At 72.9% G+C, this 57,671-nt stretch carries 37 protein-coding genes and 1 pseudogene (2 of these 38 running past the window's edge); 26 read left to right on the plus strand and 12 right to left on the minus strand.

What is annotated here, in order from left to right; translation table 11 throughout:
* The 3 genes in view from ACFY30_RS26430 to ACFY30_RS26440 are tightly spaced (each overlapping or abutting the next) and all read left to right on the plus strand, a layout consistent with a single transcriptional unit that may run on beyond the window.
* Window positions 1-937, plus strand: the 3' portion of a protein-coding gene (locus ACFY30_RS26430; protein ID WP_390847602.1) for a hypothetical protein. The gene continues 23 nt to the left of window position 1, outside the view; the window shows 937 of its 960 coding nt (coding positions 24-960); its start codon lies beyond the left edge, outside the window; the stop codon is at window positions 935-937.
* The gene (locus tag ACFY30_RS26435; RefSeq protein WP_390847603.1) at window positions 934-1,629 is read left to right on the plus strand and encodes a hypothetical protein; all 696 of its coding nucleotides are present in this window, start codon (window positions 934-936) and stop codon (window positions 1,627-1,629) included. Before ACFY30_RS26430 ends, ACFY30_RS26435 begins: the two co-directional genes overlap by 4 nt.
* Window positions 1,604-2,485 carry an inositol monophosphatase family protein gene (locus ACFY30_RS26440; RefSeq protein WP_390847604.1) on the plus strand — a complete coding sequence of 294 codons (882 nt, stop codon included), beginning with the start codon at window positions 1,604-1,606 and terminating at the stop codon, window positions 2,483-2,485. The genes ACFY30_RS26435 and ACFY30_RS26440 overlap by 26 nt, the downstream gene beginning before the upstream one ends.
* Before the next feature lie 319 nt (window positions 2,486-2,804).
* Here the strand turns inward: ACFY30_RS26440 and ACFY30_RS26445 are convergent, their stop codons facing one another.
* Window positions 2,805-4,073, minus strand: coding sequence for an SLC13 family permease (locus ACFY30_RS26445; RefSeq protein WP_390847605.1), 1,269 nt, complete (start codon window positions 4,071-4,073; stop codon window positions 2,805-2,807).
* Between the two features lie 92 nt (window positions 4,074-4,165).
* Here ACFY30_RS26445 and ACFY30_RS26450 point away from each other — a divergent pair, with 92 nt between their 5' ends.
* A complete protein-coding gene (locus tag ACFY30_RS26450) occupies window positions 4,166-9,955 on the plus strand; it encodes a TIR domain-containing protein (protein WP_390847606.1) in 5,790 nt (1,929 codons plus the stop codon).
* A 36-nt stretch (window positions 9,956-9,991) separates the two neighbouring features.
* On the opposite strand, the gene ACFY30_RS26455 is transcribed toward ACFY30_RS26450, so the two are convergent.
* A complete protein-coding gene (locus ACFY30_RS26455) occupies window positions 9,992-10,864 on the minus strand; it encodes a hypothetical protein (RefSeq protein ID WP_390847607.1) in 873 nt (290 codons plus the stop codon).
* Between the two features lie 74 nt (window positions 10,865-10,938).
* Window positions 10,939-12,084 carry a serine hydrolase domain-containing protein gene (locus ACFY30_RS26460; RefSeq protein ID WP_390847608.1) on the minus strand — a complete coding sequence of 382 codons (1,146 nt, stop codon included), beginning with the start codon at window positions 12,082-12,084 and terminating at the stop codon, window positions 10,939-10,941.
* 260 nt (window positions 12,085-12,344) lie between these two features.
* On the opposite strand from ACFY30_RS26460, the gene ACFY30_RS26465 reads away from it, so the two are divergent.
* Window positions 12,345-14,033 carry an RNA polymerase sigma factor gene (locus ACFY30_RS26465; protein ID WP_390847609.1) on the plus strand — a complete coding sequence of 563 codons (1,689 nt, stop codon included), beginning with the start codon at window positions 12,345-12,347 and terminating at the stop codon, window positions 14,031-14,033.
* 9 nt (window positions 14,034-14,042) lie between these two features.
* On the opposite strand, the gene ACFY30_RS26470 is transcribed toward ACFY30_RS26465, so the two are convergent.
* Entirely contained in the window at window positions 14,043-14,729 is a 687-nt protein-coding gene (locus ACFY30_RS26470; RefSeq protein WP_390847610.1) for a glycerophosphodiester phosphodiesterase, read from the minus strand.
* 23 nt (window positions 14,730-14,752) lie between these two features.
* Window positions 14,753-15,967: an adenosine deaminase gene (locus ACFY30_RS26475; RefSeq protein WP_390847644.1), complete on the minus strand. Its 1,215-nt coding sequence runs from the start codon at window positions 15,965-15,967 to the stop codon at window positions 14,753-14,755.
* A gap of 175 nt (window positions 15,968-16,142) precedes the next feature.
* Here ACFY30_RS26475 and ACFY30_RS26480 point away from each other — a divergent pair, with 175 nt between their 5' ends.
* Window positions 16,143-17,138, plus strand: coding sequence for a DUF4190 domain-containing protein (locus tag ACFY30_RS26480; RefSeq protein WP_390847611.1), 996 nt, complete (start codon window positions 16,143-16,145; stop codon window positions 17,136-17,138).
* 338 nt (window positions 17,139-17,476) lie between these two features.
* Here the strand turns inward: ACFY30_RS26480 and ACFY30_RS26485 are convergent, their stop codons facing one another.
* On the minus strand, window positions 17,477-18,034 hold the full coding sequence (locus tag ACFY30_RS26485; protein ID WP_390847612.1) for an NADAR family protein: 558 nt from the start codon (window positions 18,032-18,034) through the stop codon (window positions 17,477-17,479).
* A gap of 211 nt (window positions 18,035-18,245) precedes the next feature.
* On the opposite strand from ACFY30_RS26485, the gene ACFY30_RS26490 reads away from it, so the two are divergent.
* The 7 genes from ACFY30_RS26490 (at window position 18,246) to ACFY30_RS26520 (ending at window position 26,012) form a co-directional block, all read left to right on the plus strand.
* Complete coding sequence (locus ACFY30_RS26490; RefSeq protein ID WP_390847613.1) at window positions 18,246-19,790, plus strand: gamma-aminobutyraldehyde dehydrogenase; 1,545 nt, start codon at window positions 18,246-18,248, stop codon at window positions 19,788-19,790.
* A 55-nt stretch (window positions 19,791-19,845) separates the two neighbouring features.
* Window positions 19,846-21,093 carry a spermidine/putrescine ABC transporter substrate-binding protein gene (locus ACFY30_RS26495; protein ID WP_390847614.1) on the plus strand — a complete coding sequence of 416 codons (1,248 nt, stop codon included), beginning with the start codon at window positions 19,846-19,848 and terminating at the stop codon, window positions 21,091-21,093.
* A gap of 5 nt (window positions 21,094-21,098) precedes the next feature.
* On the plus strand, window positions 21,099-22,250 hold the full coding sequence (locus tag ACFY30_RS26500; RefSeq protein WP_390847615.1) for an ABC transporter ATP-binding protein: 1,152 nt from the start codon (window positions 21,099-21,101) through the stop codon (window positions 22,248-22,250).
* The gene (locus ACFY30_RS26505) at window positions 22,250-23,179 is read left to right on the plus strand and encodes an ABC transporter permease (protein ID WP_390847616.1); all 930 of its coding nucleotides are present in this window, start codon (window positions 22,250-22,252) and stop codon (window positions 23,177-23,179) included. Before ACFY30_RS26500 ends, ACFY30_RS26505 begins: the two co-directional genes overlap by 1 nt.
* Window positions 23,180-23,983: an ABC transporter permease gene (locus ACFY30_RS26510; protein ID WP_390847617.1), complete on the plus strand. Its 804-nt coding sequence runs from the start codon at window positions 23,180-23,182 to the stop codon at window positions 23,981-23,983.
* Window positions 23,984-24,015: 32 nt separating this feature from the next.
* On the plus strand, window positions 24,016-25,452 hold the full coding sequence (locus ACFY30_RS26515) for an NAD(P)/FAD-dependent oxidoreductase (protein WP_390847618.1): 1,437 nt from the start codon (window positions 24,016-24,018) through the stop codon (window positions 25,450-25,452).
* 107 nt (window positions 25,453-25,559) lie between these two features.
* Window positions 25,560-26,012 carry a hypothetical protein gene (locus tag ACFY30_RS26520; RefSeq protein WP_390847619.1) on the plus strand — a complete coding sequence of 151 codons (453 nt, stop codon included), beginning with the start codon at window positions 25,560-25,562 and terminating at the stop codon, window positions 26,010-26,012.
* 78 nt (window positions 26,013-26,090) lie between these two features.
* Here ACFY30_RS26520 and ACFY30_RS26525 read toward each other — a convergent pair whose 3' ends face one another.
* Window positions 26,091-27,704: a PucR family transcriptional regulator gene (locus ACFY30_RS26525; protein WP_390847621.1), complete on the minus strand. Its 1,614-nt coding sequence runs from the start codon at window positions 27,702-27,704 to the stop codon at window positions 26,091-26,093.
* Window positions 27,705-27,799: 95 nt separating this feature from the next.
* The gene (locus tag ACFY30_RS26530) at window positions 27,800-30,157 is read right to left on the minus strand and encodes an ATP/GTP-binding protein (RefSeq protein ID WP_390847622.1); all 2,358 of its coding nucleotides are present in this window, start codon (window positions 30,155-30,157) and stop codon (window positions 27,800-27,802) included.
* 254 nt (window positions 30,158-30,411) lie between these two features.
* Here ACFY30_RS26530 and gabT point away from each other — a divergent pair, with 254 nt between their 5' ends.
* The 5 genes and pseudogenes from gabT (at window position 30,412) to ACFY30_RS26555 (ending at window position 36,971) form a co-directional block, all read left to right on the plus strand.
* Complete coding sequence (gene gabT / locus ACFY30_RS26535; RefSeq protein WP_390847623.1) at window positions 30,412-31,746, plus strand: 4-aminobutyrate--2-oxoglutarate transaminase; 1,335 nt, start codon at window positions 30,412-30,414, stop codon at window positions 31,744-31,746.
* Between the two features lie 167 nt (window positions 31,747-31,913).
* Window positions 31,914-32,129 (plus strand): annotated as a pseudogene (locus ACFY30_RS26540) (phosphoesterase); the annotation flags it as partial.
* A gap of 213 nt (window positions 32,130-32,342) precedes the next feature.
* Entirely contained in the window at window positions 32,343-34,028 is a 1,686-nt protein-coding gene (locus tag ACFY30_RS26545) for a glycosyltransferase family 2 protein (RefSeq protein ID WP_390847624.1), read from the plus strand.
* A gap of 654 nt (window positions 34,029-34,682) precedes the next feature.
* Window positions 34,683-35,411 carry a phosphatase PAP2 family protein gene (locus ACFY30_RS26550; RefSeq protein ID WP_390847625.1) on the plus strand — a complete coding sequence of 243 codons (729 nt, stop codon included), beginning with the start codon at window positions 34,683-34,685 and terminating at the stop codon, window positions 35,409-35,411.
* Between the two features lie 114 nt (window positions 35,412-35,525).
* Entirely contained in the window at window positions 35,526-36,971 is a 1,446-nt protein-coding gene (locus ACFY30_RS26555) for an aldehyde dehydrogenase family protein (RefSeq protein ID WP_390847626.1), read from the plus strand.
* Between the two features lie 97 nt (window positions 36,972-37,068).
* Here the strand turns inward: ACFY30_RS26555 and ACFY30_RS26560 are convergent, their stop codons facing one another.
* Window positions 37,069-39,906, minus strand: a complete 2,838-nt coding sequence (locus ACFY30_RS26560; protein ID WP_390847627.1) for a glycoside hydrolase family 3 C-terminal domain-containing protein — start codon at window positions 39,904-39,906, stop codon at window positions 37,069-37,071.
* A 328-nt stretch (window positions 39,907-40,234) separates the two neighbouring features.
* On the opposite strand from ACFY30_RS26560, the gene ACFY30_RS26565 reads away from it, so the two are divergent.
* The 7 genes from ACFY30_RS26565 (at window position 40,235) to ACFY30_RS26595 (ending at window position 51,310) form a co-directional block, all read left to right on the plus strand.
* Window positions 40,235-41,920, plus strand: a complete 1,686-nt coding sequence (locus ACFY30_RS26565; protein ID WP_390847628.1) for an extracellular solute-binding protein — start codon at window positions 40,235-40,237, stop codon at window positions 41,918-41,920.
* Entirely contained in the window at window positions 41,920-42,972 is a 1,053-nt protein-coding gene (locus tag ACFY30_RS26570) for an ABC transporter permease (protein ID WP_390847629.1), read from the plus strand. Before ACFY30_RS26565 ends, ACFY30_RS26570 begins: the two co-directional genes overlap by 1 nt.
* Window positions 42,969-43,895 (plus strand): carbohydrate ABC transporter permease, encoded by a 927-nt coding sequence (locus ACFY30_RS26575; protein WP_390847630.1) that lies wholly within the window; start codon window positions 42,969-42,971, stop codon window positions 43,893-43,895. Before ACFY30_RS26570 ends, ACFY30_RS26575 begins: the two co-directional genes overlap by 4 nt.
* Before the next feature lie 263 nt (window positions 43,896-44,158).
* Window positions 44,159-46,384 carry a WD40/YVTN/BNR-like repeat-containing protein gene (locus ACFY30_RS26580; protein ID WP_390847631.1) on the plus strand — a complete coding sequence of 742 codons (2,226 nt, stop codon included), beginning with the start codon at window positions 44,159-44,161 and terminating at the stop codon, window positions 46,382-46,384.
* The gene (locus ACFY30_RS26585) at window positions 46,381-48,369 is read left to right on the plus strand and encodes a beta-galactosidase (protein WP_390847632.1); all 1,989 of its coding nucleotides are present in this window, start codon (window positions 46,381-46,383) and stop codon (window positions 48,367-48,369) included. The genes ACFY30_RS26580 and ACFY30_RS26585 overlap by 4 nt, the downstream gene beginning before the upstream one ends.
* On the plus strand, window positions 48,366-50,567 hold the full coding sequence (locus ACFY30_RS26590; protein WP_390847633.1) for a glycoside hydrolase N-terminal domain-containing protein: 2,202 nt from the start codon (window positions 48,366-48,368) through the stop codon (window positions 50,565-50,567). Before ACFY30_RS26585 ends, ACFY30_RS26590 begins: the two co-directional genes overlap by 4 nt.
* A gap of 26 nt (window positions 50,568-50,593) precedes the next feature.
* Window positions 50,594-51,310 carry a hypothetical protein gene (locus ACFY30_RS26595; protein ID WP_390847634.1) on the plus strand — a complete coding sequence of 239 codons (717 nt, stop codon included), beginning with the start codon at window positions 50,594-50,596 and terminating at the stop codon, window positions 51,308-51,310.
* A gap of 28 nt (window positions 51,311-51,338) precedes the next feature.
* Here ACFY30_RS26595 and ACFY30_RS26600 read toward each other — a convergent pair whose 3' ends face one another.
* From ACFY30_RS26600 to ACFY30_RS26610, 3 genes are all read right to left on the minus strand, one after another.
* Window positions 51,339-52,520, minus strand: a complete 1,182-nt coding sequence (locus ACFY30_RS26600) for a sulfotransferase family protein (RefSeq protein WP_390847635.1) — start codon at window positions 52,518-52,520, stop codon at window positions 51,339-51,341.
* 118 nt (window positions 52,521-52,638) lie between these two features.
* Window positions 52,639-54,678, minus strand: coding sequence for a TIM-barrel domain-containing protein (locus tag ACFY30_RS26605; protein ID WP_390847636.1), 2,040 nt, complete (start codon window positions 54,676-54,678; stop codon window positions 52,639-52,641).
* A 114-nt stretch (window positions 54,679-54,792) separates the two neighbouring features.
* Entirely contained in the window at window positions 54,793-55,806 is a 1,014-nt protein-coding gene (locus ACFY30_RS26610) for a LacI family DNA-binding transcriptional regulator (RefSeq protein ID WP_390847637.1), read from the minus strand.
* A gap of 470 nt (window positions 55,807-56,276) precedes the next feature.
* Between ACFY30_RS26610 and ACFY30_RS26615 the strand changes: the two genes are divergently transcribed.
* Window positions 56,277-57,671 carry the 5' portion of an acyl-CoA dehydrogenase family protein gene (locus ACFY30_RS26615; protein ID WP_390847638.1) on the plus strand. It continues 543 nt past the right edge of the window, so only the first 1,395 of its 1,938 coding nucleotides appear in the window; the start codon lies at window positions 56,277-56,279; its stop codon lies beyond the right edge, outside the window.

A 57,671-nucleotide genomic window follows, 5' to 3' on the forward strand; every position in this document is an offset into this window, starting at 1 on the left:
GTCAGGACGCAGGCTGGAGGACTCGATCGCCTGGGCGGTCAGGAACGCGGACGGCGTCGTCGCCCTCGGCGTCGCCCTGACCGTCGGCCTGCTGGACATCACGGACAAGGGCTTCGACAAGGACAACGACATCGTGTCCGGCGCCATCCTGCTGGTGCTGGCCGCCCTGGTCTTCGGCTCGCTGACCGAGCGCCGGCGGCGGATCGCCGACATCCGGGCCGCCACCGCCGCGACCGGGCGGGCCATCGAGGACCTGGCCATGGTGCGCACCCTGGCGGGTCCCGAGGTGGGCCTGGCGCACGAACAGGCCCGACGTTCCACCTCCCGCTGGGTGTTCAAGGGCGGCACCGGCACCTACCTGCGGGCCGTCACCCTCCCGCAGTGCGTGCTGGAGGCCCAGCGGCAGCGCCGCGCCCTCAGCATGAAGATCGACATCGTCAACCCGGCCGACGACCGGGTCTGCGAGGCCTACGCCCGCTTCAGACGCACCTTCGGCCACGGCGACACCGGCGGCTGGACCACCGAACGCACCCGCAAGGAGTCGTACGCCACCGTCCTGGCGGCCGGCTGGCACCGGCAGCGGCTGGACACCCTGGAGATCGACGTGCACCTGAGCTCCGTGGCCCCCGCCCTGCGCTTCGACCTGTCCGACACCTGCCTGATCATCACCCAGGACGACCCGCGCCGCGTCAGCCTCTGCGTGGAGCGGGACCGGCCGCTGTACGACTACTACGTCACCGAGCTGCACCAGAGCCGCGAGCAGGCCGTCAAGCTCGATCTGCGGGAGGCCACCGAGCTGAGCGACGAACCGACCGTCGACGAGGTCAGACGGCTCCTGGACCGGCTCGGGCTGCCGCTGCCGACGAGCTACACCGACCGTGACGTCGGCGACATCATCGACAAGGCGCTGCGCGCGGAGGATCCCTACCGCAGGTGAGCGCCCTTCTTCGGCCCGGCGAGGGGGACACCATGGACTACCCGGCCCTGGAACGGGCCGCCCGGCGGGGTGAGACCGCCGAGCTGGTGCGGCACGCCGCATCGGAACTGCGGCAGGTCGTGTCCGGCCGCCGCCAACTGCGCGCGGTGCGCCATCCACTCGGGTTCGTCTGTCTGCCCGTGCTGCGGGACGGACCGGACGGTGTCTGCGTCCACGTCTTCGGACCGACGGACCCGATCCTGACGCACCATCAAGTGCACTCGCACAGCTGGGACCTGATCAGCACCGTGCTGTACGGGCAGCTGGACAACCGGCTGATGGGGGTGGCCGAGGAGACCGCGCAGCCCACCCACCGGGTGTTCGAGGTACACAGCCGGCCCACCGGCGTGGACGAACTGCGGCCCACACGGCGGCTGGTGCGCTGTGTGCCGGGTGCCGGGCAGACGAGCTCACGGGGCCAGACCTACGCCCTGCCGGCGGGTGAGTTCCACACCACCGCGGTGCCGGACGGCCGTCCGACCGCCACCCTGGTGCTGGGGCGGACGCTGCCCGGCCGGGCGGACCTCTCCCTGGGCCCGTTGCGGGCCCCGGGCCACCGGGTGGTCCGCAGGATGTGCGACGCGGCCCAGACCGCCCGGATCGCCCAGGCCGCGCTCAGGAGGATCGATGAGCCCGAACGCCCTCCCCGCTGACCCGTCCGCCGCCTCCCCGGCCGGCTTCGTCTCCGAGTGCCGTACGGCCGTGGCGGCCGCCGAGGCGGCGGGGGCGCTGCTGCGCTCCCGCTTCCCTGACGGCTTCGCGGCCCGCCCCAAGGGCGGACACGGCGATGTCGTCACCGATCTGGACCTGCTCGCCGAACGCCTGATCGTCGACCGGATCCGCGCCGACTTCCCGCACGACCGGATCCTGGCGGAGGAGACGGGAGACGTGGCCGCCGGGGACGGAGGCGCCCGCACCTGGCTGGTGGACCCCCTCGACGGCAGCAACAACGTGGTGATCGGGCTGCCCGTCTACGTCGTCGGCATCGCCCTGTGCGTCGACGCCGTGCCGGTGGTCGGTGTGGTGCACGAGCCGGTCACCGGACGCACCTGGTCGGCCCGGCACGGCGCCGGCACCCACGGCCCGGCCGGCCGGCTCGCCCCCGGCCCCCGGCCGTCCTCCCCCTCCGGACCGCTCCTGGCCTGGACCCAGGGCCACGCGGTGCGCCGCGACGACCCCGCCGCCCGCGCCCTGCGGCACACCCTGGAACTGCGCTCCCGCCGGCTGCTCCAGCTCTGGGCCCCGCTGGCCGCCTGGGCCATGCTCGCCCGGGGCGACATCGACGGGTTCGTCGGCTACCGCGCGGAGGCGATCGACCTGCCGGCCGGCGCCCTGCTGGCCCGTGAGGCCGGGGTGGCCCTGCGGCACCTGGACGGCAGCGAGTTCACCGCCGCCTTCACCGGCCCCGACACGAACCGCACCTTCGTCGCGGGCCGCCCCGAGATCCTCCCCACCCTGCTGAACCTGACGGCGGCGTCCACACCCCCACTCCTCGGCAGCACGCCGTAGCTCCCGGCCCGCGCCCCACCGACGTCCCCACCGCCACCGTCCCCGAGCCGCCCACCGCCACGCCGACCGCCCCGGCATCCGCACCCACCAGCCGTGCCGCCGGTCCCGGTGCGGGGCCCAGCGCGTCGCCGTCGGCGCCCTCGCCGAGGCCCCGCCGGGGTGACGGCCGGCGCGGTGTCGGGGAGCGTCAGGCCGGTTCGCCCGTCACCGTGCGGGGCCCAGCGCGTCGCCGCCGGCGCCCTCGCCGAGGCCCCGCCGGGGTGACGGCCGGCGCGGTGTCGGGGAGCGTCAGGCCGGTTCGCCCGTCACCGTGCCGGGGCTAGCGTGTCGCCGCCAGTGCCGTCACCGCGGCCGTCACCGAGGTGAGGGCCAGGGCCGCGCCCGTGGCCATCAGGCGGGCCATCGGTACGCGGACGCCGTACGCGACGCACCGTTCGTACCAGAGGAGGGTCGCCAGGGAGGCCCACGGGGTCACCACCGGGCCCGCGTTGGTGCCGATGAGGAGGGCGAGGAGCTGGTCGTGGTTGCCGGCCGGGACCGCGCCCTCGCCGGCCAGGTAGACGGGCAGGTTGTTGAGGACGTTCGACAGTCCGGCGCCGACCGCCGCCGCGCGGAACAGGCCGAGGGTGCCGCCGTCGTGGCCCACCGCGGAGGCCAGCAGCTCGTGCAGACCGTGGGCGTTGACCGTCTCCACCACCAGGAACATGCCGGGCACCATCACCAGCAGCCGCCACGGCACGAGGGACCAGCGCAGCGCCGGACGGTCACGCACCGCGAACACCGCGACGGCCACCGCCGCGGCCGTCGCGGACGCCGTCCACAGCTCCACGTCCGCGACCAGGATGGCCAGCAGGAAACCCCCGCAGGCCAGCGCGCAGGCACGGAACACGACGGGGTCCGCGGGCCGGTGCACGCCGGGCGGCAGGTAGCGGTCGGCGCCCTCGTGGCCCGGCGCGCGCACCTCCTCCACCCGGGCCGCGCCCGGCCCGCCCCCCGGGCGCCTCCGCGGCGCGGGAGCCCGCCGGTCCCGGCGCCAGTAGAACCCCCACAGACACGCCGTCGTCACCGCGATCGCCGCCAGCTGCGGGGCCCACATCCGGCCGGCGAGCCCCAGCGAGGACAGCGCCACCCGGTCCGCGGCCAGCAGGTTCGTCAGGTTGGAGACGGGCAGGAGAAGAGACGCCGTGTTCGCCAGCCACACCGTCGTCATGGCGAGCGGGACCGCCGCGATCCCGACGCGGGCGGCCAGCGCCAGCATCACCGGTGTCAGCAGCACCGCCGTGGTGTCCAGGTTCAGCGCGATCGTCGTGACCGACGCGAACGCCACGCACAGCAGGAACAGCAGCGGATAGCTGCCCCGCCCCGCCCGTGCGACCCGGGCCGCCACCACGTCGAACACCTCGGCCCTGCTGGTCAGTTCGGCCAGCACGATCACCGTGCCGAGGAACGCCAGCAGCGGAGCGATCCGGCTCATCGCGTCGCCCGCGTCGGCGACCGGCAGCAGCCCCGAGGCCACGCACACCAGTCCGGTCACGAGCAGACCGATCGCCACCCGGTCCAGCACATGCAGACGCCGTAAGACAGACACGGGGGAAGGGTCGCACACATGTGCTGCCGTGTGACCAGGGGGTTGGCGTGAAATCAGCCCAAAACGACGCTCGTCCATTGCATCATGAATATATGGGGGACCGTCAGATGACCGGTGACACCGGGCCGTTGGACTTCTTTGTCAGCTATTCGCCCGCCGACGAGCGGTGGGCGTCCTGGATCGCCTGGACGCTGGAGGAGGCCGGGTACCGGACCGTCCTGCAGGCCTGGGACTTCGTGCCGGGCACGAACTTCGTCGACTTCATGGACCGGGGCGTGAGCGAGTCCGCGGCCGTCATCGCCGTCCTCTCGCGCAACTACGAGCGGTCCCGGTACGGCCGGATGGAGTGGCAGGCCGCCCTGCGCGCCGACCCCGACCTGCCCGAGCGGCGGCTGATCACCGTCCGGGTCGAGGACATCCCGGTGGAGGGGCTGCTCGCCACCATCACCTACGTCGACCTGGTGCCCGTCACCGACCCGTCCGCCGCCCGCGACCTGCTGCTCACCCGGGTCCGGCAGGCCCTCGACGGCCGGGCCCGGCCCGCTCTGCGCCCCGACTACCCGGGGAACGGACAGCCCGTGCCGCCCGCCCCCGCCGTACCGGTCGCCCCGCGCACCGGCCGGCCGCTCGGGCGTCCCGGCTGGGCCGGCCGGCGCAGGCCCGCCGCGCCGCCGGTCTATCCGAGGGCCGCCGGGGAAGCGACGGTCCGCGAGGCCGTCACCGTGCTGCACCTCGCCGGGCCGGCCTTCGGGCGGGGACAGGAACCGGCCGAATTGCAGGCGGCGATCTGGGGGGACCTCGTCGAGCTCGCCGACGCGGGAGCGCCCTCCCCGGACCTGCTGGTCGTCACCGGCGACCTCACCGCCTCCGGCAGCCCCCGCGAGTTCGACCAGGCCCTCGCCTTCCTCACCGGCCTGCGCGCCCTGCTCGGCCTCGAACCGCACCGCGTCGCCCTCGTCCCCGGCGGCCACGACGTCAACCAGGCCGCCTGCCGGGCCTACTTCAGTACCTGCGAGGCCGACGAGATGCCGCCCCGGCCGCCCTACTGGCCCAAGTGGCGCCACTTCGCCCGGGTCTTCCAGGAGCTCTACCAGGGGCTCGACGCCGTCTTCGACAGCGACCAGCCCTGGACCCTGTTCCCGGTCCCCGAGCTGCACACCGTCGTCGCCGGCCTCAACTCCTCCATGGCGTACAGCCACCGGCCCGACGACCAGTACGGCATGGTCGGACCCGAACAGGCCGCCTGGTTCGCCCAGGCCCTCAGACCCTACGAGGAGGAGGGCTGGCTGCGGATCGGCGCGCTGCGCCACGCCCCGGGGACGGCCCGGCCGGGGGTGCCGCACGGCGCGGCCCAGGACGGCTCCGGGCCGCTGTGCGACACCGAGGTGCTGGCCCGGCTCACCGCACCACGCCTCCACCTGCTGCTGCACGGCCCGGCCGGACCCGGCGGCCGCCCCGCGCTCGCCACCGCCTCCGGCGAACTGCCGCTGCTCGGCGCCACCGGACCCGCCCGGCACCAGCTGCTGCGCATCGGCCGGGACGGTCTCGCGACCTGGCCGCGCCCCGGTGAACCGCGGCGCGACCGGGTCGAGTGGCGCCGCGTCCACCGCGTGTTCCCGCCCGACGACTCCCCCCGCGACCCGGCCGTGCCCACCACCCCCGAACCGGAGCCGCGCGCGGTGCCGTCGGCGGCGGAGGTGCTGCTCGCCCGCGTCGCCGAGGTCTGCCGCACCCGGCACGAGGGCGCCCAGCTCCGCCAGGTCGACGGCCCCGTGCCCCAACTCCTCGTCACCTGGACCCAGGCGGGCTTCGTCCGCCAGCAGCGCGTCGTCGTGCACATCGGCACCCCGGCCGAACAGGACGTCGACCGGGTCGTCGCCCTGGTGCACGCGGCCGACGCCGAGACCGAGGCCGAACTCGTCCACGACGGCCCGCCGCCCACCCGCGAACTGCGCGACCACGCCCGCCGCAGAGGCGTCCGGGTGCGCAGCTTCACCGAGTTCCAGGGGCTCCTCGACCTGCGCGCCTACGTCGGCGCCCAGAACGAACGGCTGCGCACCGACCCCCGCTACCCCCCGGGCATGTACCTGCCCCAGCGGTACCGCGAGGTGGAGCGGCTCGACGCCGAGGACCGCGACGGCCTGGTCGACGAGATGCTCCGGCTCCTCGACTCCGACCAGGGCCGCTTCCTGCTGCTGCTCGGCGACTTCGGCCACGGCAAGACGTTCGCGCTGCGCGAGCTGGCCCGCCGCATCCCGGCCGAACTCCCGCATCTCGTCCCGCTGCTGGTGGAACTGAACGCGCTGGACCGGGCCTACTCCTTCGAGGGCCTGGTCGCCGCCCACCTCGCGGCGCACGGCGTCGACAACATCGACCTGCGCGCCTTCCGGTACATGCTCCAGCAGGGCCGGATCGTGCTCCTCTTCGACGGCTTCGACGAACTCGTCACCCGCGTCACCTACGACCGTGCCGCCGAACGCCTCCAGGTGCTGCTGGACTCCGCCGTGGACAGCGCCAAGATCGTCGTCAGCAGCCGCACCCAGCACTTCCGCTCCCAGGGCCAGGTGCTGACCGCCCTCGGCGAACGCGTCGGCATGCTCCCGCACCGCCGCGTCCTCGCGGTCCAGGAGTTCACCCCGCAGCAGATCCACTCCTACCTGGTCAACCGCTACGACGGCGACGAGCGCGCCGCCGACCGCAGACTGCGCCTCCTCGACGCCATCCCCGACCTGCTCGCCCTGTGCCGCAACCCCCGCCTGCTGGGCTTCGTCGCCGACCTCGACGACGAGCAGCTGCGCGCGGTCGCCGGAGCCGGCCGCGCCCTCAGCCCCGCGGGGCTCTACCAGGAGGTCCTCACCGCCTGGCTCACCTTCGAACAGCACCGGGCCGGCGGCCCCGGCCGCGCCCCGGGACTCAGCCTCGACCAGCTGTGGAACGCGGTGACCGCGCTCGCCCTCCGGCTGTGGCAGAGCGGTCAGGAATCCCTGCGGCTCGACGAGCTGACCGACGTGGCCGAGACCCTCACCGGGCTCGCCGGCAGCCGCCTCTCCCCGGGCCAGGCCGCGCACGCCGTCGGCTCCGGCAGCCTGCTGGTGCGCAGCGAGGACGGGGTGTTCCGGTTCATCCACGGATCGGTGGTGGAGTGGCTCATCGCCCGCGAGTGCGCGCTCCGGCTGGTCGCCGGGGACAGCGCCCTGCTCGGCCGGCGTCCGCTGAGCCAGCTCGCCGTGGAGTTCCTGTGCGACCTCGCCGACCACCGTGCCTGCCAGGAATGGGCCGAACGCACCCTCGACGGCGACGACGAGGTGGCCCGCGCCAACGCCGTGAAGATCCTCTCCCGGCTGCGGGTGCCCGCCCACACCGATCTGCGGGGCGCCGCGCTCGCCGGGGAGGACCTCTCCTACCGGGACTTCTCCGGCGTCGACCTCACCCGCGCCGACCTGACCGACGCGCGGCTGGTCGGCGCCAACCTCTCCGGCGCGGTCCTGCGCGAGGCCCGGCTGACCGGCGCCCGGCTCGACGGCGCCGACCTCTCCGGCGCCGATCTGCGCGGCGCCGACCTGCGCCGGGCCCGGCTGATCCGCACCGATCTGACCGGCGCCCGGATCGCGGGCGGCCGCTGGCAGCGGGCCGCGCTGATCCGGGCCACCACCGATCCCGCTCTGCCGGCCGCCCCCGAGCTGACGTCGGCCGCCCTCGCCCCGGGCATGGCCGTCGACTCAGGCTTCCGGCCCTCCGCGGTCGGGGTCCCGTACGGCTTCGACATGCGCACCAGCCGGCTGCCCGAGCCCATCTCCTACAGTCCCGACGGCGAACTGCTGGCCGTCGGCGCCGAGGACGGCGGGGTGCTGGTCTGCGACGCCGTCACCGGCACCGCGCTGCGCACCCTGGAGGGCCACACCGACCGCGTCTACGCCGTCAAGTTCCGCGAACGGGTCCTCGCCACCGGCAGCGCCGACGGGACCGTACGGCTGTGGGACCCCGTCTCCGGCCGCTGTCTGCACCTGCTGGAGATCCACCCGCGCGGGGTCTGGCCGGTCGCTCTGGACGCCGACGGCTCCCTGATGGCCACCGGCGACGCCGACGGGGTGGTCACGGTCTGGGACACCGCCTCGGGCACCCCGCTGCACCGGCTGCCCGGACACGCCGCGCCCGTCTACACCGTGGCCTTCGGACCGGGCAACGCCACCCTGGTCACCGGGGACGCCTCCACCGCCGTACGCCTGTGGGACCTCGCGACCGGGCGGCCGGCCGGTGAACTGCCCGGCCACCGCAGCGCCGTGTACCGGGCGCGGTTCAGCCCGGACGGGACCCTGCTGGCCACCGGGGACCGGGGCGACGGGCGGCGCAACGGCACGGTCCGGGTGTGGGACCTCGCCGGCCGTCGCCTGCGACACGAGTTCACCGGGCACACGGGCCGGGTCTACACCCTCGACTTCCATCCCGGCGGCCGGTTCCTGGTGAGCGGGGACACCGAGGGGGAGGTACGGCTGTGGGACCTGGCCGCGGGGGCGGGCGCCGGTCTGCTCGGCGGCTGCCGGGGTGCCGTGTACCAGGTGCTCTTCGACCCGGACGGCACGCTGCTCGCCGCCGGGGACAGCCAGGGCGTGGTCCGGCTGTGGCGCGTCGCGCCGGAGGCCGACTCGGTGGCCGTGCCGCTCACCCGGCAGCCCGCGGAGCACCGCGGCTCGGTCTGGGTCTGCAAGTTCCGCCCGCACGGCGACACCCCCGCCCCGGACGCCGGCGCGGTCCTGGTGACCGGAGGCAACGACGGTGTCGTACGGCTCCACGACCCCGCCACCAGCCAGGGCCGCCGCATCCTGCGCGGCCACGGGCGGCGGATCGGGACGCTCTCCTTCAGCGGCGACGGCTCGATACTCGCGGCGGGCGGCAACGACGGCGTGATCCGGCTGTGGGAGCCTCCCACCGGACGGCGGCTGCGGGAGCTGACCGGCCAGAGCGACCGGCTGGTCTCGGCCGTGTTCAGTCCCGGCGGCAGCCTGCTGGCCACCGCGAGCAGCGACGGCGACATGTATCTGTGGAACGCCTCGACGGGTGAGTACCAGCGCGAGATGGACGTCGAGACGGACCACGTCTGGGCCGAGGCGTTCAGCCCCGACGGCGAACTGCTCGCCACCGCCAACGACGACGACACCGTACGGCTGTGGTACCGGGCCACCGGGGCGCATGTCGTGACCATCGGCGAGCACTTCGGGCGGGTCCGCTCCATCGCCTTCCGGCCCGACGGGGAGATCCTGGCCACCGGCTGCGACGACCGCAAGGTGCGCCTGTGGCATCTTGCCGAGCGCCGGATCACCGCCGTCCTCGACGGCCACACCGACCGGGTCTACGCGGTGGCGTTCGCACCCGACGGTTCCTGGCTGGCCAGCGCCTCCTGGGACGGGGACGCCGTCGTCTGGCGGGACGGGGCGGCGGTCCACCGGCTGTCCGGGCACACCGGCAAGCTGTGGACGGCCGCCGCGCATCCCCTGCGTCCGCTGCTGGCGACGGCCGGCGACGACCGCACGGTCCGCCTCTGGGACGCGCACACCGGCCGCGGGACGGCCGTGCTGAGCGGTCACACCGGGCGCGTGCTGGCGGTGGCCTTCAGCCCCGACGGCTCGCTGCTGGCCAGCGGCGGTGAGGACGGCACGGTCCGCCTGTGGGACGTCCCGGCCGACGGCCCGGCGCTCCTGCGCGCCACCCTGGTCGGACTGCCCGGCGGCTGGGCCGCGCTGGCGCCGTCCGGCGGCTACAAGTACGAGGGGGACGTCACCGGCGAGTTCTGGCACGCGGTCGGCATGTGCCGGTTCGAGCCGGGGGAGCTGGACGGACATCTGCCGGGGGTGCGCAACGTGCCGCCGGAGGAACCGCTGCGGTGAACCCGTGATCTCTCGTACGCGGCGCGCGGCCGCTCGCTAGTGCGCGGTGCGCACGGTGAACGCCGCCGTGTGCACCGCGCCGCCCGCCTTGAAGTCCAGGAACAGCCGGTAGGTGCCGGCGCTGGGCGTGGTCGCGGCGAAGGAGACCTCGGGCCCCGACATACGGCCGGCCCGCGCCTCGTCGTGCGGGTGCACGTGCAGGTAGGCGAGGTCGCCGGAGCGCAGGGCGACCAGGTGGCCGTAGGCGCCGAGGTACGGCTGGAGGTCCGTGACCGGCCGGCCGCCGCGCTCGACGGTGAAGGCGAGGTCGCTCTCCTCGCCGGCCTCGAGGCTCCCGCCGAGCGTGACGGTGTAGCCGTCGACCGTGGTCGTGGCGGAGGGCGGGGGCGGCTGCTCGGCGGCGTAGGAGCCGGTGACGGTGAGGTCGGCGCCCAGGGTGAGGCCCTCCTCGGCCCCCTCCGGGCGGAAGTCCGCGAGGACGCGGTAGGAGCCGGCGGCCGGGAGACCGACCCGTGCGCTCCAGGTGCCGTCGGCGGCCCGGGTGGGGTGCAGGTGGCGGTAGGCGGTGAGCTCGCGGGAGGCGATGATCAGGTGGAGCTGCTTGGTGTGCTCGGTCTCGTACGCGGTGACCGGGTCGCCGTGCGCGTCCCGGACGGTGAGGCGCAGGGTGCCGGGCCGTCCGGCGGGCAGGCTCTTCGTGGCCAGGTCGAGGGTGTAGCCGCCCTCGGAGACCTGGAGGCCGGCCGGGGTGAGGCCGGTCGGTCGCGCCGCCCCGGAGTGCGCCTCCCCGTGGGCGGCGGGCGCGGGTGGTGGGGAGCCCGGCCCGAAGGCCGCCCCGATGCCGTAGGCGGCGCCGAAGACCGCGGCGAGCGCGGCGGTGAACGCACCGATCGTCCGGAGGGGTTTCATGGCGGGCTCCCGTCGTGACTGGATACCTCTAGGGGGTATACGGCCTCCAGGTTATACCCCTAGGGGGTACCTCGCTACCTGAGCGCGGCCAGGGCGATCCGCTGCGCCACCGGGTTCATGCCCTCCCCCTTGGCGTCCGTGGAGTTGACCGAGTACACGAGCGAGCGGCTCAGATCACGGGTCGCGCCGAGCATCGTGCTGTAGCCGTACCGGGCGCCCGTCTTGAGCCACAGGACCCTCCCCCCGTACTCGAAGCGCTGGAGCCCCGCGCTGTAGGTGGCGCCCTCGATACCCGCCGGGACCGTGAACATCTCCCGCAGCTGCGGCCGGGGGACGAGCCGGCCCCGGAAGAGGGAGGTGAGCAGGCGCTCCAGGTCCGCGGTCGTGGAGATCATGCCGCCGGCCGCCTCGTCGGCGGGGATCCACTCGGTGACGTCGACGAACTCCGTGGTCCCGTCGGCCCTCCCCACCGTCTGGTAGCCGTGGTTGTGCGGGCCGAGGATGCGCGGGGAGGTACCGGGGAAGTACGTCCGGGTCATCCCGGCCGGACGGAACACCCGCCGGGCGGCCTCCGAGGCGTACGTGTGCCCGGTCACCTTCTCGACCAGCAGGCCGAGGACGGTGTAGTTGATGTTCAGGTAGTGCTGCCGTGTCCCCGGCGCGAACTCCGGCCCCTTCGCGGCCGCCGAGGCCACCACCTCCTGCGGGGTCTGGTACGCGAAGCGGTGCGCGTACAGCTCCTCGAAGGAGTCCCCGAGGCCGTCGCCCGCCGGGATGCCGCTGGTGTGGTTCAGCAGCCGGCGTACCGTGATCGGCTCGAAGTCCCGCCCCAGGAGCCCCGGCAGATAGCGCTGGACCGGAGTGTCCAGGCCGACCCTGCCCTCCGCCGCGAGCTGCAGGACGACGGCCGCCGTCACCACCTTCGTCGTCGAACCGGCCCGGAACCGGGCGTCCGGGTCCGCCGCCGTGCCGCTCGCCAGGTCGTGCACGCCCGCGCTGCCGCGCCAGCTGCCGTCGGTGCCGCCGACGCGGACCAGGGCGGCCGTCGCGTCGGCGTCCGGGAGTCCGGCGAGCGCGGCGGTCAGGGCCTGTTCGTCGAGCGTGGCCGCCTGCTGGACGGCGGGCGCGGCGAAGGCGGGGGCGGCGGCCAGCGGCCCGGCCGCCGCGAGGGCGAGAACGAGGGAGGCGGCGAGAACGGTGGTGCGGCGGCGAGCACGCATACGGGGACTCTCCTGGGACGGGTCGGTGACCGGAAGGTTCGTGACGATCTTCCGCCGGGGCGCGCGGGAACGGATCCTCACCGGGGAGGGCACCCGCCCCTGACCGAACCCGGAGCAACTGCCGCCGTCGACCGGTGAGTTGTCGGGGTCGGCCCCTACGGGTGCCGGAAAAAGTGTTATCCCGCGGCCGCTGCGGCCGTCCCCTCGGGTGTGATCTGCGACCTTGCCGACAACGGGGCCCCGGCTGAGAGGGTGCGGGCATGAGGACGTACGCCGACGCCGAGGCCGGCCGGCACTGGCGCGCCACCATCGCCGCCGCGCAGGCCGGTGACCGGCACGCGCTGGACGAACTGGTGGCGGGCTGGCTGCCGCTGGTCTACAACGTCGTCGGCCGCGCCCTCAACGGCCACGCCGACGTCGACGACGTCGTCCAGGAGACCATGCTGCGCGCCGTCGGCAACCTCGGCTCGCTGCGCGACCCCGACAGCTTCCGCTCCTGGCTGGTGGCCATCGCCATGCGGCAGATCCGCGACCGGGCGCGCCGCAGGACCGACCGGCACCTCGACGAGAGCGCCGCCCGTGACGGCGCCGCGGACTTCGCCGAACTCACCGTGCTGAAGCTGCAGTTGGAGGGCCAGCGGCGCGAGGTCGCGGAGGCGGTGCGCTGGCTGGACGACGAGGACCGGCACCTGCTGTCCCTGTGGTGGCTGGAGGTGGCGGGCGAACTCACCCGGCGTGAACTGGCCGCGGCCGTCGGCATCAGCCGGCAGCACGCCGCCGTGCGCGTCCAGCGGGTGAAGGAGCGCCTGGAGGTCTCCCGCGGCATCGTGCGCGCCCTCGACGGTGCCTGCCCCGGCCTGCGCGACCTGACCGCCCGCTGGAACGGCCGTCCCGACTCCGTCTGGCGCAAACGGCTGGCCCGGCACATCCGAGGCTGCGGCTACTGCGGCGGCACCCGCGAGACCGTCGTGCCGGCGGAACGGCTGCTCGCCGGCATCGCGCTGGTGCCGGTCCCGGTCGGCTTCACCCTCTCCCTCGGCCTCGGCGGCAAGACCGCGGCGGCCGCGACCTCCGTCGGCTGGACCGCCAAGGTGCTGGGCGTGCTGACCAAGCCCGCCGTCGCGGTGACGGCCGGCGCGACCCTCGCGGCGGGCGGCGCCTACGTCGCCGTACGGACACCCGACGACCCGCCCCCGCGCGCGGCCACCCTCCCGACGGCGGTGAGCACGTCCGCCGGGCCGTCGCGCACACCCGGCCCGTCCCCTTCCGGCTCGCCGTCGGCGTCCCCCTCTCCCTCCCCGTCGGCGAGCGGGACGTCGTCCCGCTACGGCAGTGTCGTCGACGCCGTGGACCGGGCGCCGGACCCGGACACCCCGCCCGCGGCCCTGCCGCACCGGCCCGGATCCGGCGTCACCAGCACCGGCGGCGCGCACGCCACGCTGAACCATCGCGGGGACGGCGTCACGCTCAGCGGCCGGGGCTATGTCCTCGTCCGCTGGCAGATCTCGCCGCAGTACCGGGCCGGCGCCCTGGTCATGCCGAGCTGGACCGGCCTGAGGGGCAAGGTCTTCCACGTGGCCTCGGGCGGCGGCCGCCGCATGGACGACCCCGTCAGCAGCACCGACCCCACCGCCACCGGCATGGGCAGTTCGGCCACCGGCTACGCCGTCCTGCCCGACGGCACCCAGCAGATGTGGCAGAACGAGTACTTCTACGTCGACGGCCGCGTCACCCTCACGGTGAACGAGCGGGGCGCCGACTACGGCCTGAACGTCTTCCCGACCACGTGGGACGAGGCGGAGGAGGACCTCACCCACGGTCCGGCCCAGGGGGCCGTGCGCTACGGCCTCGTCCGCGACACCGGCGGCGACGACACCCCCGTACCGCAGTACCTGACCCGCGGGACCCCGTCCGACCCGGCGACCGTGGCCCAGCGCTCGCGCGTGTAGCGCGTGCGGTCAGCCCCGCTCGCGCAGCGCGGTCAGGACGTCGACGCGGTTGGTGGTGATCGAGTCGACGCCCAGGTCGATGAGGCGGCGCATGGAGCGGCGGGTGTCGGGGGTCCAGACGGACAGCAGGTAGCCGTCGTGGTGGACGCGGGCGGCCAGGGCCCGGTCCACCAGGGTGAAGCGGTAGTTGAGCCAGCGTGGCTTCACCGCCGCGAGCAGCCCGGCCCGCGGCGGGGCCAGGCTGGTGCAGGTCAGCGCGATCTCCGCGGACGGATCCGCCGCGCGGACGGCGAGCATGGCGGCGGCGTCGGCGCAGTAGTACACGCGGTCCGCCGCCCCCGCGTCCCGGACGGCGTCCACGACGCGGCGCGCCGTGCGGACCTCCCGGGTGCCCGGCAGGTCCAGCATCACCCGGCTGCCGTCCGTCGCCGCGAGCGCCTCCGCGAGGGTGGGCACCGCGCCCGCCGTCAGCCCCCGCACCTCGGCGGCCGACAGCGACGCCAGCGGCCGGTCCAGCTCCCACAGCCGTTTCAGCGTCGCGTCGTGCAGCAGCACGGGCACGCCGTCCCTGGTGAGGCGTACGTCGAACTCGACGGCGTCCGCGCCCAGGGCGAGCGCGGAACGCAGCGAGTCGAGCGTGTTCTCCCGGAAGCGGTAGGGGTCGCCGCGATGGGCCACGGCAGTCAGGGTCTGCATGCAGCCCATTGTGTCCGGGGTCCTCAGGGAGCGAGCCACCCGGCCGTGAAGGTGTCGATCTCGTCCTTGATCCGGCTCTTGCCGGCCTCGTCCAGGAAGGACGCCTCGACCGCGTTCCTGGCGAGGCCGGCGAGGCCGCGCTCGTCGAGGCCGAGGAGGCCGGCGGCGACGGCGTACTCGTTGTTGAGGTCGGTGCCGAACATCGGCGGGTCGTCGGAGTTGATCGTGACCAGGACCCCGGCCCGCACGAAGTCCTTCAGGGGGTGCTCGTCGAGCGTGCGGACCGCGCGCGTGGCGATGTTGGAGGTGGGGCACACCTCCAGCGCGACGCGGTGCTCGGCGAGGTGCGCGAGCAGCTTCTCGTCCCGCGCCGAGCTGGTGCCGTGCCCGATGCGCTCGGCCCGCAGATGGATCAGCGCGTCCCACACCGTCTCCGGCCCCGTCGTCTCGCCGGCGTGCGGCACGGACCGCAGCCCGGCGGCGATCGCCCGGTCGAAGTACGGCTTGAACTGCGGGCGCGGTACGCCGATCTCGGGACCTCCGAGCCCGAAGGAGACCAGCCCCTCGGGGCGGATCCGGTCGTCGGTGGCGAGTCGCGCGGTCTCCTCGGCGGACTCGAGCCCGGCCTCGCCCGGGATGTCGAAGCACCACCGCAGCACGGTCCCGAACTCCGCCTCGGCCGCCTTCCGGGCGTCCTCGATGGCGTCCATGAAAGCCAGTTCGTCGATCCCGCGCCTGGTCGAGGAGAACGGCGTGACGGTCAGCTCGGCGTACCGCACCTGCTGCCGGGCCAGGTCCCGGGCGACCTCGTACGTCAGCAGCCGGACGTCCTCCGGGGTGCGGATGAGGTCCACGACGGACAGGTACACCTCGATGAAGTGGGCGAAGTCCGTGAACGTGAAGTAGTCGACCAGGGCCTCGGGGTCTGTGGGCACCCTGGAGTCGGGGTGCCGGGCGGCGAGTTCGGCGACGATGCGGGGGGAGGCGGAGCCGACGTGGTGGACGTGCAGTTCGGCCTTGGGCAGTCCGGCGATGAACGCGTGCAGATCGCGGGCACCGGCGGTGTCACCGGCAGCGGCGGCGGTGGGGCCGGCGGGAGCACCGGCGGCGGTGGGGCCGGTGGCGGTGCCGGACGCGGCGGCTGCCGAGGCGTCGAGGCGGTCGGTCAAGGGGTCCTCCCCGGGACGGCGCCCCGGGCCGTGAGGAAGGGCCGGACGGGACGCGGGTGATCGGCTGATCGGTGAGTCAGGATCATCGTAGGCGGGGAGCCGGGGGAGAGGGGCGGCCGGCCCGTGGCCGGAAGTCGTGGGGTGCGCCCGCCGGGCCCGCGGCCCCGGGCCCCTCGCGCCTCACCCCCGGCCTCACGGGCCGTAGCATGACGGGACGTTCGACAGAACAGAGGGGAACCCGCGCATGTCCGACGACGCGCCGACTCCGGCCGGTGACGCCGGCCGTGAAACGTGGCCCGCGCCCGCCGCCGACGAGGCGGCCGGCCCGCGGGACGCGGCTCCCGAGGCGCGGTCGGTCGAAGGGCCGCGGGACGCTCCCGCGAACCCCGCGAACAGGGTGCGGTTGGACAAGGCGCCGGCGGACGAGCCGCCGATGGCCGAGGCGCCGACGGCTGCCGATCCCGCACCGGACCCCTCGGCCACGGCCGGCGACGGCACCCAGGACGGGCCGGGCCGCACCCTCGCCGAGATCGCGCCGCCGGCACCGCGGGACCAGGCGCCGCCCTCCGCGCACGACCGGTTGACGGTCACGTCCCTGCCCGGTGCCACCCCGCAGCCGCCCGCGGACGCCGGGCCGCAGCAGGCCCCGGCCGGCGGCGGCCCGCAGCCCTGGGCCAGTCCCGTCGCCCCGCCGGTGAACGGCTCCTTCGCCTCCTTCCCGCCGCCGGACCCCGCCACGGCGTCGGGCGGTCCGCCGCCCCACCCCTTCACCCCCGGCACCGTTCCTTCACCGCCCCACCCCTTCACGCCGCCCTTCGCCCCGCCGCCGCCCAGCCCTTTCGCCCCGCCCGCCGCCCCCACCGGCGCCGTGCCCCCGCCGCCGATCTCCCCGGACGGCCCCGGACAGGTCCCCTACGGCTACCCCGGCGGCTACGGCTACGGCTACCCCGCCCCGCCCCCGGGCGGCTCCTACTGGCCCGGTGGGCCGCAGGGCGAGAGCAACGGCATGGGGGTGGCCGGGATGGTGCTGGGGATCGTCTCGGCCGTGATCTTCTGCCTGTGGCCGCTGGCGATCGGCATCGGCATCCTCGGCATCGTCTTCGGCGCGATCGGCCGCCGCAAGGCCCGCCGCGGCGAGGCCACCAACCCGGGCCAGGCGCTGGCCGGCATCATCTGCGGCATCGCGGGCATTGTCCTCGGCGTGGGTCTGGGCGTCCTGGTGATCCTGGCCCCCGCCTAGCCAGGCCGTGTCCGTGAAGACACGGGAGACACAAACGGTCCTCAAGGCGCTGCGGGTGCCGAGCCGGCCGACCGCGGACCGGGCCGGCCGGGCACCCCGCCGCCGGCGCCGATCGAACCGGACCTGCCGGGCGCGGACATCCGCGTCGGGCACGTGCGCGCTGCCCGACACCCGGGCAGGAACTCAACTACCAGCCGGACGCGCTCAGCACGTACGGCATCCCGGGGGCAAGATCGGCAAGCCGGTCGTGCCTCATGGCGACGGCCGGGTGGCGCCGGACCGATCCCGGGAACAGACCCCGGCCCCGGCCGTCGCACGCTCCGTGTGAGGCCCCCGGCTCACTCGCCCCGCAACCGCCCCCGGGCCTCCATCAGCGCGAAGCCCAGCAGGTTCGGGCCGCGCCAGCGCTCCGGGTCGTCGGCCGCCTCGTCGTCCGCCGCGAGGCCGATGCCCCAGACGCGGTCCACGGGGCTGGCCTCGACCAGGACGCGCTCGCCCGTGCCCAGCAGAAAGGCGGCGAGCTCCGGGTGCGCGGCGAACTTGTGGACGCTGCCCTCGACGACGATCCGGAACCGCTCGCGCTCCCACACGGCCTCGTCGAAGCCGCGCACCAGCCGCCCGGCCTTCTTGGCCTGCGAGGGATGACCGGCGGCGAGCGCCCGCCGCTCCGCCTCCGCGTCGCCGAACAGCCGGGCCTTCCGCGCCATCATCCAGTGCTCGGCCGTCGCGTAGGAGACCCCGTCCACCACGAACGGTGACGGCCACCACTGGCTCAGACAGCTCGGGCCCACCCGGCCGTCCGGCCTCGGCCGGTGTCCCCAGAAGTGCAGATACCTGATCCTCGCCCCCGCCCGGACCTCCCTGACCAGGGCCTCCCGGCAATCGATCTTCTCCATGCACGCCAGCATGGCAGGCACCACTGACACTGCGTCCTGCCTTTTCCGCCCCGACTCGACACCTGGTCGACAGATTCCGTCGCGTAACCAAAAGGCAACAACGGAATCACTTGTTGGAGTGCCATTGCTCTGTCAGGATCGGCACTCAAATCAAGCTGGAGCTACGCCACCCGCCCCCGCACCACGCGGGGCGAAGGCGGAGGAGAGCGACATGCAGAACCCGGGCACCGCCACCCCGGACACCACCGAGAGGTTCCCCGCACGGGAACGCTTCGCGGACGGCGCTCAGTACGTCGCGGGCCGTCTCACCCACGGCACCTCGGGACACACCCACGCCGTGGTCGACCCGGCCACCGGCGAGGAGGTGTACCGCTACGAGCTGGCCTCGGCCGCCGACGTCGACGTGGCCGTGGCCGCCGCCCGCGCCGCCTTCCCGGGCTGGTCGGGGGCCACCCCCGCCGAGCGTTCCGAGGCCCTGCACCGCTTCGCCGCCGTCCTCGCCGACCGGGCGGAGGAGTTCGCCCGTGCGGAGTCCCTGCAGTGCGGCAAGCCGCTGAAGCTGACCCGTGAGTTCGACGTCCCCGGGACCATCGACAACACCGCCTTCTTCGCCGGTGCCGCACGCCATCTCGCCGGGCAGTCCGCCGGTGAGTACTCCGGCGACCACACCTCGTACGTCCGCCGCGAGCCCATCGGCGTCGTCGGCTCCATCGCCCCCTGGAACTACCCCCTCCAGATGGCCGCCTGGAAGATCCTGCCGGCGATCGCGGCGGGCAACACCATCGTCCTGAAGCCGGCCGAGCTCACCCCGCTCACCTCCCTCCTGTTCGCCCAGGCGGCGACGGAGGCCGGCATCCCCGACGGTGTGATCAACATCGTCACGGGGACGGGCCGGGAGGCCGGCGAACACCTCGTGGCGCACCCCGACGTCGCCATGACCTCCTTCACCGGCTCCACCGCCGTCGGCAAGCGCGTCGCGGAGGTCGCCACCGCCACCGTCAAGCGCCTCCATCTGGAACTCGGCGGCAAGGCGCCCTTCCTGGTCTTCGACGACGCGGACCTGGAGGCCGCGGCCCACGGAGCGGTCGCGGGCGCGCTGATCAACACCGGCCAGGACTGCACGGCCGCCACGCGCGCGTACGTGCAGCGGCCCCTCTACGAGGCGTTCGTCGAGCGGACGGCCGCCCTCATGGAGACCGTCCGGGTCGGGGATCCGTTCGCCGCGGGCACCGACATCGGTCCGCTCGTCTCGCACGTGCAGCGCGACCGCGTCGCCGGCTTCGTCGACCGGGCGCGTGCCCACGCGCGCGTGGTGACCGGCGGCGAGGCGCCCCAGGGCGACCTCGGGAAGGGGGCGTACTACCTCCCCACCCTGATCGCGGACGCGACCCAGGACAGCGAGGTCGTCCAGTCCGAGATCTTCGGGCCGGTGCTGGTGGTCCTGCCCTTCGACGGCGACGACGAGGGCATCCGGCTCGCCAACGACACCCCGTACGGCCTCGCGGCCTCCGCGTGGACCCGGGACGTGTTCCGGGCGAACCGGGCGACCCGCGAGATCGAGGCGGGGTGCGTGTGGATCAACGACCACATCCCGATCATCAGCGAGATGCCGCACGGGGGCTACAAGGCCTCCGGCTTCGGCAAGGACATGTCAGCGTATTCGTTCGACGAGTACACCCAGATCAAGCACGTTATGTTCGATAACACCGCGGTGGCCCGGAAACCCTGGCACCGCACCGTCTTCGGGGACTGTTAGCGACCGGAACCGGGCCGCCGACCACGGCCGAACCTCCCGAAAGGGCACCACGCGCATGGAGCAGTACGAGCCCGACCGCCTGAGCCCGGCCCAGGTGGCCGCCATACGGCGCAGCTTCCGCAACGGCAGGGCGGCCATGACCCGCCGGTCGCTGCTGCGCGCCTCCGCCGGCGGCGCGCTCACCCTGGGCGGCCTCGGGGCGCTGAGCGCCTGCGGGATCCCCGCGGCCGGCAAGACCGAGGGCGGCACGTCCGCCGAGGACCACTCGGACACGGAGAAGACCGTCAACTTCTCCAACTGGACCGAGTACATGGACGTCGACGACAGCGGCAAGCACCACCCCACGCTCGACGCCTTCACCGAGCGGACCGGCATCAAGGTCAAGTACACCGAGGACATCAACGACAACAACGAGTTCTTCGGCAAGATCAAGCCGCAGCTCGCCGCGGGCCAGGACACCGGCCGCGACCTGATCGTCCTCACCGACTGGCTGGCCGCCCGTCTGATCCGGCTGGGCTGGGTCCAGAAACTGGACGCGTCCAACCTGCCGCACGCCTACGCCAACCTCTCGCAGCAGTTCCGCAGCCCCGACTGGGACCCGGGCCGGGCGTACTCGTACCCCTGGCAGGGCATCTCCACGGTCATCGCCTACAACAAGAAGGCGCTCGACGGCGTCGAGGTGAAGTCGGTCTCCGACCTGCTCGACAACCCCAAGCTGAAGGGCCGCGTCGGCTTCCTCACCGAGATGCGCGACAGCGTCGGCATGACGCTGCTCGACATGGGCAAGGACCCCGGGAAGTTCACCGACGACGACTTCGACGCGGCCATCGCCCGCCTCCAGAAGGGCGTCGACAGCGGCCAGATCCGCCGCTTCACCGGCAACGACTACACCTCCGACATCACCAGCGGCGACTTCGCGGCCTGCATCGCCTGGGCCGGTGACGTCGTCCAGCTCAAGGCGGACAGCCCCGACGTCGACTTCGTCATCCCCGACAGCGGCTACCTGACGTCCAGCGACAACATGCTGATCCCCAACAAGGCACGTCACAAGACGAACGCCGAGCGGCTCATGGACTACTACTACGAGCCCGAGCCGGCCGCCGAGCTCGCCGCCTACATCAACTACGTCTGTCCCGTCGACGGAGTGCAGGGCGAGCTCGCGAAGATCGACAAGGACGCGGCGGCCAACCCGCTGATCATCCCCGACAAGGCCATGCAGGCGAAGTCCCACGCCTTCCGCTCCCTGAGCTCGAAGGAAGAGACGGCCTACGAGGCAAAGTTCGCGAAGCTCACTGGGGCGTGACGACGATGAAGACCACAGACAACGGCAGCGGCGACGTCCGCCTCTCCGGCATCAGCAAGACCTACGGCTCCTTCACCGCCGTCCATCCGCTGGACCTGACCGTCCCGCAGGGCTCCTTCTTCGCCCTGCTCGGCGCCTCCGGCTGCGGCAAGACCACCACCCTGCGCATGATCGCCGGCCTGGAGGAACCCTCCTCCGGGACCGTCCACCTCGGCGACCAGGACGTCACGGCCCTCCCGCCGTACAAACGCCCGGTCAACACCGTCTTCCAGTCCTATGCCCTCTTCCCGCACCTCGACATCTTCGAGAACGTCGCCTTCGGTCTGCGCCGGCGCGGGATCAAGAGCGTGAAGAAGCAGGTCGAGGACATGCTGGAGCTCGTCCAGCTCGGCGAGCAGGCCCGCAAGAAACCGCACCAGCTCTCCGGCGGCCAGCAGCAGCGCGTCGCCGTGGCCCGCGCCCTCATCAACCACCCCCAGGTGCTCCTCCTCGACGAACCGCTCGGCGCCCTCGACCTCAAGCTGCGCCGCCAGATGCAGCTGGAGCTCAAGCGGATCCAGACGGAGGTCGGCATCACCTTCGTACACGTCACGCACGACCAGGAGGAGGCCATGACCATGGCCGACACGGTCGCGGTGATGAACGCGGGCCGCGTCGAACAGCTCGGCTCGCCCACCGACCTGTACGAGAACCCGCAGACCACGTTCGTCGCGAACTTCCTCGGCACCTCCAACCTCATCGAGGCCGAGGTCGACACGAAGAACGGCGACGACATCGTCCTCAAGGCGGGCGGCGGCAAGCTCGTCCTGCCCGGGACCCGCTGCTCCGCGCCGGCCACGGCCGGCGGCAAGGTGCTGGTGGGGGTCCGCCCGGAGAAGATCTCCCTCACCCACGCCGACGACGCCGGCGAGATCCCCGAGGGCCGCAACCGCATCTCCGGGAAGATCGCCAACTCCTCCTTCATCGGCGTCTCCACCCAGTACGTCATCGACAGCCAGGTCTGCCCCGAGTTCGAGGTCTACGCCCAGAACATCGACCGCGACGCCCGGCTGGTCCCCGGCGCGGACGTCGTCCTGCACTGGAGCCCGGCCCACACCTTCGGCCTGGACGCCACCCAGGACATCGACGCCGGCACCGAGGAAGAGGCGGCGGTCTGATGGCGACCCTCACCGAGGCGCCCCCGCCTCTCTCCCCGACGGCCCCCGAGAAGAAGCCGCCCCGCAAACGCGGCCGCTGGACGCCGTACTGGCTGCTGCTGCCCGGCCTGCTCTGGCTGATCGTGTTCTTCGCGCTGCCGATGATCTACCAGGCCTCCACGTCCGTGCAGACGGGCTCCCTGGAGGCGGGCTACAAGGTCACCTGGCACTTCGCGACCTACTGGGACGCGCTGACCGCGTACTGGCCGCAGTTCCTGCGCTCGGTGCTGTACGCGGCCGCCGCCACGGTCCTCTGCCTGGTGCTCGGCTATCCGCTGGCGTACCTGATCGCCTTCCGCGCCGGACGCTGGCGGAACCTGATCATGATCCTGGTGATCGCGCCCTTCTTCACCAGCTTCCTGATCCGCACCCTCGCCTGGAAGACGATCCTCGCCGACGGCGGCCCGGTCGTCGGCGCCCTGAACACGCTGCACGTCCTGGACGTCACCAGCTGGCTCGGCTGGACCGCGGGCGACCGCGTCCTCGCCACACCGCTCGCGGTCGTGTGCGGTCTGACGTACAACTTCCTGCCGTTCATGATCCTGCCGCTCTACACCTCGCTGGAACGCATCGACGGGCGGCTGCACGAGGCGGCGGGCGATCTGTACGCCAAGCCGATCACCACCTTCCGCAAGGTCACCTTCCCGCTGTCGATGCCGGGCGTCGTCTCCGGCACGCTGCTCACCTTCATCCCGGCGGCCGGCGACTACGTCAACGCGGAACTGCTCGGCTCCACCGACACCCGCATGATCGGAAACGTGATCCAGACGCAGTTCCTGCGCGTGCTGGACTATCCGACGGCCGCGGCGCTGTCGTTCATCCTGATGGCGGCGATCCTTTTCATGGTCACCTTCTACATCCGCAGGTCCGGGACGGAGGATCTGGTCTAAATGCCCTTCGTCAACTGGCTCAGGCGCAATCTCGTCGTCATCGCGGGACTGCTGACACTCGGCTATCTCCTGCTGCCCAACGTCGTCGTCACGGTGTTCTCCTTCAACAAACCGAAGGGGCGCTTCAACTACCAGTGGCAGCAGTTCTCCACGGACGCCTGGAAAGACCCCTGCGGCGTCGCCGGCATGTGCGGCTCGCTGTCGCTCAGCCTCCAGATCGCGATCTGGGCGACGGTCGGAGCGACCGTGCTCGGCACGATGATCGCCTTCGCACTGGTCCGCTACCGCTTCCGCGCGCGCGGCGCCGTCAACTCGCTGATCTTCCTGCCGATGGCGATGCCCGAGGTCGTCATGGCCGCCTCGCTGCTCACCCTGTTCCTCAACCTGGGTGCCCGGCTCGGGTTCTGGACGATCCTCATCGCGCACATCATGTTCTGCCTCAGCTTCGTCGTGACGGCCGTCAAGGCGCGCGTCATGTCGATGGACCCGCGGCTGGAACAGGCCGCCCAGGACCTCTACGCCGGACCGGCGCAGACGTTCCTGCGCGTCACCCTGCCCATCGCGGCCCCCGGAATCGCCGCGGGCGCGCTGCTCGCCTTCGCGCTCTCCTTCGACGATTTCATCATCACCAATTTCAACGCGGGCTCGACCGTCACCTTCCCCATGTTCGTCTGGGGCTCGGCACAGCGCGGAACGCCCGTCCAGATCAACGTCATCGGCACGACCATGTTCCTCGTCGCCGTACTGCTCGTCCTGAGCTCGATGGTCATCGGCAACCGCCGCCGGAAACAAAAGGCCGCCTGAGCCTTTCGGAACCCTCGTAGGGAGTTGGAATCATGGCCCCGAGCGCCATGAGCCGTGGCACACAAGACACCCGCTGGACCAAGGCACTCTCTGAAGCCCAGCCGGTCCCGTACTGGCTGGAAGACCCCGGCAAGCCCCGTCCCGAGCCCGCCCTCACCGGCGCCGAGACCTGCGACCTGCTGGTCGTGGGCGGCGGCTACAGCGGCCTGTGGACCGCGCTCGTCGCGAAGGAGCGCGACCCGCTGCGGGACGTGGTGCTGCTGGAGGGGCGCGAGGTGGGCTGGGCCGCCTCGGGCCGCAACGGGGGATTCTGCGCGGCCTCCCTCACCCACGGGCTGCCCAACGGGCTGGCCCGCTGGCCCGACGAGATCCACAAGCTGCAGGAGCTGGGCGCGCGCAACCTCGACGAGATCGAGGCGGCGATCGCCCGGCACGGCATCGACTGCGACTTCGAGCGCACCGGCGAGATCGACGTCGCCACCGAGACGTACCAGGCGTGGGAACTGCGCGACTGGTACGAGGAACTGGAGCGCAAGGGCCTCGCCGACGGCATCGAGTTCCTCGACGCCGACGCGGTCCGCGAACAGGTCGCCTCGCCCACCTTCGAGGCGGGCCTGTACGACCGGCGGGGCGTGGCCATGCTGCACCCCGCCAAACTCGCCTGGGGCCTGAAACGGGCGTGCCTGCGGCTGGGCGTCCGCGTCTACGAGCACACCCCCGCGCTCGACCTCACCTCCTACGGGGCGGGAACGGCCGTACGCACGCCGTACGGGCGGGTCCGGGCCCGGCAGACCGCCCTCGGCACGAACATCTTCCCCAACCTGATCAGGCGGGTGCGGTCGTACACCGTCCCGGTCTACGACTACGCGCTGATGACCGAGCCGCTCACCGCGCAGCAGCTCGGCGCCGTGGGCTGGAAGAACCGCCAGGGCCTCGGGGACAGTGCCAACCAGTTCCACTACTTCCGGCTGTCCGCCGACAACCGGATCCTGTGGGGCGGCTACGACGCGATCTACCCCTACGGCGGACGCGTCCGCGCCGAGTACGACGACCGGCCGGAGACGTACGCCAAGCTCGCCGAACACTTCTTCACCTGCTTCCCGCAGCTGGAGGGTGTCCGCTTCACGCACGCCTGGGGCGGGGCGATCGACACCTGCTCCCGCTTCTCGGCGTTCTTCGGCACGGCCCACCAGGGCCGGGTCGCCTACGCGGCCGGGTACACGGGCCTGGGCGTCGGGGCCACCCGCTTCGGCGCCGAGGTGATGCTGGACCTGCTGGCGGGGGAGCGGACCGAGCGCACCTCGCTGGAGATGGTGCGCAAGAAGCCGCTGCCCTTCCCGCCCGAGCCGTTCGCGTGGACCGGGATCGCGCTCACCAAGTGGTCGCTGGCGCGGGCGGACGCGCACGGCGGCCGGCGCAATCTGTGGCTGAAGGCGATGGACCGGCTGGGGCTGGGCTTCGACAGCTGACCCGGTTCACCCTATCGGGTGACAAAAACCCGCGTAATGCCCGCCGGGTACCTCCCTCTTCTCCCTCGTGACGCGATCGCGTCCACGGGAGAAAGGGAGGTCCTCTCATGGCTGGGGCGAAGACGGCGGCCGCATGGCTGGCATCCGTCGCACCGGATCCCGAGGCCTGCCGCTGGGAGTGGGAGCGCAACCCCCAGGGGGTCGCGCTGCTGCCGGCGGGCAGGGCCTGGGACGTACTGATCCTGCCGGGCGAGCTCGGCTACCCCACGCTCGACGTGCTCACCCGCGTCCTCGACCGGCCCGGGCCCGTGCTGGTCGACTTCGGTGACCACCGCATGGGCTTCTTCGTGCCGCCGGGCACGGCCGCCCGCTGGCTGGGCACCGGCATCCGCACGGCCGGGGCCGGCACCTGGATCGTCGTGCCCTACCCGAACCGCTCCACCGGCACCATCCGCTGGCTCGTCCCGCCGGACGGTTCCGGCACCCTGACCGACCCGGTCCTGCTCGAACTCGCGATGCACGAGGCGGCGGCGGAGCTGGCGGCGGGAGGGGACGACTGACCGCCCGCGGAGGCGGGGAGCAGGGGGCCGCGGGGAAGGCGGGGACCGTCCTCGTAAGGGACGCGCCGCCCCCGCCCCTTACGAGGCGCCGTCCGCCGAGGTCGCCTTCAGCGCCAGCCACAGCTCCATCCGCACGTCCGGGTCGTCGAGCGAGCGGCCGAGGATCTCCTCCACGCGGCGCATCCGGTAGCGCAGGGTGTGGCGGTGGACGCCCAGGTCGGCCGCGGCCGCGTCCCACTGGCCGTGACGGGAGAGCCAGGCGCGCAGCGAGGCGACGAGGTCGCCGCGGCCGGTCGCGTCGTGCTCGTACAGCGCCCGCAGCAGACCGTCCGCGAACGCCTTCACCGCGTCGTCCGCGAGCAGCGGCAGCACCGAGCCCGCCGCGAGCTGTTCGTGCTCGACGAGGACCCTGCCCCTGCGCCGCGCCACCGACAGCGCCTGCTCGGCCTGCCGGTACGCGGCCGCCGCCGCTATCGGACCGGCCGGGGCCGACAGGCCGACGACCGGTTCCTCGCTCTCGCGCCCCTCGCCGCCGGAGCGCGCACCCTCCAGGGCCGCCGTGTGGCGGGCGACCGCCGCGACGGCCGCGCCGCCGTCCGCCGCCAGGACCACCAGCCGGGCGCCCTCGGGCACCACGAGGACGGCCTCGCCGGAACGGGCGGCGGCGGACTCGACCACTTCGGTGAGGGCGCCGAGGGGGTCGGCGTCCGGCTCGGCGGTGGACGGCGGCTCGGCCACGAGCACCCGGAACGGGGCGTCCAGCAGCTTGCCGTACAGGTCGCCGGCGACGGCGCGGGCGTGGTCCGGTTCGCCCGCCAGGAGCATGCGCAGGACGGCCGTGCCGATGCGCTGCTCCGCCGCGTGCAGGGAGCGGGAGCGCTCCGTGGTGAGGGTGAGCAGGGCGATCGCGGAGTGGACGGCGTACCGCTCGGCCGTGCCCAGGGCGGACGCCGTGCCCACGGCGAGCGCGGCCCGCGGGCGGCGCCCGGTGCCCAGGGTGTGCAGCTCGATCCGGTCGGCGTTCCCGGCCGTCTCCGCGCTCTCGGCCGGCCCCGCCCCGCCCACCACCGCCGACGCCGGCGCCGGGCGCTCCCGCAGCCGCTCCACGTCCGCCGTCAGCCGGGCCGCCCGCCGGCCCGCCCACTCCGGGGCGGCCGCGACGACGGCGCCCGACGCGTCGTAGAGCGCCGCCCAGCCGTCGACCTGCGAGGCGAGCGCGGCCAGCAGCCCTTCCGGGCCGTCGGTCAGGGCCTGCTTCGTCAGCTCCCGCTGGGCCGCGAACCCGGCCGTCACCGCACGGTACTGATCGGCTGCGATCGCCGCCGACACCGCTTTGCTGATCGCGAGGAACGGCGTCCGCCGGGGCACCTCCAGGAGGGGCAGGCCCTCCTGCTCGGCCGCGTCGACGAGCGCCTTCGGCACGTCGTCGTAGTTCACGCCGACGGCGAAGCCGAGCCCGACCACCCCGGCCCCCACCAGGCGCTTCACATAGCGCCGCATGGCCTGCGGGTCCTCCGCGTCCAGCTTCAGCGCGGTGATCAGCAGCAGCTCCCCGCCCTCCATGTACGGCACCGGGTCCGCGAGCTCGCTGACATGCGCCCAGCGCACCGGCACGTCCAGGCGGTCCTCACCGGCCCGCACGGTCAGCTTGAGCGCGGAGTGGTGGACGAGCGAGGCGAGCGTGGGAGGCATGGGGCCCTCAGTCAGGGGAGTGTGATCCTTTGGCCACCGCGTAGGAAGGGCCTCTGCCGATTCTGCCTCACTGGAGGGGTCCTCGTACGCCCCTTTCAGCCCCGCAGGTCCACCAGCAGCGGCGGTGTGTGCTCGCCCCCCACGCTCGTCAGGGACAGCACCGCGTGCCCCGGCGGCACCTCGTGCGCCAGCCGGGACGCCGACCACCGCTCCCGCTCGACCTGGCGCACGGTCACCGCGTCCGTGGTCACCGCCTTGCCGGTCACCAGCTTGCGCAGCGCGTGGATGGCGCGGGTCATCGGCTGGTCGGCGAAGACGGTGTGCTTGGCGACCTCCGTGGTCTCCACCCACTCGGTGCCCCAGGTCTGCGCGAACCGGCTGCCGTCCCAGGTGGTGATCCCGGAGAACGCCATCCGGCAGCCCACCGCCCCGTACAGCGGCCCGTGCAGCGCCTCCGGCACGTCGCCGACGGTGCGCAGGGCGAGGACCACGCCCGCGTTCTGCGCGCGCAGCCGCTGGATCCGGCGCACCGAGTCGGCGGTGACCGCGCCGGTCGCGTCGTCCAGGACCAGGCAGGCGAAGTGCGCGCGCCGGCCCTCGCGTACGACGGAGTGGAACTGGGCGAGCACCAGCCGGGTGATCAGCCGCCCGGCCTCCTCGTGGCCCCGCTCGGGCAGGTCCACGCGGACCCGCAGCGGATGGTGGGCGACGGCACGGAGGGAGAACGCCCGGTGCGTGTCGCCGTCCCCGCCGAAGAACCCGGCGAACACCGGACGGTTCAGCAGCGCCAGCCGGTCGGCGAGGGCGCGGCCCGGGTCGCCCGGGGCGCCCGTCTGCCGGATCCGCGCCTCCAGCTCACGGCGCATCACCTCGTCCCCGGCGACCGCCTCCCGCAGCGCGGCCAGCGCACCCGGCTCGCCCTCGAGCAGCTCGCGCAGCTCGGCCGGCCCCGGGAAGCGGCCGTGCGCGGCACGGTAGGGGCCGAGCAGCTGGGCGAGCGCGGTCGCCGCGCCCTGGCCGCTCACCGCCTCCAGGTCGCCGGCCAGCGCCTCGGCGAGGATCCCGGCCGCCTCGTCGGGGTCGTCGGCCCCGGCGTACAGGTCCAGGTCGTGCACCGAGGACGGGTCCCCGATCCGGACGATCACGTCGTAGGAGGAGTCGGCGCCGAGCGGGCCGCCGCCGGGCGAGGACACCGCGACGACCGCGCAGCCGCCGGTCAGCGCCTGCAGCGCCAGCGCCTCCGTCAGCGGTTCGACCAGCGTGCGGGTCTTGCCCGAGCCGGACGGGCCGACCACGAGCAGCGAGGTGCCCAGCACGTCCGGGCCGAGCGCGGCGCCGGCGTCGTGGTAGGTGACCGGGGTGCGTTCGGCGGCCACCCAGCGGCCGATGCGCACCTGACCGGCGAGCAGGTCATGGCGTGCGGTGCGCCGGGGCAGGTCGCGGGCGCCGGAGGGGTGGGTCCAGGCGGCCCCGCCCTGCCGCAGCACGGTCTCCCGGAAGTCGGGCAGGCCCGCCGTCCAGGCCCGCCGCACCCGCGCGCAGTCGACGTCGTTCATCCGCCCCGCGGCCACCTCGCCGGTCAGCAGCTCGGCCGCCTCGAACTGCCCGGCGTCCCGCAGCTCGGGCCACTGGGCGGGGGGCAGCTCCACCGCGGCCGTGGTGGACTGCGGGCGGTCGCGCGAGGCGAGTCGCTCCCTCAGGTACGGCCACCAGCCGCCGGTCCTGGCGAAGGGCCACACCACCAGCAGCGTGACGACCGCGTACAGCGTGTCCGTGAACAGGACGGAGGCGAACAGCTCGTAGCTGCCGGAGATCAGGACGACCAGCGAGAAGAGCGGGTCGACGACGGGCAGCGCGTCCCAGCCGACGCCAAAGGCGCCGGGGAACACGAAGCTCAGGGCGGCCAGCGCGCACAGCAGGGCGAGCAGGGCGCGGGCGGGCTGCGGGCGGCGGCCCACGAAGTGCCGCAGGGCCTCCGGCCAGCTGCCCAGCCGGCCCATCGCGCAGACGAGGACCGCGAAGAACACGCCGTCGTAGACCACCCGGGCCTCGGCGCCCTCCATGGTCTTCGCGGAGGCGATCGTGCCGCCCCACCACCAGTCGTCCGGGGTGAACAGCCGCAACAGGGTGAACTGGTACGGCAGGCTGCCGCGCCGCCACAGCGACCACAGCACCAGGGCCACCACCAGCGGCACCAGCATGCCGATCACCGTGACCGGCGCGAGCCGCTCCGCCGGCCGGGCGGCCTTCGGCAGCCGGTACCCGAAGCGCCAGATGCCGGGCTTCGCGGCGGGCCGTTCCTCGTTCAGCCACGCGGCGACGGCGGAGGAGGGCTCCCCGGCCGGCCGGCCGGGCGCGTGGGCGGGCCGGGGCGGCATCTGCGGAGGCCCCGCAGGGCGCGGCACAGGATTCGCATGCGTACCCCGCGCGTCCCGCGTCCCGTCGCTGTCCATCGCCCTTGCCCCCTGACCAGCCGCTCCGTGCACCGTCAGCGGTCAATCTAACGCCCCCGCAAGGGGAGTTCACCGCTTACGCGGCCGGGCCTGCGACGATCGCCGTCCGGGTGTCACTGTCCACGGCGGACAACCGGCGTCGCCGACACCGCCCACATGGAGCATGCCCACCCCCCGTCACCCGTCCTAGCCTGCGAGAAAAGAAGGAAAGCGTCCCCAGAACGCCAGGACACCAGAACCTCCAGGAGCCCCTCATGACCGCCCTTCCGCAGGAGCGCCGGATCGTCACCGCCATCCCCGGCCCGAAGTCGCAGGAGCTGCAGGCCCGCCGCCTCGCCGCGGTCGCTCAGGGTGTGGGCTCCGTGCTGCCGGTGTTCACCGCGCGGGCGGGCGGCGGCATCATCGAGGACGTCGACGGCAACCGTCTGATCGACTTCGGCTCCGGCATCGCCGTGACGAGCGTCGGCGCCTCCGCCGAGGCCGTCGTACGCCGGGCCTCCGCCCAGCTCGCCGACTTCACCCACACCTGTTTCATGGTCACCCCGTACGAGGGCTACGTGGAGGTCGCCGAGGCCCTCGCCGAGCTCACCCCGGGTGACCACGCCAAGAAGTCCGCGCTGTTCAACTCCGGCGCCGAGGCCGTGGAGAACGCGGTCAAGATCGCCCGCGCCCACACCAAGCGCCAGGCGGTCGTCGTCTTCGACCACGGCTACCACGGCCGGACGAACCTGACGATGGCGCTCACCTCGAAGAACATGCCGTACAAGCACGGCTTCGGCCCGTTCGCGCCCGAGGTCTACCGCGTCCCGGTCGCCTACGGCTACCGCTGGCCGACCGGCCCGGAGAACGCCGGCCCCGAGGCCGCCGCGCAGGCCATCGACCAGATCACCAAGCAGGTCGGCCCGGACAACGTGGCCGCGATCATCATCGAGCCGGTGCTCGGCGAGGGCGGCTTCATCGAGCCGGCCAAGGGCTTCCTGCCGGCGATCAGCAAGTTCGCCCAGGACAACGGCATCGTCTTCGTCGCCGACGAGATCCAGTCCGGCTTCTGCCGCACCGGCCAGTGGTTCGCCTGCGAGGACGAGGGCATCGTCCCGGACCTGATCACCACCGCCAAGGGCATCGCGGGCGGTCTGCCGCTCGCCGCCGTCACCGGCCGCGCCGAGATCATGGACGCCGCGCACGCGGGCGGCCTGGGCGGCACCTACGGCGGCAACCCGGTCGCCTGCGCGGGCGCGCTCGGCGCGATCGAGACGATGAAGGAGCTCGACCTCAACGCCAGGGCGAAGAACATCGAGGCGATCATGAAGGCCCGCCTCACCGCGATGGCCGAGAAGTTCGAGGTCATCGGTGACATCCGGGGCCGCGGCGCGATGATCGCCATCGAGCTGGTCAAGGACCGTACGACCAAGGAGCCCAACCCGGAGGCCACGGCCGCGCTCGCCAAGGCCTGCCACCAGGAGGGCCTGCTGGTCCTGACCTGTGGCACCTACGGCAACGTGCTGCGCTTCCTGCCCCCGCTGGTCATCGGCGAGGGCCTGCTGAACGAGGGCCTCGACATCATCGAACAGGCCTTCGCGCGCGTCTGACGGACCTCCGGGCGGCCTCGCGTCGGCCTTCCGGCGCGCATCTGAGCCGGGGCCCCGCACAGCTGATTCCCATGGACGGCAGACCGTGTGAAGAAGGTGTGCGGGGTGGATGGCGGGACGGGGATCCGCCTGTCGCACCGGGTGCCGCTGCCGTACGTTCTACCCAGATGAGAGATACACCCGCCCACAGGGGACTGTGGGCGAACCCCAGGCCGGGGCCTCCCCAGCTTCGACCTGGCCGTGCCCTCGCGCACACAACCGGAGCCCTCGGCTTCGGATCTCCTCACCGATCGGACGGTCGCCCGCCCCAAACCCCCCGGGGCGGTCGGCGTTCCGATCCGGACGGCCGCCCCGGAACCTCCCCCCCTGTTCCGGGGTGGCCGACCTCCTTCGCCTTCTCCGCCGTACTTCCTCCGCCGGAACGGACCACGGCGTACAACCCCGGACCCCTGTCCGGGGTCTCTTTTCTTGCCGAGCGCCCGGTGGCGGGAAATCAACTGTTAACGCGTCCACAACAGTTGAAGACTTTGCGACACCGGTAAACGAAGGGTAAAACTGGGGCTTACTTGTCATGAACGGTTCCCGGGGGGGAATTGGTGTCGGAACCAACCATCACGGTCGTCATCGGCGCGTACAACGCCATGCCCTATCTGACCCGCTGTCTGCAGTCGGTGATCGAGCAGAAGCCGGGCCCCTACACACTGGAGTGCGTGGCCGTCGACGACGGATCGACCGACGGCACCGGCGAGGAGCTGGACCGCTTCGCCGCCGAGCATCCGGATCTCGTCCGCGTCGTCCACCAGCCGAACTCCGGCGGACCCAGCGGTCCGCGCAACGTCGCGATCGGCCTGGCCACAGGGCGCTACGTCTTCTTCCTGGACGCCGACGACTACCTGGGCCCGCACGCCATGCGCCGGATGACGGAGATGGCCGAGCGCAACGGCTCCGACGTGGTGCTGGGCAAGTACGTGGGCGTGGACTGCGACGTGCCCCGCTCCATGTTCGAGGCCAGCCAGGAGGTCGTCGACCTGGCCACCTCCCGCGTCTGGTACGCCCTGACCCCGCACAAGCTGTTCCGGCGCTCGTTCCTCGAGGAGCGGGGGCTGCGCTTCGACGAGGACATCCGCATCGGTGAGGACCGCCTCTTCGTCACCAAGGCGTATCTGCAGGCCTCCGTGGTCTCGGTGGTCGCCGACGAGGACTGCTACTACAAGGTCAGGCGCGACGACAACGGCAACATCACCAGCAGCTACAGCGACCTGGCGAAACGTTTCGAGACCGCCCGGCGGATCATGGCCGCGATCAGCGCGTACAGTGAGCCCGGCCCGGTGCGCGACGCCGCGCTGCTGCGCACCTTCCGGGGCGGACTGCTGGACTCCTTCTCCTGGCGGTTCCCGCTGCTGGAGGAGAGCGAGCAGCTCAAGGCCATGGCGATCGTCAAGGAACACGTCGACGCGTTCTACACCCCGGAACTCGACGCCCGGATGACCGTCCCGCACCGCCTCTTCGCCCACTGTGCGCGGCACGGCCTGCGCCGCGAACTGGTCGAGGTCGTCGAGTTCCTGAAGGAGGAGCGGGCCGGGCAGCGGCCCCCGCACGACATCGTCGTGGACGCCGGCCGCGCCTACGCGGCCCATCCCCACTTCCGGGACGAGCGCACCGGTGTCCCCGACTCCTGCTACGACGTCACCGACGACCTGCGCCAGGACGACCGGCTGGACGCCGTGGAGTGGCAGCGCAAGGGACGCCGCGGCGTCCTCCGGCTGCGCGGCCACGGCTTCATCGAGAGGGTGCCCACCCGTGAGCCGGCCACCGAGCTGGTCCTGCGGGCCCGCGGCGACGGCCGGGAGGTGCGCATCCCCACCCGGCCCGCCCCCGCGCCCGCCCTCGACGCCGCCCACGGCACCGCGGGCTTCACCGCCGACATCGACATCACCCGGGCCCTCGACGGCGGCCCGCTGACCAAGGGCGTGTGGGACGTCTACCTCAACGTCCGCACCCAGGGCCTGAGCACCCGGCGCAGATACGGCGCCCGCAAGGCCGACGACCTCGCCCCGGCCGCCGGCGGCAGCAGCGCCGGCCTCGCGGTCAAGCCGTACTACACGGCGTACGGCAACCTCAGCCTGGACATCACCGCCGCGAAGGCGCAGCGCAAGCAGGGGCTCAAGCGGCGCGTGCGCAGAAGACTCGGCGGCCTCGGCCGGCGGATCGGCGTACGCCGGCTGAGAACCATGGCCCGCCTCCGCCGCCGCTCCACCCCGACCAGAACCAGCCGCCCCTAGGGCCCTTCTGATGGATCTCCGCGGCGTCGCGACGCCCGGCACACCGAGAGCACGCACCGAACGCAGCTCCTTCTCCCGCAAAGATCCATCAGAAGGGCCCTGGCTTCTGCCCACCGTCGTCCGCGTCGCCGCCGCACGCCCCGGCCACCGCGGGACCTGCCCTCCGGGCGAAGGACGGGAAGGGGCGGGCTGCCCCCGGCGTGCCGGGCCGCCCGGTGGCCGGGGGTGGCGTGGGCGCGGGCCCGTGCGGGCGGGTGGTTGCGTCGGGTGGGCGCGACCGGCCGCGCCGCTTCCGTGGCCGTATGGCGTCCCCGCGCCTGACATGACGCAAGCCCTTACGCCCCGCCCGGCCACCACGGGACCTGCCCTCCCCGCTGACGTCGGGAGAGCCGTCCGGGCTCCGGCCCTCCGGGCCGCTGGGCGGGCCCCGGCGTCCTGGAGGGCCGGGGTCTGGGGCGCGGTCCGCGCAGGTGTGCAGCTGTGCCGGGTGGGCGCGGCCGGCCGCGCCGCTTCTGCGGCCGTACGCGCTCTGCCCGCCCGTCAGGGGCCGAGTCGGGCGAGCAGGTGAGGCGCTGTCGGGGGCGTGGGGCGGGTTCCGGCGGTCCGACACGTCGCGTGCGTCCTGCGGCCCCTGTCCCTGAGAGGGTGTACGGCATGCCCATCAGCTCCGACCGGCGGACCGGGGACAGTCCCGGGACGGCCGTGCCCGTGCCCCCGCCCGCATCCGCCGGGCGTTTCGCCCCGCTTCTCGCTCTGCCCGCCCTTCTCTTCGCGCTGATCACCTGGCAGGTCGTCGTGGACGGCGGTCTGCTGCGCCTGGACGGCCGTCTCAGCCGGGCGCTGATCCACCCGGACAGGCTCGCCGAGCTGCTGTCCGACCTGGGGAACGTGCAGGTGGCGGTGCCCGTGCTGGTGCTGGTCACGGTGTACGTGGCCCTGCAGGGGCAGGCGTCGGGCGCGGCCCGCTGGTGGCTGCCGCCGGTCGCCGCGATCGTCCTGCTGACGCTGGTGCCGCTGATCGTCGTACCCCTGAAGGAGTGGACCGCCCGGCCCGGTACGCCCGCCGTCCCGCCCGCCACCGGCTACTACCCCTCCGGGCACACCGCGACGGCGGCCGCCGCCTACGGCTGCGCGGCGATGATCCTGCTGCCGTGGCTGCTGACGGCTCTCGCCCGGCGGCTGGTCGTCGCCACGGCCTGTCTGCTCGTGCTCGCGGTGTCCTACGGGCTGGTCCGGTGCGGGTACCACTGGCCGCTGGACGTGGTGGCCAGCTGGTGTCTGTGCACGGTGCTGCTCGGCGCGCTGTGGCTGTTCCTGCACGCGACGACCCGCCCCCGAGCGGGCTCGGCCACGACGCCGGACGCCCACCGCGCCAAACCGTAGTACACGCGCCGTCCACCAGGACGACTCGGACAAGCCCAGCCGTGCCCGGCCGCCCCTACCGTGGACACGCACACCACAGCACACCCCCAACGCGGAAGGGCCGGGAACTCGACTATGACTTCCACCCACGCCTTCTGGCTCGCCGGCCGCCAGGCCACCGGCGAGGACAGCTTCGACGTCACCTCCCCGTGGGACGGGCGACTCGTCGGCCAGGTCAGCGTGCCGACGGACGCGCAGGTCGAGGAGGCCGTGGCCGCCGCGTACGCCGTGCGCGAGGAGTTCGCCGCCACCCCGGCCCACGTCCGCGCCGCCGCCCTCGACCACGTCAGCAAGCGCCTCGTCGAGCGCACCGAGGAGATCGCCCAGCTGATCTCCGCCGAGAACGGCAAGCCGATCAAGTGGGCCCGGGGCGAGGTGGGCCGGGCCGTCTCCGTCTTCCGCTTCGCGGCCGAGGAGGCGCGGCGGTTCAACGGCGGCGAGGCCCAGCGGCTCGACACCGACCTCGGCGGCCAGGGCCGGCTCGCGCTCACCCGCCGCTTCCCGAAGGGCGTCGTGCTCGGCATCGCGCCGTTCAACTTCCCGCTGAACCTGTGCGCCCACAAGGTCGCCCCGGCGATCGCGGCCGGTGCGCCGATCATCCTCAAGCCCGCCCCCGCGACCCCGCTGTCCGGCCTGGTCATCGGCGACCTGCTCGCCGAGACGGACCTGCCGGCCGGCTCCTGGTCGATCCTGCCGGTCTCCAACGACCGCATGCCCGCGCTCGTCCAGGACGAGCGGCTGCCGGTCATCTCCTTCACCGGCTCCGAGAAGGTCGGTTACGCGATCATGGACTCGGTGCCCCGCAAGCACTGCACCCTGGAGCTGGGCGGCAACGGCGCGGCCGTCGTCCTCGGCGACTACGCGTCCGACGCCGACCTCGACTGGGCGGCCGGCCGCATCGCCACCTTCTCCAACTACCAGGGCGGCCAGTCCTGCATCTCGGTGCAGCGGGTCATCGCCGACGCCTCGGTCTACGACCGGCTGCTGCCGCGTATCGTCGCCGCCGTGGAGGCGCAGGTCACCGGTGACCCCTCCGACGCCGCCACCGATGTCGGCCCGCTGGTCAGCGAGGACGCCGCCAAGCGGGTCGAGACCTGGGTGGACGAGGCCGTCGCCGCGGGCGCGTCCCTCCTCGCCGGCGGCAAGCGCGACGGCGCCTCCTACGCGCCGACCGTCCTGACCGACGTACCGGCCGACACCAAGATCGCCTGCGAGGAGGTCTTCGGACCGGTCCTCACCGTGCAGAAGGTGGACGGCGAGGCCGAGGCCTTCGCCGCCGTCAACTCCTCCAAGTACGGCCTTCAGGCGGGCGTGTTCACCCACGACCTCCAGGTCGCCTTCCGTGCCCACCGCGCGCTGGAGGTCGGTGGAGTCGTCATCGGCGACGTGCCCTCCTACCGTGCCGACCAGATGCCGTACGGCGGCGCCAAGCAGTCCGGCGTGGGCCGCGAGGGCGTGCGGTTCGCGATGGACGACTACACGTACGAGCGGGTGCTGGTCCTGACGGGGATCGCCCTCTAGCTCATGGGAACCATTTTCATATAGGCTCCCCGAAGGGGCCCGGCACCGATGCCTTCCGGTGCCGGGCCCCTTCTCTGCGCCGGCTTCCTCCGGACCCTCAACCGGAGAAGCCGACGTGCGCCAGCCGCAGTGGGCCGCGCAGCCTGAGGTGCAGGTCGTGCACGCCGTCGGCGGTGAAGGGCGCCTCGACGCGGAGATAGTCGTACGGACCCGGCGTGGGCGTCCCGATCGTCACCGTGGCCGCGGCCGCACCGCCGCCCAGGGACAGCTCGACCGTGCCGTGCCCGGCCACCGTCACCGTCGCGCCCGTCGTACCGTCCCCGAAGTCGCAGGCCCGGTAGACCAGTTCGCCCGAGCCGCCGGCGACGGGCGTCACCGCGTCGCCCGACACCTTCGTCAGGTCGACGATCTCCGTACCGCTCTGCTCGTCGAAGTCGGCGGCTGCGATGCCGCGGCGGAGGGCGGGGCGGGCGACGGCCGCCTCCCCGTCCAGTACGACGGTCGTCCGCAGGCGGATGTCCTCGCTGGAGCCGCCGACCATGAGGTCGTACGGTCCGGGCTCCGTGCGCCACCCGCCCCGCGCCACGTCCCAGAACGCGAACGCGGACAGCGGGACCTCGAAGGACAGCGCCGCCGTCGCGCCCGGCGCGAGGGTGATCCGGCGGTGGTCGAGCAGCTCGCGGCGCGGCCGGGTGACCGACGGCTCCACGGCGCGGGTGTAGAGCTGGGCGACCTCGTCGGCCGTCATGTCCCCGGTGTTGGTGACCGTGCAGGAGATCCGCGCCCGGCCGTCCCCGACCTCCACCGCCAGACCGGCGTACGCGAAGGACGCGTAGGACAGGCCGTGGCCGAAGGGGAAGAGGGGCCGGCCCTCGAAGTACAGGTAGGTCTGGCGGGCGCCGATCACGTCGTAGTCGAGCAGATCGGGCAGGTCGGCGTCGTCGGCGTACCAGGTCTGGGGGAGCCGGCCGGCGGGAGAGACGTCACCGGCCAGTACCCGGGCGAGGGCGGTGCCCCCGGCCTGGCCGCCGTGGGCCGTCCACAGCACCGCGCCCAGCCGGCCCGTGTCGACCGCGTACGGGTACGCCGACACCAGCGCCAGCACCGTGCGCGCGTTCGCGGAACGGGCCGCGTCCAGGATCCGCTCCTGGTGGGCCGGGAGGCTCAGCGTCGTACGGTCCTCGGTCTCGCGGCCGTTGATGTGCGGGTCGTTGCCCGCCACGACCACGACCACGTCGGCCCGGGCCGCGACCCGGGCCACCGCGTCCTCGCCGCGTTCCACGACGACGACCTCGAAGACCTCGGCGTCCTCCTCGGCAACCCGGACGCCGTCGGCGGCGACACAGACATGGCGCCCTGTTCCCAGGTGCCGGAGGAGGTGACCGTTCCCGTGGGGTTCCAGACGGAACGTCTCCTGGACGATCCAGCCACCGGGCTGGTCGGCGGAGGCGCGCAGCCGGCCGTCCTCGGCCACGGAGAGATAGCGGCCGTCGGGCGCGCGCAGGGTCAGCACGCCCTCGCCCCACTCGGCGAGCGCGAGTTCCGTGCCGGCCTGGTCCGTGGTCAGCGGCGGGAGGTCGGTGCGGCCCGCGAGCAGCGCCGGGTCCAGGGCGCCCTCGGCGCCGCGCACCGCGTCGGACGCCCCGGGGGCGCCCGGCACCTTCAGGAACGTTCCCGCGGAGGTCTTCAGCAGGATCCGGTCCACGCCCTCCGCGAACTCCACCCGCTCGGCGCCGAACCGCTCGTACAGCCCCTCCAGAGGAGTGGAGCGGTGCATCAGGGTGCCGCTGTACCAGTCGAGCTTGCACTCGTCGGCGAGCAGACCGACCACCGCGATCCGGGTGTCGGCGGCCAGCGGCAGCACCCCGTCGTTGCGCAGCAGCACGATCGCCTGCTCGGCGGCCTCCCCGGCCAGGACGCGATGGGCCGGGGTGTCGAACTCGCCGGTACCCGCGTGCGGGTCGTAGTGCGGGTCGAACTCGCCCAGGCGGAACCGGACCGAGAGCTGCCGGCGGACCGCCGTGTCGATGTCCGCCTCCGTCAGCAGGCCCTTCTCCAGGGCCCCCTCGACCCGGGCGACGATCTTCGAGCCGTCCGTGCCGTGGTCGGTGAAGCTGTCGACGCCCGCCTGGAGCGCCGCCGCCGTCGCCTCCTCGTGGGTGTCGAAGTAGTGCTCGGAGTCCACCAGGTTGGAGGGCGCGCCCGCGTCCGAGCAGACCAGCAGCTCCTCCCGCGTCCAGGCGCGCAACTGCTCCCGCAGATACGGCGAGACGTGGTTGGGGCGGCCGTTGACCAGGTTGTACGCCGGCATCACGCCGGCCACGGCGCCCGCCTCGACCGTCTCCTTGAAGGCCCGCAGGTCGTACTCGTGCAGCACCCGGGGACGGACCGACGAGGAGGTGACGTCCCGGCCCGTCTCGTTGTTGTGCGCCAGCCAGTGCTTGAGGACCGGGGCCGTGCGCCAGTACGTCGGATGTTCGCCGCGCAGCCCGTGGGTGTACGCGGTGGCGATCGCGGACGTCAGCTTCGGGTCCTCGGAGTAGCCCTCCTCGTTGCGGCCCCACAGGGGATGGCGCAGCAGGTTCACCGTGGGGGACCAGACGTTCAGCCCCACGCGCTCGTCGCGGGCGCGCATCGCCCGGACCTCCTTGGACACCGCCTCGCCGACCCGCCGCACGAGATCCGGGTTCCAGGTCGCGCCCAGGCCCACGGCCTGCGGGAACACCGTGGCCGGGCCCATCCACGCCACGCCGTGCAGCGCCTCTTGGCCGGTGCGGAACGCGGCGACGCCGAGGCGCTCGACGGCCGGGGCGAACTGGTGCAGGAAGGAGACCTTCTCGTCCAGGGTCAGGCGCGACAGCAGATCGTCGATGCGCTTCGCGAACGGCAGATGCGGATCGCGGAAAGGCGGCGTGTGCGGCGTGGGTGCGGTCACGTGGTGATCCCTTTGCGATGGAGCGGGGAGGGCGCTTTCGAAGCGCTTCGATGCTCATTCGACGCAAGGGTGGGTGTCAAGAGAACCTCACGCTTATTTCAAGCAGCACATAAGAACAGGTCACCCCGTACACCTCGGAGGAATCTTGGAACCGGCCCTTGTGCGCCCCCCGGTGTTCACTTAACCTCGCAGCAACATCGAAGCGCTTCGACTGAAAATGCCCGTGACAGGGGTCGGAGGATCCGCTTCAGCTCAGCCAGTTCCACTCGAGACACCGCAGCCGACGGCCACCGCCGGGTGTCCTGGTGCGCCATGAAGGGTTGACGCAATGACGCCGAACGCCGCTTCCCCCTCTTCTGGTCCTTCCGGCCCGAGCCGGAGAAGCTTCCTCGCCTCCACGGCGGTCGCCACCGCAGCGGTGGCGGGAGGGATGCCGCTGCTGGCCGCCTGCGGGGGTTCGGACGGCGGCTCTCGCGAGGGCACCACGTCGGGCAAGGCCGCGGACAAGCTGCTCCCGGCGTACGTCGCCAGCACGGTCGCCAAGCCGGACCTCCCGTCGAAGAACGGTTCGGCGGCCGGCTTCACCGGCAAGGTCGACCTGGCGGCCCTCGCCACCTCGGTCCCGGACAAGCTCGGCACCGGCGCCCCCTTCAAGATCATGTCCCCGTTCTGGGGCTCCCCGCCGAAGGCCGGCTGCGCCTACTACACGGCGCTCGACGCCGCGGCGGGCACCAAGGTCACCTGGCAGAACCAGGACGGCAACACCTACGGCCAGAAGCTCGGCGCCGTCCTCGCCTCCAGCTCCATACCCGACATGGTGGTCGTGCCGAGCTGGGAACTGGTCGGCAAGATCTCCAACGCGGTCACCGCGAAGTTCATGGACCTCGGCCCGTACCTGGCGGGCGACAAGGTGAAGAAGTACCCGAACCTCGCCGCGATCCCGTCCGACGCCTGGCGCATGGGCATCTTCGGCGGCGCGCTGCGCGGCATCCCGATGCCCTCCGCCACCGCTTCCTGGATCGTGCCCTACTACCGCAAGGACATCTTCGACAAGAAGGGCTACACGGTCCCCGAGTCGCCCGACGAGTTCCTCAGCTGGGCCAAGGACGCGACCAGCGCCAAGGCCAAGGTGTGGGCCTGCGGCGACATGAACTGGACCGCGTGGAACATCTTCGGTGTCCGTGGATCCGGACCGATCGGCTGGAGCATCGACGACGGCAAGCTGACGTACCGCATCGAGCAGCCCGAGTACCTCGAGGCCCTGGAGTGGACCCGCAAGCTGTTCGACGCGGGCGTGGTCCACCCCGACGACAAGGCGCGCTCCGGCGACGCGGGCCAGCGGTTCACCGCCGGGCAGATCCTCGTCTTCAACAGCGACATGTCCGCCTGGTACGGCAAGACCGCCGAACAGGCCGCGTCCCAACCGGACTTCGCGATCGAGGGCATGGACATCTTCGGCGCCGACGGAGGCAACCCGACCCTGTACGCGGCCCAGCCCGCCGGCATCTGGTCGATGATCCGCAAGGGCGCGTCGAAGACGACGATCGAGAACGCCCTGGCCGCCGCCGACTTCGCGGCCGCTCCCTACGGCACCAAGGAGCGGATGCTCGTCGACTACGGCGTCGAGGGCACCCACTACACGGTGAAGGACGGCGTCCCGGTCAAGACCGACCAGGGCAACTCCGAGGTGATCAACGCCTGGGTGATGCTGGCCGCGCCGGCCGCCTACTACGCCCACCCCGACTACCCCGACGTGGCCCGCAAGCAGGTCGAGTGGCAGCAGCGGATGGGCGCCTTCATGAAGAAGACGTCCACGTACGGCATGAACATCGTCGAGCCGACCCGCTACGCGAACCTCTCCAGCCAGTTCGAGCAGCTGGAGATCGACTACGTACGCGGCAACCGCAAGCTGTCGGACGTGCAGGCGGCCATCTCCACCTGGAAGTCCTCCGGCGGCGACAAGCTGCGCGACTGGTACAAGCAGCTCATCGACAAGAACGGCAGCGGCAACTGATGTCTCTCACGGCCGGGAGCAGGCCCGAGGGGACGCGTCCCCCCGCGGCCGTCGAGGAGCCGGTGGCCGCGGTCGCCGCGGCGGCGGCGAAGCAGGGAGTGCCGCGCGGGGCGGGCAGGGCGGGCAGGGTTCCCCTGCGGATCCGGCTGCGCCGCGACCGCACGCTCATCCTGATGACGCTGCCCGTCATCGTCCTGCTCCTGCTCTTCAACTACATCCCGCTGCTCGGCAACGTCGTCGCCTTCCAGGACTACGACCCGTACATCTCCAGCAACGGTGTCACGGCGATCTTCCACAGCCCCTGGGTCGGTGTGGAGCAGTTCTCGCGGATGGCCGACGACCCGCTGTTCTGGAGCGCCGCGAAGAACACCGTCGTCCTCTTCGTGCTCCAACTGGTGCTGTTCTTCCCGATCCCCATCGCCCTCGCGCTGCTCATCAACAGCGTGATCCGGCCCCGGGTGCGGGCCGTGGCGCAGGCGATCATGTATCTGCCGCACTTCTTCTCGTGGGTCCTCGTGGTCACCGTGTTCCAGCAGATCTTCGGCGGCGCGGGCATCATCGCGCAGACGCTCGACGACCACGGGTGGAGCGGCTTCGACCTGATGACGAACGCCAGCCTCTTCAAGTACCTGGTCACCGCGCAGGCCGTGTGGAAGGACGCCGGCTGGGGGATCATCGTCTTCCTCGCCGCGCTGGCCGCCGTCAGCACCGATCTGTACGAGGCTGCCGCCATGGACGGCGCGGGACGCTGGCGGCGCATGTGGCACGTGACGCTCCCGGCGCTGCGCCCGGTGATCGCGCTGCTGCTGGTCCTGCGCGTGGGCGACGCGCTGAGCGTGGGCTTCGAGCAGTTCCTGCTCCAGCGCGACGCGGTCGGCGTGGGGGCCAGCGAGGTCCTCGACACGTACGTGTGGAACATGGGTATCCAGAACGGCGACTTCAGCTACGCGGCCGCGGTCGGCCTCGTCAAGGGCGCCATCGGAGTCTGTCTCGTCCTGGGCGCGAACAAGTTCGCGCACCTGCTCGGCGAGCAGGGGGTGTACCAGAAATGAGCCTCAACACTCAGCTCGTCCGCAGCCTCAGGGCTCCCGCCCGCCCCGCGTGGGAGGAGTCGCCCAGCAAGGCCGGACTCACCGCGAAGGGCGGCTTCCTCGCGCTCTGCTGCCTGGGGGTGCTCGGTCCGCTGTGGATCGTGATCGTCACCAGCCTCTCCCCGAAATCCGTGATCGACCGGGTCGGCGGCCTCGTCGTGGTCCCGCAGGGCATCACCTTCGTCAACTACACGGAGCTGCTCAGCGGAGGCCAGGTCAGCCGGGCGATCATGGTCTCCTTCGGGGTCACGCTCTGCGGCACGCTGTTCTCGATGACGGTGTCGGTGCTCGCGGCCTACGGCCTGTCCCGGCCGGGCAGCCTGGGCCACCGGTTCCTGCTGATGACCATGATGGCGACCATGTTCTTCGGGGCCGGCCTCATCCCGACGTACCTTCTGGTGCAGTCGCTGGGGCTCACCGACACCTATCTGTCCCTGATCCTGCCGAGTGCGGTCAGTGTCTTCAACATCCTCGTCCTCCGGGCCTTCTTCATGGGGATCTCCCCGGAACTCACGGAGTCCGCGCGCATCGACGGGGCCGGTGACCTGCGCATCCTGCTGACCATCATCATGCCGCTGTCGCGTGCGGTGCTGGCCGTCATCTCCCTGTTCTACGCGGTCGGTTACTGGAGCGCCTGGTTCAACGCCTCGATCTACCTCACCGACCAGCAGATGATGCCGCTGCAGAACGTGCTCATCCAGCTGGTCCAGAAGAACTCCGAGGCGCCGACCGGCCTCCAGCAGGCGGTGCGCACCGGTCAACTGTCCGCCCTGGGACTGCAGATGGCGGTCATGGTCCTCGCCCTCATCCCTGTCGCGATCGCGTCGCCCTTCGTCCAGCGGCACTTCAGGAAGGGCATGCTGACGGGCGCGGTCAAGGGCTGAGGTCCGAGAGGGAGTTGCCCCCCGTCACAGGGCTGACCCCGCCGTCCCGCCCGCACCGCCGCGCCGGCCGGCCGCGCGCTTCCCCTCACCCGGGGCGCCGCCCGTGCCGCACACCGCGGCCGCGGCAGTCGTGCCTCCCACCGCCCCAAGGGCCTGAGGGACCCCCGGGCGGCCCGGCGGCCCGGCCGCACCCGGCCGGCGCGGCGAGCACACCCCACCCGCCCCGCACGAACCCCCCGCATCCCGAACCCGACGAGGTACCCATGCCCCCCTCCCCGCTGAGCCGCCGCACCGTCCTCGCCGGCACGGCTGCCGCCGCCGCGCTCACCGCCGCCCCCTCCTCCCACGGGCGCGCGGAGGCCGCGGACTCCACCGGAGCCGCACCCGCCTACCGCTGGCGCACCGCCGTCATCGGCGGCACCGGCTTCGTCACCGGCGTCCTGTTCCACCCCACCGTCCGCGGCCTCGCCTACGCCCGCACCGACATCGGCGGCGCGTACCGGTGGGACGACCGGGCCGCCCGCTGGACCCCCCTCACCGATCACCTCGGCTGGGACGACTGGAACCTCCTCGGCGTGGAGGCCCTCGCCGTCGACCCCGCCCACCCGGACCGTCTCTACCTCGCCCTCGGCACCTACGCCCAGTCCTGGGCCGGCAACGGCGCGATCCTGTGCTCCGAGGACCGCGGCGCCACCTGGACCCGGACCGACCTCACCGTGAAGCTCGGCGCCAACGAGGACGGCCGGGGCGCGGGGGAGCGCCTCCTCGTCGACCCGCGCGACAGCGACACCCTCTGGCTGGGCACGCGGCACGACGGGCTCCTGAAGTCGACGGACCGGGGCGCCACCTGGACGGCCGTCAGTGCCTTCCCCGGCACCCCGACCGCAGCGGGCCAGGGCGTCACCCTCCTCGTCGCCGCCGGCCGCGCCCTCTACGCCGGCTGGGGCGATTCCGACGGCACCGCCGGCTCGCCCCGCCTCTTCCGCACCACCGACGGCACCACCTGGGAAGCCGTCCCCGGGCAGCCCTCCGGCACCTCCGCCAAGGTCCCCGTCCGCGCCGCCTGGGACCGCCACACCCGCGAGCTGTACGTGACGTACGCCGACGCGCCCGGCCCCAACGGGCAGTCCGACGGCAGCGTGCACAAGCTCGCCACCACGAGCGGCAGATGGACCGACGTGACCCCGGCCGAGCCCGGCGGCACCACGAGCGACGGCTCCGCCGACACCTTCGGCTACGGAGGCGTCGCCGTGGACGCCCGCCGCCCCGGCACCCTCGTCGTCTCCACCAACAACCGCTGGGCGGCCGTCGACACCCTCTACCGGACCACCGACGGCGGCCGCACCTGGACCTCCCTGAAGGACTCCGCGGTCCTCGACGTGTCCGAGACGCCGTTCCTCACCTTCGGCGCCGACCGGCCCAAGTTCGGCTGGTGGATCCAGGCCGTCGCCGTCGACCCGTACGACTCGCGGCACGTGGTCTACGGCACCGGCGCCACCCTCTACGGCACCCGGGACCTCAGGCACTGGGCCCCGCAGGTGCGCGGACTGGAGGAGACCTCCGTACGTCAGCTGATCTCGCCCCCGGCCGGGGAGGCGCACCTGATCAGCGGCCTCGGGGACGTCGGCGTGATGTACCACGAGCGGCTCACGGCGTCCCCGTCACGGGGCATGGCCACGAACCCCGTGTTCGGGTCGGCGACGGGACTCGCGCAGGCCGCGGCCGAGCCGTCGTACGTCGTGCGCACCGGCTGGGGCGACCACGGCAACGGCGCCCGCTCCCACGACGGCGGCAGGACCTGGGCGCCCTTCGCGGCCCAGCCCGCCCTCGCCAAGGACGCGCCGGGGCCCATCGCCGTCAACGCCGACGCCGGCGTGCTGCTGTGGACCTTCGTGCACTGGGACGGCACCAGGTACCCGGCGCACCGCTCGGCGGACGACGGCGCGACCTGGACCGAGGTCCCCTCCTTCCCGAAGGGCGCCACACCGCTCGCCGACCCGGTCGACCCGGCGCGTTTCTACGCGTACGACACCGACACGGGCACCCTGTACGCCAGCACCGACAGCGGCCGCACCTTCACCGCGCGGGCGACCGGACTGCCCTCCGGGGACAGCCAGTTCCAGCTGGCCGCGGCCCCGGGGCGCTCCGGCGACCTGTGGCTGAGCGCCAAGTGGAACGGCCTGTACCGGTCCACCGACGGCGGGGCGACCTTCACCAAGGTCACCAGCTGCTGGGCCTCGTACACCCTCGCCTTCGGCAAGGCGGCCGACGGCGCCGACTACCCGGCGGTCTACCAGGTCGGCTCCACGGACGCGATCACCGCCGTGTACCGCTCCGACGACGCCGCGAAGACCTGGGTGCGGATCAACGACGACCGGCACCAGTGGGGCTGGATCGGCGCGGCCATCGCCGCCGACCCGCGCATCCACGGCCGTGTCTACATCGCCACCAACGGGCGCGGCATCCAGTACGGGGAGCCCGTCCGATGACCGCGCCCGCCCGGTCCGCCCGGCCCACCCTCGCCGACGCCACCCGGGGCCGCCTCCTCTTCGGCGGCGACTACAACCCCGAGCAGTGGCCCGAGGAGACCTGGCAGGAGGACGTCCGGCTGATGCGCGAGGCCGGCGTCAACTCCGTCACCCTCGGTGTCTTCTCCTGGACGAAGATCGAACCCGAGCCGGGAGCAAGGGAGTTCGGCTGGCTGGACCGCCTCATGGACCTGATGCACGACAACGGCATCGGTGTCGTCCTCGCCACCCCCACCTCCTCCCCGCCCCCGTGGCTCGGCCGGCTCCACCCGGACACCCTGCCGCGCACCGAGGACGGCCGGACCGAATGGTGGGGCGGCCGCCAGCACTTCTCCCACTCCAGCGCCACGTACCGCCGGCACGCCGCCGCCCTCACCGAGGACCTGGCCGCCCGCTACGCCGGCCACCCCGCCCTCACCCTGTGGCACATCAACAACGAGTACTGCACGGCCGACCACGGCGACGAGGCGGCCGCCCGCTTCCGCCGCTGGCTGCGCGCCAGGTACGGCACCCTCGACGCCCTCAACACCGCCTGGGGCACGGCGTTCTGGAGCCAGGGCTACGACACCTGGGACGGCATCCTGCCCCCGCGCACCCCGCACTACCTGAAGAACCCCACCCAGGTGCTGGACTTCCGGCGCTTCACCTCCGACATGCTCCTGGAGTGCTACCTCGCCGAGCGGGACATCGTCGCCCGGCACACCCCGCACATCCCGGTCACCACCAACTTCATGCCGCTGTTCTCCGGCCAGGACGCCTGGCGCTGGGCCGAGGAGGAGGACGTCGTCTCCGTCGACCTCTACCCCGACCCGCGCGACCCGCTGGGCCCCCAGCACGGGGCGCTGGTCCAGGACCTGACCCGGTCCCAGGCACGCGGCCCCTGGATGCTGATGGAACAGGCGGCCGGCCCCGTCAACTGGCGGGGGGTCAACCACCCCAAGCCGCGCGGCCTCAACCGCCTCTGGTCCCTCCAGGCGGTGGCCCGCGGCGCGGACGCCGTCTGCTACTTCCAGTGGCGTCAGTCCCGCCAGGGCGCCGAGAAGTTCCACTCCGGCATGGTCAGCCACGCCGGCGAACACGGCCGTACCTTCCAGGAGGTCAAGCGGCTGGGTGCCGAACTGGCCGCCCTCGGCGCCCACACGGCCGGCCGCCCCGTGCGGTCCGACGTCGCCCTCCTGCACGACTGGCACGCATGGTGGGCCGGCAGCCAGGACGGCCGCCCGTCCACGCGGGTCGACCACCCGGCCGTACTCCACGCCTGGCACCGCGCCCTGTGGGAGGCCGGGTTCGCCACCGACTTCGCCCACCCCGCACACGACCTCACCCGGTACAAGGTGGTCGTCGTCCCCCAGCTGTACGCCATGACGGACCAGGCGATCGACAACCTGCTCGGCTTCGTCCGCGCCGGCGGCACCCTCGTCTCCGGATTCCTCACCGGGGTCGCCGACGAGGACGACCGGATCCGCCCGGGCGGCATGGACCCCCGGCTGCGCGAGCTGTTCGGCATCCGCGTCCTGCACGAGTGGTGGCCGCTGGAGGCGGGGGAGACCGCCGAGTGCGACGGCTTCCGGGGCACCCTGTGGTCGGAGGAGCTGGAGGCCTCGGGCGAGGTGGTGGAGGCCCGCTACAAGGGCGGTGAACTCGACGGACTGCCCGCCGTACTGCGGCGCGACCGGGCCTGGTACCTCTCCACGCTTCCCGAGCCCGACGCCCTGCGCGCCCTGCTCACCCGGATCGCGAACGGCGCGGGCGTCCGGCCCGTCCTCGAAGGGCTTCCGCCGGGCGTCGAGGCCGTCCGCCGGGGCGAGCTGCTGTTCCTCCTGCACCACGGCCGCGAGCCGGTGACCGTCGCCGTCCCCGGCACCCACCACGACCTGCTGACCGGCACCGACTTCACGGACGAGATCACCCTCGGCCGCTACGGCGTGGTGGTGTTGCACCCATGACCCACGCCCCCGCCACCCATCCCGTCCACGGCACCTGGGAGCCCGAGCCCGCCGCCCGCTGGGAGGACGCCTTCCTCAGCGGCAACGGCCACCACGGCACCCTCACGTTCGGCGACCCGAACGACGACTGTGTCATCGTCACCCACCACACCCTGGTCCGCCCCAACGGCGCCGAACACGCCCGCCCGCCGCAGCTCGCCGCCGCCCTCCCCGACCTCCAGGACCGGTTGCTCGGCGGTGAGCTCACGGCCGCCGAGGGCTTCACCGACCACCGCCCCCTGCAGTGGGTCCAGCCCTTCCACCCGGCCTTCCGGATCCGGCTGCGCAGACCCTCCCCGGCCGAGCCGAGCCGCTACCGCCGCTCCGTCGACTACACCACCGGCGAGACCACCGCCACCTGCGCGGGCTGGACCGGCCGTGGCTTCGTCTCCCGCGCCGACGACGTGATCGTCCACCAGGTCACCACCCCCGACCTGGACATCTCCCTGGACCACCGGCTCCCCGGCGCGCCCGTCGGCCTCGCCGTCGGCCACGGCGCCGTCCTCACCCCGGACGGCGCCCTGCTCACCCTGCGCGCCCGCTACCCCGGCGGCGAGCGCGCCTACACGGGCGTGACCCTCGTCGCCGTCACCGGCGGCCGCACCGCACTCACCCTGCCCGGCGTACGGATCACCGGCGCGCGGTCCGTGCTCCTCCTCACCCGGGTGCGCCGCCACACCGGCGAACTCGACGTCATCGGGGAGCAGCGCGCCCTCGCCGGCCTGCCGCTCTCCTACGACGCCCTCCTCGACCGCCACCTCGCCCTGCACCGCACCGCCTACGACCGGGTCACCCTCGACCTGCACGCCGATCCCGCCGAACGCGCCCTCCCCGGCTCCGAGCTGCTGAAACGCCCCCGCAGCACGGCGCTCCTGGAACGCCTCTTCGCCGCCGGCCGCTACCACCTGCTCTCCTCCTCCGGTCTCAACCCGCCCCGGCTGCCCGGCCTGTGGACCGGCGACTGGGACACCGCCTGGTCCGGCGCGTTCACCCACGACGCCAACGTCAACCTCCAGACCGCCTCCGCGACGGCCGCCGCCCTCCCCGAGGTGACCGAAGCCCTCGCCGCCCTGATCCACCGCCAGTTCGACGACTGGCGGGAGAACGCCCGCGCGGTCTTCGGCACCCGGGGCGTGGTCGCGCCCGCGCACAGCGACGGTGAGTCCGGGCTGACGTACCACTTCAGCCGCGAGTACCCCCTGCACCTGTGGACCGCCGGAGCCGACTGGCTGCTCAAGCCGCTCGTCGACCACGACGAGTCCCGCGGCGCCCGCGACCCGCGCACCGCCGCCGCCCTCGCCGAGGTCGCCCGCTTCTACGAGGACTTCCTGACCCGCACGGACGCCGACGGACGGCTCGTCGTCGTCCCCTCCTACTCACCCGAGAACCGCCCCGGCAACGCCGGCTGGGGCGCCCTCAACGCGGCCATGGACCTCTCGGCGGCCCGGCACGCGCTGCTCACCGCCGCCGACTACCACCCCGGCCCGGACGCCGACCGGTGGCGTGCCCTCGCCGACCGCCTTCCCCCGCACCGGACCAACGCCGACGGCGCCCTCGCCGAATGGGCCTGGCCGGGCCTCCGGGACACCTACGACCACCGCCACCTCAGCCACCTCTACGGCGTCTGGCCGCTGGACGAGATCAACCCCTACGACACCCCGCGCCTGGCGGCCGCCGCGCACCGCGCGCTCGAACTGCGCGGCGCCGAGAACGACTCCGCGCACGGCCACCTCCACCACGCCCTGATCGCGGCCCGGCTGTGCGACGGCCGGCGGGTCGCACACGCGCTCACCCAGGTCCTGGAGGGGGACTTCTTCCACGCCTCCCTGATGAGCGCCCACTACCCCCACCGCGACGTCTACAACGCGGACGCCGCCCACACCCTGCCCGCCGTGCTGATCGAGGCGCTCGTCCACTCGACCCCCGACCGGCTGGTCCTGCTCCCCGCGCCCGACCCGGCGCTCCCGTCGGGCGAACTGCGGGGCGTGCGCACCCGGTTCGGCGCCGAACTCGACCTCACCTGGGGTCCCGGCGGGGCGCGGGCCGTCCTGAAGCCGCACCGCACGCACCGCATCGAACTCCGGACTTCCTCCGGCGACCCGCGGTCCCTCGACCTGGTCGCCGGAGAGGACCACGTCCTCACCCTGGGGACGTGGTAGCTCCCCCCACCCATGGAAGGGACACCATGGCAGCGACACACACCCCCGGCAGGATCACCAAGGCCCTGCTCGCCCCCGCCCTCGCGCTCGGCGCCACCGTCGGCCTCGCCGCCGCCCCGGCCCAGGCCGCCGTCTGGAGCTCCTGCGACCAGTGGGGCAACACCAGCCTGAACGGCTACACCCTGTACAACAACATCTGGGGTTCCGGTGCCGGCAGCCAGTGCTTCTGGGCCAACTCCGGCACCAACTGGGGCGTCTGGGCCGACCACCCCAACACCGGCGGCATCAAGTCGTACCCCAACTCCAAGAAGGTGATCAACAAGACGATCACCTCCCTCGGCTCGCTCACCAGCAGCTACAACGTCACCGTCCCGTCCTCCGGCGCGTACAACACGTCGTACGACATCTGGGACACCGACTACGACTACGAGATCATGCTCTGGGTCAACAAGACCGGAGCCGTCGGCCCCCTCGGCACCTCGCAGGGGAGCGTGACGCTCGGCGGTCACACCTGGACCGTCTACAAGGGCGACAACGGTGCCAACGAGGTCTTCTCCTTCGTGCGCACCTCGAACTCCACCTCCGGCACCGTCAACATCCTGCCGATCCTGAAGTGGATCAAGGACACCAAGGGCTGGTTCGGCAACGAGACCATCGGGGACGTGCAGTTCGGCTTCGAGATCACCTCGTCGTCCGGCGGGCTCGACTTCCGGACCAACAGCGAGACGGTGAGCAGCAGCTGACCCCCGGGGCCGGGGCCGGCCGGTGCTTCTACGCCCGGTCGACCTCGGCCCGCAGCGCGTTGTAACCGGCGAAAGCCGTCTCGACGTCCGCGCGGGTGAGGCCGTAGCGGGCCAGGTCGTAGTGGTGCGGCCGGCTGCCCTTGGGGCGGGCGGCCACCTCGGGCAGCCGGGCCGCGTCGGCGTCGGTCCAGCGGGCGCCCACGGCCTCGTAGAGCTTCGGGGCGCCCGAGGCGGGGTCGGAGCCGAGCCAGGAGTACGGGACGTCGATCAGCGCCTCGCGGGGGATCGCGGCGCGGGCGGCGAGGCCGCGGGTCATGGACCGGCTCAGCAGCTCCAGCCAGGTGGCGCCCAGCTCGTGCAGGTCCAGGGGGCGCAGCGTGAGGGCCATGCCGTGCTCGATCAGGCTGCAGAAGGACGGCACGACGGCCGCCGGATCGCGGTGGGTCCACACGATCGTGGCGTCCGGGAAGACGGACAGCAGCGCGTCGAGGTTCCCGGTGTGCAGGGGGGACTTCAGCACCCAGCGGCGGCGCGGACGGCCGTGCTGGAGGACCTGGTAGACCTGCTTCAGATACGCGTAGTCGGCGGTGAAGTCCCGCGTCTGGAGCCGGGCCCGGTACTCGGGGATGCGCGCCTGGGACAGCGGCATGACCGTGTGCGGCAGGGCGAAGGTGCACTCGTCGGGGCCCTCCGCGGACATCGGGTGGATGTCGCGGTAGCGCGGGGAGAACAGGTTGATCGCGCCGACCATCATGCGCGCGGCCGCGATCGCCCTCTTCCGCTGCCGGGGCGTGCCCTTGAGGTCCGGGGTCAGCAACTCCCACAGGCGGGGACATCGGTGTTCTCCGGACAGCGACAGCACGCCGTGGGTGAGGGTGGTGGCGGTGCGCGGCAGGCCTACGACGAACACCGGTCGCTCCACCGGCTCCTGCGCGATCTCCGGGTGCTCGGCGATCAGCCGCCGTACCCGCGCGCGGTTGTCCAGGTGCCGGCGCACATGGCCCTGCGCCGACCACCAGCCGACCGGGGTGAGGTGCTCGTCCCGGGCCCAGTGGCGCAACAGGAACCGGAACTCGGCGGTGAATTCCGCACCCGCCGCCCCGGCCCCGGCGGCCAGGCGGTCGAAGGCGCGGTCGGGGGTGCGGCGGGACCCGAATCCGGGCCTGAGCAGCAGATTGGCGAGGGTGAGGGGGAGCGGGGCGGAGGACATGGCAGCAAGCCCTTTCAGGAGCGGACGAGGGAGGGTTTGTGCCCCCACAACTGCCGCTCCATGCAAGGGAGTTGCCTGATTCACCGGGAGGTGACCGGCGTCCCCCGCCCCACGGTCGCTATTCGGCCACCGGCAGCCGCGCCCCGTCCCGCAGGAACAGCGGGATCCGGTCCAGCGGGGCGTCGACCGTCACGGCCGCACCCCCCTCGTACGTCTCACCCGTCCACGCGTCCGTCCAGGTGGCGCCCGCCGGCAGGTGGACCGTGCGGTCCGTGGCGCCCGCCGTGAGCACCGGCGCCACCAGCAGGTCGCGGCCGAACAGATAGGCGTCGTCGACCGTCCAGGCCGCCCGGTCCCCGGGGAACTCCAGGAACAGCGGCCGCATCGGCGGCAGCCCCTCCTCGTGGGCCTCCCGCATGACCTCCAGCACGTACGGCTTCAGCCGCTCGCGCAGCCGCAGGTACTTCTCCAGGACCGCCCCCGCCTCCTCGCCGTACGACCACACCTCGTTGGGGCCGCCCGTCATCTCGGGGCCCAGCGGCATGCCCGGGTCGCGGAAGCCGTGCAGCCGCATCAGCGGGGACAGCGCGCCGAACTGGAACCAGCGGACCATCACCTCCCGGTACGCCGGGTCGTCCGGGTCGCCGCCGTGGAAGCCGCCGATGTCGGTGTTCCACCACGGGATGCCCGACAGCGCGGTGTTGAGGCCGGCCGCGATCTGGCGGCGCAGGGTCGGGAAGTCGGTGCCGATGTCACCCGACCACAGGGCGGCGCCGTAGCGCTGACTGCCCGCCCACGCCGAGCGGTTGAGGGTGACCACCTCCTCGCCCTCCGCGCGCAGGCCCTCGTAGAAGGTGCGGGCGTTCTCGGCCGGGTAGAGGTTGCCGACCTCCAGGCCCGGGCCCGCCCAGTAGCGCAGGTTCTCCTGGAAACCGGGCTTCAGCTCCGGCTCGCAGGCGTCCAGCCAGAACGCCGTGATCCCGTACGGGGCGAGGTAGTTGTCCCGGACGCGCGACCACACGAACTCCCGGGCGCCGGGGTTCGTCGCGTCGTAGAAGGCCACCTGGACCGTCGAGGCGACCTCCTTGTCCGGCCAGTCGGCGTGCGCCGGCGGGCCGTACTGGGTGCCGATGAAGTGGCCGCGCTGCTCCATCAGCGAGTGGTTCTCGCTCAGCGGCGACACCGACGGCCACACGCTCACCACCAGCTTGACGCCCAGCTCGTCCAGTTCGCGGACCATCGCCGCCGGGTCCGGCCACTCCGCGGGGTCGAACTTCCAGTCGCCCAGATGCGTCCAGTGGAAGAAGTCGCACACGATCGCGGAGAGCGGCAGGCCCCGGCGCTTGTACTCCCGTGCCACGGCGAGGAGTTCGTCCTGGGTGCGGTAGCGCAGCTTGCACTGCCAGAAGCCCGCCGCCCACTCCGGCAGCATCGGCGTGCGGCCCGTCACCGCGCTGTAGCGGCGCTGGCCGTCGGCCGGGGTGCCGACGGTGATCCAGTAGTCGATCTGGCGGGCGGAGTCGGCCACCCAGCGGGTGCCGTTCCCGGCCAGCTCCACCCGGCCGATCGCCGGGTTGTTCCACAGCAGGGTGTAGCCGCGGCTGGAGGTGAGCACCGGGATGCCCACCTCGGCGTTGCGCTGGACCAGGTCGAGGACGAGCCCCTTCTGGTCGAACCGGCCGTGCTGGTGCTGGCCCAGGCCGTACAGCTTCTCGTCCTCGTACGCGGCGAACCGCTGCTCCAGCCGGTGACTGCCGTGTCCGACAGGCGTGTAGAGCCGCGACCCCGGCCACCAGAAGTGGGCCCGCTCCTCGGCCAGCACCTCGCCGCCGTCGTCCGTGCGCAGAAAGCGGATCAGGCCCTCGGCGTCCACCGCGACGGTCAGCGCGCCGACGGTCAGCCGCCCCTGCCCGTCCTCGATCTTGAGGGTGGACGGCGTCGCCGGGGCGTCGTCGAGCAGGGCGCCCGGCAGTCCGTCGAGCACGGGGCCGCCGAGCCGGGCCCGTACCCGGACCGCGTCCGGTCCCCACGGCTCGATGCGCAGGGTCTCCTGGCGGCCGCTCCACTCCAGCGCGCCGTCCCGCTCGCACAAGACGCCGACGGTGGGGGACGACTGCGCGAGGCTGACCTGAGGCTGGTTTTCGGCGGGCTGATTCACGTGGGTGCTCCTGTGCTCCTGAGGAGTGCGGACATGGGGGTGCCCCGGCATGGCACAACAGCGACAAGAAAGCGGAGTGGGGGCAGGAGTGGGTCGGGGGCCGGGCGGGGTGGGTCAGGAGAGGACCGGCGCCGGGCCCGTGCTCGCCCGGACCGTCAGCTCGGGTGCGATCAGCACGACGTCGTCCTTGCCGCGCCCGTCGAGCTTGGCGACGAGATGCTCCACGGCGTACCGGCCCATCTCCTGTGCGGGGATGGCGACCGAGGTCAGCCGCACGGACGCCTGGACGGCGACCTGGTCGGGGCAGATCGCGACCACAGACACGTCCTCGGGGACGGCCCGGCCCTGCTGACGCAGCAGCGCGAGCAGCGGCTCGACCGCCGACTCGTTCTGGACGACGAACCCGGTCGTGCCCGGGCGTTCGTCGAGGACGCGGGCGAGGGTGACGGCCATCGCGTCGTACCCGCCCTCGCAGGAGCGGTGCAGCAGCCGTACGCCCAGCTCCCTGGAGCGGGAACGCAGTCCGTCGAGCGTGCGCTCGGCGAAGCCGGTGTGCCGTTCGTACACCGCGGGGGCCTCGCCGATGACAGCGATGTCGCGGTGACCCAGCGTCGCGAGGTGCTCCACGCACAGCGCGCCGGTGGCCGCGAAGTCGAGGTCGACACAGGTGAGGCCCGAGGTGTCGGCGGGCAGCCCGATCAGCACGGAGGGCTGGTCCGTCGCCCGCAGCAACGGCAGCCGCTCGTCGTCGAGTTGCACGTCCATCAGGATCATCGCGTCGGCGAGCCCGCTGCCGGTGACGCGGCGGACCGCGTCCGGGCCCTCCTCGCCGGTGAGCAGCAGGACGTCGTAGCCATGGGTGCGGGCCGTGGTGGCCACCGCGATGGCGATCTCCATCATCACCGGCACGTACATGTCGGTGCGCAGCGGGATCATCAGCGCGATGATGTTCGACCTGCTGCTGGCCAGCGCCCGCGCCCCCGCGTTCGGGTGGTAGCCCAGCTCGCGGATGCTCTGCTCGACCCGCTGCCGGGTGGTCGCGGAGATGGACCGCTTGCCGCTGAGGACATAGCTCACCGTGCTCGCCGAGACTCCGGCGTGCTGGGCGACCTCGGCGAGGGTGACCATCCAGCTCTCCAAGATTTGTGAAGCGCTTCGACAGTGCGCAAGGTGAACACGGGCGAGTGAGGGTGCTTCGACAGTAGCCCCAGCAGGGGTGGGTGTCCATAGGTTGTCGAAGCGCTTCGACAGCGAGTTGTGGCGGAATCGTGGAGAAGGTGCGCTCTGCCTACCACGTGCAAGCGCTCACCGGCGAGAGAGGGCCGGGAGAAGACGCGGAGGCACTCGTCCGGCGCAAGCCGCCGGGCAGACGACACGGAGCGTCTCCGGCACCGGGTCCGACACGGGGTCCGGCACCGAGGTGTCCGGGGGAACCGGTCGCCTCGGCACCGGGTCCTCCTCCGTCGCCATCGGCCGAGGCGGGCCGAACGGGCACGCGAAGGGTGGCGGGGTCGTCCCGGATCGGGTACCAACGATCGAGTAGCACCGATCGGTAACCGATGTGGTCCAAGATCCCTATTCGCGGCGAGGTGAGCCTCATGTCCGCACCACCCCTCAAGAAACCCACCGTCACCGAGCGTGAGGCACGCCAGGTGGCGGAGGCCGCCCGGGAGCAGGACTGGCGCAAGCCCAGCTTCGCCAAGGAACTGTTCCTGGGCCGCTTCCGCCTCGACCTCATCCACCCCCACCCGCTCCCCACCGAAGAGGCCGTCCGGCGCGGCGAGCAGTTCCTGGCCAAACTCCGCACGTTCTGCGAGACGAAGATCGACGGAGCGCTGATCGAGCGCGAGGCCCGCATCCCCGACGAGGTCGTCCACGGGCTCAAGGAACTCGGCGCCCTCGGCATGAAGATCGACCCCAAGTACGGCGGCCTCGGCCTCACCCAGGTGTACTACAACAAGGCGCTGGCCCTGATCGGCTCGGCCAGCCCGGCGGTCGGCGTCCTGCTGTCGGCCCACCAGTCGATCGGCGCACCGCAGCCGCTGAAGCTGTTCGGCACCCCCGAACAGAAGCAGGCCTTCCTGCCGCGCTGCGCCACCACCGCCATCAGCGCCTTCCTGCTCACCGAGCCGGACGTCGGCTCCGACCCGGCGCGGCTCGCGACGACCGCGGTGCCCGACGGGGACGACTACGTCCTCGACGGGGTGAAGCTGTGGACGACCAACGGCGTGGTCGCCGACCTGCTGGTCGTGATGGCCCGGGTCCCGAAGAGCGACGGCCACCCGGGCGGCATCACCGCCTTCGTCGTGGAGAGCGACTCGCCCGGCATCACCGTGGAGAACCGCAACGCGTTCATGGGCCTGCGCGGCATCGAGAACGGTGTCACCCGCCTCCACCAGGTCCGGGTCCCCGCCGCGAACCGCATCGGCCCCGAGGGCGCCGGCCTCAAGATCGCCCTGACGACCCTCAACACAGGCCGGCTCTCCCTGCCCGCGTCCTGCGTGGCCGCCGGCAAGTGGTGTCTGAAGATCGCCCGCGAGTGGTCGACGGCCCGTGAGCAGTGGGGCAAGCCGATCGCGCACCACGAGGCGGTCGGCGCGAAGATCAGCTTCATCGCGGCCACCACCTTCGCCCTGGAAGCCGTCCTCGACCTCTCCTCGCAGATGGCCGACGAGGACCGCAACGACATCCGCATCGAGGGCGCGCTGGCCAAGCTCTTCGCCTCCGAGATGGGCTGGCGGATGGCCGACGAACTCGTCCAGATCCGCGGCGGCCGCGGCTTCGAGACCGCCGAGTCGCTGAAAGCCCGCGGCGAGCGCGCGGTCCCCGCCGAACAGGTCCTGCGCGACCTGCGCATCAACCGCATCTTCGAGGGCTCCACCGAGATCATGCACCTGCTCATCGCGCGCGAGGCCGTCGACGCCCACCTCTCCGTCGCCGGCGACCTCATCGACCCCGACAAGTCCCTCCAGGACAAGGCCAGGGCGGGCGCC

It is taken from the genome of Streptomyces sp. NPDC000345 (assembly GCF_042898825.1).
Classification (GTDB): Bacteria; Actinomycetota; Actinomycetes; order Streptomycetales; family Streptomycetaceae; genus Streptomyces.

Excerpts from the sequence above, each read along its gene's own strand:
- ACFY30_RS26490 (WP_390847613.1), top strand. The coding sequence starts at position 18,246 with ATGCAGAACCCGGGCACCGCCACCCCGGACACCACCGAGAGGTTCCCC.
- ACFY30_RS26520 (WP_390847619.1), top strand. The coding sequence starts at position 25,560 with ATGGCTGGGGCGAAGACGGCGGCCGCATGGCTGGCATCCGTCGCACCG.
- ACFY30_RS26500 (WP_390847615.1), top strand. The coding sequence starts at position 21,099 with ATGAAGACCACAGACAACGGCAGCGGCGACGTCCGCCTCTCCGGCATC.
- ACFY30_RS26555 (WP_390847626.1), top strand. The coding sequence starts at position 35,526 with ATGACTTCCACCCACGCCTTCTGGCTCGCCGGCCGCCAGGCCACCGGC.
- ACFY30_RS26575 (WP_390847630.1), top strand. The coding sequence starts at position 42,969 with ATGAGCCTCAACACTCAGCTCGTCCGCAGCCTCAGGGCTCCCGCCCGC.
- ACFY30_RS26580 (WP_390847631.1), top strand. The coding sequence starts at position 44,159 with ATGCCCCCCTCCCCGCTGAGCCGCCGCACCGTCCTCGCCGGCACGGCT.
- ACFY30_RS26505 (WP_390847616.1), top strand. The coding sequence starts at position 22,250 with ATGGCGACCCTCACCGAGGCGCCCCCGCCTCTCTCCCCGACGGCCCCC.
- ACFY30_RS26590 (WP_390847633.1), top strand. The coding sequence starts at position 48,366 with ATGACCCACGCCCCCGCCACCCATCCCGTCCACGGCACCTGGGAGCCC.
- ACFY30_RS26595 (WP_390847634.1), top strand. The coding sequence starts at position 50,594 with ATGGCAGCGACACACACCCCCGGCAGGATCACCAAGGCCCTGCTCGCC.
- ACFY30_RS26570 (WP_390847629.1), top strand. The coding sequence starts at position 41,920 with ATGTCTCTCACGGCCGGGAGCAGGCCCGAGGGGACGCGTCCCCCCGCG.
- ACFY30_RS26470 (WP_390847610.1), bottom strand. The coding sequence starts at position 14,729 with ATGCAGACCCTGACTGCCGTGGCCCATCGCGGCGACCCCTACCGCTTC.
- ACFY30_RS26515 (WP_390847618.1), top strand. The coding sequence starts at position 24,016 with ATGGCCCCGAGCGCCATGAGCCGTGGCACACAAGACACCCGCTGGACC.
- ACFY30_RS26530 (WP_390847622.1), bottom strand. The coding sequence starts at position 30,157 with ATGGACAGCGACGGGACGCGGGACGCGCGGGGTACGCATGCGAATCCT.
- gabT (WP_390847623.1), top strand. The coding sequence starts at position 30,412 with ATGACCGCCCTTCCGCAGGAGCGCCGGATCGTCACCGCCATCCCCGGC.
- ACFY30_RS26440 (WP_390847604.1), top strand. The coding sequence starts at position 1,604 with ATGAGCCCGAACGCCCTCCCCGCTGACCCGTCCGCCGCCTCCCCGGCC.
- ACFY30_RS26465 (WP_390847609.1), top strand. The coding sequence starts at position 12,345 with ATGAGGACGTACGCCGACGCCGAGGCCGGCCGGCACTGGCGCGCCACC.
- ACFY30_RS26510 (WP_390847617.1), top strand. The coding sequence starts at position 23,180 with ATGCCCTTCGTCAACTGGCTCAGGCGCAATCTCGTCGTCATCGCGGGA.
- ACFY30_RS26565 (WP_390847628.1), top strand. The coding sequence starts at position 40,235 with ATGACGCCGAACGCCGCTTCCCCCTCTTCTGGTCCTTCCGGCCCGAGC.
- ACFY30_RS26495 (WP_390847614.1), top strand. The coding sequence starts at position 19,846 with ATGGAGCAGTACGAGCCCGACCGCCTGAGCCCGGCCCAGGTGGCCGCC.
- ACFY30_RS26485 (WP_390847612.1), bottom strand. The coding sequence starts at position 18,034 with ATGGAGAAGATCGATTGCCGGGAGGCCCTGGTCAGGGAGGTCCGGGCG.
- ACFY30_RS26525 (WP_390847621.1), bottom strand. The coding sequence starts at position 27,704 with ATGCCTCCCACGCTCGCCTCGCTCGTCCACCACTCCGCGCTCAAGCTG.
- ACFY30_RS26585 (WP_390847632.1), top strand. The coding sequence starts at position 46,381 with ATGACCGCGCCCGCCCGGTCCGCCCGGCCCACCCTCGCCGACGCCACC.
- ACFY30_RS26450 (WP_390847606.1), top strand. The coding sequence starts at position 4,166 with ATGGGGGACCGTCAGATGACCGGTGACACCGGGCCGTTGGACTTCTTT.
- ACFY30_RS26480 (WP_390847611.1), top strand. The coding sequence starts at position 16,143 with ATGTCCGACGACGCGCCGACTCCGGCCGGTGACGCCGGCCGTGAAACG.
- ACFY30_RS26550 (WP_390847625.1), top strand. The coding sequence starts at position 34,683 with ATGCCCATCAGCTCCGACCGGCGGACCGGGGACAGTCCCGGGACGGCC.
- ACFY30_RS26455 (WP_390847607.1), bottom strand. The coding sequence starts at position 10,864 with ATGAAACCCCTCCGGACGATCGGTGCGTTCACCGCCGCGCTCGCCGCG.
- ACFY30_RS26600 (WP_390847635.1), bottom strand. The coding sequence starts at position 52,520 with ATGTCCTCCGCCCCGCTCCCCCTCACCCTCGCCAATCTGCTGCTCAGG.
- ACFY30_RS26460 (WP_390847608.1), bottom strand. The coding sequence starts at position 12,084 with ATGCGTGCTCGCCGCCGCACCACCGTTCTCGCCGCCTCCCTCGTTCTC.
- ACFY30_RS26610 (WP_390847637.1), bottom strand. The coding sequence starts at position 55,806 with ATGGTCACCCTCGCCGAGGTCGCCCAGCACGCCGGAGTCTCGGCGAGC.